This window comes from Aureimonas sp. CAS, from assembly GCF_059838215.1.
Genome location: NZ_CM187563.1, coordinates 1,567,630 through 1,624,022 on the forward strand (window position 1 = coordinate 1,567,630; position 56,393 = coordinate 1,624,022).

At 67.9% G+C, this 56,393-nt stretch carries 49 protein-coding genes, 1 tRNA gene and 2 pseudogenes (2 of these 52 only partly in view); 29 read left to right on the forward strand and 23 right to left on the reverse strand.

Annotated elements, in window-relative coordinates; genetic code table 11:
• Positions 1–761 carry the 3' portion of a tRNA dihydrouridine(20/20a) synthase DusA gene (gene dusA / locus AC6R2M_RS07630; protein WP_500487049.1) on the forward strand. Its footprint begins 262 nt before the window's first position, so the window shows 761 of its 1,023 coding nt (coding positions 263–1,023); its start codon lies beyond the left edge, outside the window; its stop codon occupies positions 759–761.
• Here the strand turns inward: dusA and AC6R2M_RS07635 are convergent.
• Together AC6R2M_RS07635 and AC6R2M_RS07640 are read right to left on the reverse strand one after the other, a co-directional pair.
• The gene (locus tag AC6R2M_RS07635; protein ID WP_500487051.1) at positions 758–1,462 is read right to left on the reverse strand and encodes a retropepsin-like aspartic protease family protein; all 705 of its coding nucleotides are present in this window, start codon (positions 1,460–1,462) and stop codon (positions 758–760) included. The genes dusA and AC6R2M_RS07635 overlap by 4 nt on opposite strands.
• A 256-nt stretch (positions 1,463–1,718) precedes the next feature.
• Positions 1,719–3,134: a sensor histidine kinase gene (locus AC6R2M_RS07640; RefSeq protein WP_500487053.1), complete on the reverse strand. Its 1,416-nt coding sequence runs from the start codon at positions 3,132–3,134 to the stop codon at positions 1,719–1,721.
• Positions 3,135–3,352: 218 nt separating this feature from the next.
• Between AC6R2M_RS07640 and AC6R2M_RS07645 the strand changes: the two are divergent.
• From AC6R2M_RS07645 to AC6R2M_RS07655, 3 genes and pseudogenes are all read left to right on the forward strand, one after another.
• Positions 3,353–3,963: pseudogene (locus AC6R2M_RS07645) on the forward strand (glutathione S-transferase family protein).
• A complete protein-coding gene (locus tag AC6R2M_RS07650; protein ID WP_500487055.1) occupies positions 3,960–4,613 on the forward strand; it encodes a uracil-DNA glycosylase family protein in 654 nt (217 codons plus the stop codon). The pseudogene AC6R2M_RS07645 and the gene AC6R2M_RS07650 overlap by 4 nt, the downstream one beginning before the upstream one ends.
• A gap of 135 nt (positions 4,614–4,748) precedes the next feature.
• Positions 4,749–5,234, forward strand: coding sequence for an Lrp/AsnC family transcriptional regulator (locus tag AC6R2M_RS07655; protein WP_500487057.1), 486 nt, complete (start codon positions 4,749–4,751; stop codon positions 5,232–5,234).
• Positions 5,235–5,291: 57 nt separating this feature from the next.
• Here the strand turns inward: AC6R2M_RS07655 and AC6R2M_RS07660 are convergent, their stop codons facing one another.
• Complete coding sequence (locus AC6R2M_RS07660) at positions 5,292–6,440, reverse strand: DegT/DnrJ/EryC1/StrS family aminotransferase (protein ID WP_500487059.1); 1,149 nt, start codon at positions 6,438–6,440, stop codon at positions 5,292–5,294.
• A 190-nt stretch (positions 6,441–6,630) separates the two neighbouring features.
• On the opposite strand from AC6R2M_RS07660, the gene AC6R2M_RS07665 reads away from it, so the two are divergent.
• Both AC6R2M_RS07665 and AC6R2M_RS07670 read left to right on the forward strand, forming a co-directional pair.
• Positions 6,631–7,707, forward strand: coding sequence for a tartrate dehydrogenase (locus AC6R2M_RS07665; protein WP_500487061.1), 1,077 nt, complete (start codon positions 6,631–6,633; stop codon positions 7,705–7,707).
• Between the two features lie 184 nt (positions 7,708–7,891).
• Positions 7,892–7,968: transfer RNA gene (locus tag AC6R2M_RS07670), tRNA-Arg, on the forward strand.
• Between the two features lie 182 nt (positions 7,969–8,150).
• On the opposite strand, the gene AC6R2M_RS07675 is transcribed toward AC6R2M_RS07670, so the two are convergent.
• Entirely contained in the window at positions 8,151–9,170 is a 1,020-nt protein-coding gene (locus AC6R2M_RS07675) for a 1-aminocyclopropane-1-carboxylate deaminase (RefSeq protein ID WP_500487063.1), read from the reverse strand.
• A 145-nt stretch (positions 9,171–9,315) separates the two neighbouring features.
• Between AC6R2M_RS07675 and AC6R2M_RS07680 the strand changes: the two genes are divergently transcribed.
• Positions 9,316–9,792 (forward strand): Lrp/AsnC family transcriptional regulator, encoded by a 477-nt coding sequence (locus tag AC6R2M_RS07680; protein WP_500487065.1) that lies wholly within the window; start codon positions 9,316–9,318, stop codon positions 9,790–9,792.
• Positions 9,793–10,019: 227 nt separating this feature from the next.
• Entirely contained in the window at positions 10,020–11,843 is a 1,824-nt protein-coding gene (locus tag AC6R2M_RS07685; protein WP_500487067.1) for a hypothetical protein, read from the forward strand.
• Between the two features lie 12 nt (positions 11,844–11,855).
• Here AC6R2M_RS07685 and AC6R2M_RS07690 read toward each other — a convergent pair whose 3' ends face one another.
• Entirely contained in the window at positions 11,856–12,686 is an 831-nt protein-coding gene (locus AC6R2M_RS07690) for an FkbM family methyltransferase (RefSeq protein WP_500487069.1), read from the reverse strand.
• A 315-nt stretch (positions 12,687–13,001) separates the two neighbouring features.
• Between AC6R2M_RS07690 and AC6R2M_RS07695 the strand changes: the two genes are divergently transcribed.
• The 3 genes from AC6R2M_RS07695 to AC6R2M_RS07705 all read left to right on the forward strand — a co-directional run bounded on the left by AC6R2M_RS07695 (position 13,002) and on the right by AC6R2M_RS07705 (position 19,486).
• The gene (locus tag AC6R2M_RS07695; protein WP_500487071.1) at positions 13,002–15,209 is read left to right on the forward strand and encodes a glycosyltransferase family protein; all 2,208 of its coding nucleotides are present in this window, start codon (positions 13,002–13,004) and stop codon (positions 15,207–15,209) included.
• A 132-nt stretch (positions 15,210–15,341) separates the two neighbouring features.
• Entirely contained in the window at positions 15,342–18,746 is a 3,405-nt protein-coding gene (locus AC6R2M_RS07700) for a glycosyltransferase (RefSeq protein ID WP_500487073.1), read from the forward strand.
• An 83-nt stretch (positions 18,747–18,829) separates the two neighbouring features.
• A complete protein-coding gene (locus tag AC6R2M_RS07705; RefSeq protein ID WP_500487075.1) occupies positions 18,830–19,486 on the forward strand; it encodes a class I SAM-dependent methyltransferase in 657 nt (218 codons plus the stop codon).
• Between the two features lie 57 nt (positions 19,487–19,543).
• Here the strand turns inward: AC6R2M_RS07705 and AC6R2M_RS07710 are convergent, their stop codons facing one another.
• Positions 19,544–20,965, reverse strand: coding sequence for a DUF2793 domain-containing protein (locus AC6R2M_RS07710; protein WP_500487077.1), 1,422 nt, complete (start codon positions 20,963–20,965; stop codon positions 19,544–19,546).
• A 67-nt stretch (positions 20,966–21,032) separates the two neighbouring features.
• The gene (locus AC6R2M_RS07715; protein ID WP_500487079.1) at positions 21,033–22,310 is read right to left on the reverse strand and encodes a glycosyltransferase family 4 protein; all 1,278 of its coding nucleotides are present in this window, start codon (positions 22,308–22,310) and stop codon (positions 21,033–21,035) included.
• A 152-nt stretch (positions 22,311–22,462) separates the two neighbouring features.
• On the opposite strand from AC6R2M_RS07715, the gene wecB reads away from it, so the two are divergent.
• Positions 22,463–23,611, forward strand: a complete 1,149-nt coding sequence (wecB, locus tag AC6R2M_RS07720) for a non-hydrolyzing UDP-N-acetylglucosamine 2-epimerase (RefSeq protein ID WP_500487081.1) — start codon at positions 22,463–22,465, stop codon at positions 23,609–23,611.
• Complete coding sequence (gene wecC / locus AC6R2M_RS07725) at positions 23,608–24,867, forward strand: UDP-N-acetyl-D-mannosamine dehydrogenase (RefSeq protein WP_500487083.1); 1,260 nt, start codon at positions 23,608–23,610, stop codon at positions 24,865–24,867. Before wecB ends, wecC begins: the two co-directional genes overlap by 4 nt.
• Positions 24,868–24,954: 87 nt before the next feature.
• On the opposite strand, the gene AC6R2M_RS07730 is transcribed toward wecC, so the two are convergent.
• The 11 genes from AC6R2M_RS07730 to AC6R2M_RS07780 form a co-directional block, all read right to left on the reverse strand.
• Positions 24,955–26,175 carry a glycosyltransferase family 4 protein gene (locus AC6R2M_RS07730; RefSeq protein WP_500487085.1) on the reverse strand — a complete coding sequence of 407 codons (1,221 nt, stop codon included), beginning with the start codon at positions 26,173–26,175 and terminating at the stop codon, positions 24,955–24,957.
• Between the two features lie 239 nt (positions 26,176–26,414).
• Complete coding sequence (locus AC6R2M_RS07735; RefSeq protein ID WP_500487087.1) at positions 26,415–26,897, reverse strand: F0F1 ATP synthase subunit B family protein; 483 nt, start codon at positions 26,895–26,897, stop codon at positions 26,415–26,417.
• Complete coding sequence (locus tag AC6R2M_RS07740) at positions 26,890–27,516, reverse strand: F0F1 ATP synthase subunit B (RefSeq protein WP_500487089.1); 627 nt, start codon at positions 27,514–27,516, stop codon at positions 26,890–26,892. Before AC6R2M_RS07740 ends, AC6R2M_RS07735 begins: the two co-directional genes overlap by 8 nt.
• Positions 27,517–27,588: 72 nt before the next feature.
• Complete coding sequence (locus AC6R2M_RS07745) at positions 27,589–27,813, reverse strand: F0F1 ATP synthase subunit C (protein ID WP_500487091.1); 225 nt, start codon at positions 27,811–27,813, stop codon at positions 27,589–27,591.
• Positions 27,814–27,885: 72 nt separating this feature from the next.
• Positions 27,886–28,635 carry a F0F1 ATP synthase subunit A gene (locus AC6R2M_RS07750; protein ID WP_500487093.1) on the reverse strand — a complete coding sequence of 250 codons (750 nt, stop codon included), beginning with the start codon at positions 28,633–28,635 and terminating at the stop codon, positions 27,886–27,888.
• 90 nt (positions 28,636–28,725) lie between these two features.
• Positions 28,726–29,055 (reverse strand): AtpZ/AtpI family protein, encoded by a 330-nt coding sequence (locus AC6R2M_RS07755; RefSeq protein ID WP_500487095.1) that lies wholly within the window; start codon positions 29,053–29,055, stop codon positions 28,726–28,728.
• 46 nt (positions 29,056–29,101) lie between these two features.
• Positions 29,102–30,079: a cell wall hydrolase gene (locus tag AC6R2M_RS07760; protein WP_500487097.1), complete on the reverse strand. Its 978-nt coding sequence runs from the start codon at positions 30,077–30,079 to the stop codon at positions 29,102–29,104.
• A gap of 235 nt (positions 30,080–30,314) precedes the next feature.
• A complete protein-coding gene (gene der / locus AC6R2M_RS07765) occupies positions 30,315–31,724 on the reverse strand; it encodes a ribosome biogenesis GTPase Der (protein ID WP_500487099.1) in 1,410 nt (469 codons plus the stop codon).
• Between the two features lie 34 nt (positions 31,725–31,758).
• Positions 31,759–32,718, reverse strand: coding sequence for a tetratricopeptide repeat protein (locus AC6R2M_RS07770; protein ID WP_500487101.1), 960 nt, complete (start codon positions 32,716–32,718; stop codon positions 31,759–31,761).
• Positions 32,719–32,994: 276 nt separating this feature from the next.
• Entirely contained in the window at positions 32,995–34,002 is a 1,008-nt protein-coding gene (locus AC6R2M_RS07775; protein WP_500487103.1) for an ABC transporter substrate-binding protein, read from the reverse strand.
• A 120-nt stretch (positions 34,003–34,122) separates the two neighbouring features.
• Complete coding sequence (locus tag AC6R2M_RS07780) at positions 34,123–35,280, reverse strand: PA0069 family radical SAM protein (protein ID WP_500487105.1); 1,158 nt, start codon at positions 35,278–35,280, stop codon at positions 34,123–34,125.
• A gap of 121 nt (positions 35,281–35,401) precedes the next feature.
• Between AC6R2M_RS07780 and AC6R2M_RS07785 the strand changes: the two genes are divergently transcribed.
• Complete coding sequence (locus tag AC6R2M_RS07785) at positions 35,402–35,923, forward strand: hypothetical protein (RefSeq protein WP_500487107.1); 522 nt, start codon at positions 35,402–35,404, stop codon at positions 35,921–35,923.
• On the opposite strand, the gene moaB is transcribed toward AC6R2M_RS07785, so the two are convergent.
• From moaB to AC6R2M_RS07805, 4 genes are all read right to left on the reverse strand, one after another.
• A complete protein-coding gene (gene moaB, locus AC6R2M_RS07790; protein ID WP_500487109.1) occupies positions 35,924–36,472 on the reverse strand; it encodes a molybdenum cofactor biosynthesis protein B in 549 nt (182 codons plus the stop codon). It abuts the gene before it with no gap.
• Positions 36,469–37,374: a 4-(cytidine 5'-diphospho)-2-C-methyl-D-erythritol kinase gene (locus tag AC6R2M_RS07795; protein WP_500487110.1), complete on the reverse strand. Its 906-nt coding sequence runs from the start codon at positions 37,372–37,374 to the stop codon at positions 36,469–36,471. The genes moaB and AC6R2M_RS07795 overlap by 4 nt, the downstream gene beginning before the upstream one ends.
• Positions 37,375–37,394: 20 nt before the next feature.
• Complete coding sequence (locus AC6R2M_RS07800) at positions 37,395–39,221, reverse strand: tetratricopeptide repeat protein (RefSeq protein WP_500487111.1); 1,827 nt, start codon at positions 39,219–39,221, stop codon at positions 37,395–37,397.
• 185 nt (positions 39,222–39,406) lie between these two features.
• Positions 39,407–40,420: a polyprenyl synthetase family protein gene (locus AC6R2M_RS07805; protein ID WP_500487113.1), complete on the reverse strand. Its 1,014-nt coding sequence runs from the start codon at positions 40,418–40,420 to the stop codon at positions 39,407–39,409.
• 129 nt (positions 40,421–40,549) lie between these two features.
• Here AC6R2M_RS07805 and AC6R2M_RS07810 point away from each other — a divergent pair, with 129 nt between their 5' ends.
• From AC6R2M_RS07810 to AC6R2M_RS07870, 13 genes and pseudogenes are all read left to right on the forward strand, one after another.
• The gene (locus tag AC6R2M_RS07810) at positions 40,550–40,768 is read left to right on the forward strand and encodes a putative signal transducing protein (RefSeq protein WP_500487115.1); all 219 of its coding nucleotides are present in this window, start codon (positions 40,550–40,552) and stop codon (positions 40,766–40,768) included.
• Positions 40,755–41,546: a tRNA1(Val) (adenine(37)-N6)-methyltransferase gene (locus AC6R2M_RS07815; RefSeq protein ID WP_500487117.1), complete on the forward strand. Its 792-nt coding sequence runs from the start codon at positions 40,755–40,757 to the stop codon at positions 41,544–41,546. The genes AC6R2M_RS07810 and AC6R2M_RS07815 overlap by 14 nt, the downstream gene beginning before the upstream one ends.
• Positions 41,547–41,624: 78 nt before the next feature.
• Complete coding sequence (locus AC6R2M_RS07820) at positions 41,625–42,470, forward strand: S49 family peptidase (RefSeq protein WP_500487119.1); 846 nt, start codon at positions 41,625–41,627, stop codon at positions 42,468–42,470.
• Between the two features lie 75 nt (positions 42,471–42,545).
• A complete protein-coding gene (locus tag AC6R2M_RS07825) occupies positions 42,546–42,740 on the forward strand; it encodes a hypothetical protein (RefSeq protein ID WP_500487121.1) in 195 nt (64 codons plus the stop codon).
• 142 nt (positions 42,741–42,882) lie between these two features.
• On the forward strand, positions 42,883–43,827 hold the full coding sequence (locus tag AC6R2M_RS07830; RefSeq protein ID WP_500487123.1) for a glycine--tRNA ligase subunit alpha: 945 nt from the start codon (positions 42,883–42,885) through the stop codon (positions 43,825–43,827).
• 85 nt (positions 43,828–43,912) lie between these two features.
• Positions 43,913–44,497, forward strand: a complete 585-nt coding sequence (locus AC6R2M_RS07835) for a Uma2 family endonuclease (RefSeq protein ID WP_500487125.1) — start codon at positions 43,913–43,915, stop codon at positions 44,495–44,497.
• A 74-nt stretch (positions 44,498–44,571) separates the two neighbouring features.
• Complete coding sequence (ypfJ, locus tag AC6R2M_RS07840) at positions 44,572–45,474, forward strand: KPN_02809 family neutral zinc metallopeptidase (RefSeq protein ID WP_500487127.1); 903 nt, start codon at positions 44,572–44,574, stop codon at positions 45,472–45,474.
• A gap of 2 nt (positions 45,475–45,476) precedes the next feature.
• Entirely contained in the window at positions 45,477–46,079 is a 603-nt protein-coding gene (locus AC6R2M_RS07845; protein WP_500487129.1) for an AAA family ATPase, read from the forward strand.
• 13 nt (positions 46,080–46,092) lie between these two features.
• A complete protein-coding gene (glyS, locus tag AC6R2M_RS07850) occupies positions 46,093–48,222 on the forward strand; it encodes a glycine--tRNA ligase subunit beta (RefSeq protein WP_500487131.1) in 2,130 nt (709 codons plus the stop codon).
• Between the two features lie 311 nt (positions 48,223–48,533).
• Positions 48,534–50,003 (forward strand): glycoside hydrolase family 25 protein, encoded by a 1,470-nt coding sequence (locus tag AC6R2M_RS07855; protein ID WP_500487133.1) that lies wholly within the window; start codon positions 48,534–48,536, stop codon positions 50,001–50,003.
• Between the two features lie 64 nt (positions 50,004–50,067).
• The gene (locus AC6R2M_RS07860) at positions 50,068–51,057 is read left to right on the forward strand and encodes an L-threonylcarbamoyladenylate synthase (protein WP_500487135.1); all 990 of its coding nucleotides are present in this window, start codon (positions 50,068–50,070) and stop codon (positions 51,055–51,057) included.
• Positions 51,054–52,481, forward strand: a complete 1,428-nt coding sequence (locus AC6R2M_RS07865) for an FAD-binding oxidoreductase (protein WP_500487536.1) — start codon at positions 51,054–51,056, stop codon at positions 52,479–52,481. The genes AC6R2M_RS07860 and AC6R2M_RS07865 overlap by 4 nt, the downstream gene beginning before the upstream one ends.
• A 176-nt stretch (positions 52,482–52,657) precedes the next feature.
• Positions 52,658–53,232, forward strand: a pseudogene (locus AC6R2M_RS07870) (DUF6101 family protein).
• Between the two features lie 15 nt (positions 53,233–53,247).
• Here AC6R2M_RS07870 and ubiA read toward each other — a convergent pair.
• Positions 53,248–54,246: a 4-hydroxybenzoate octaprenyltransferase gene (gene ubiA, locus AC6R2M_RS07875; RefSeq protein ID WP_500487137.1), complete on the reverse strand. Its 999-nt coding sequence runs from the start codon at positions 54,244–54,246 to the stop codon at positions 53,248–53,250.
• A 139-nt stretch (positions 54,247–54,385) separates the two neighbouring features.
• Between ubiA and purD the strand changes: the two genes are divergently transcribed.
• Together purD and AC6R2M_RS07885 are read left to right on the forward strand one after the other, a co-directional pair.
• A complete protein-coding gene (gene purD, locus AC6R2M_RS07880) occupies positions 54,386–55,654 on the forward strand; it encodes a phosphoribosylamine--glycine ligase (RefSeq protein ID WP_500487139.1) in 1,269 nt (422 codons plus the stop codon).
• 171 nt (positions 55,655–55,825) lie between these two features.
• Positions 55,826–56,393, forward strand: the start of a protein-coding gene (locus AC6R2M_RS07885; protein WP_500487141.1) for an acyl-CoA dehydrogenase. The gene runs 1,712 nt beyond the window's last position; 568 of the gene's 2,280 nt are visible here — the first part of the coding sequence; it begins with the start codon at positions 55,826–55,828; its stop codon lies off the right edge, out of view.

Genomic DNA, 56,393 nt, shown 5'->3' on the forward strand with positions numbered 1-56,393 from the left:
AGGCCGCGCGGATCGGGGAGGCCTTCGGCTATGACGAGATCAATCTGAACGTCGGCTGCCCGTCCGACCGCGTCCAGTCCGGCACGTTCGGCGCCTGCCTCATGAAGACGCCCGACCTCGTCGGGCGGTGCGTCGCCGCGATGCGAGAGGCTGTAAGCGTGCCTGTGACGGTCAAGTGCCGGATCGGGGTGGACGATCAGGATCCGGGCCCGGCGCTCGACGATCTGGCCGATCGCGTGGTCGCCGCCGGAGCCTCCGGCATCTGGGTTCATGCGCGCAAGGCGTGGCTCAAGGGGCTTTCGCCGAAGGAGAACCGCGAGATTCCGCCGCTCGACTACGAGCGCGTGCTGGCCCTGAAGCGCCGCCTGCCGGAGGTCTTCATCGGACTGAACGGCGGCCTCTCAAGCGTCTCAGCGGGCCTGCCGTTCCTCGGCGAGCTCGATGGCGTCATGCTGGGTCGCGCGGCCTATCACGACCCGTTCGATCTCTCGAACGTCGATGCGCTCGTCTATGGCGAGGATTTCGAGCCGGTCGATCTGCAAGCGCTGCTCTCGACCATGGCCGAATACGCCGACCGGCACATCGCGGCGGGCGGGCGGCTGATGCACGTCACGCGGCACATGACCGGGCTCTTCACCGGCAAGCCCGGCGCGCGCCGCTGGCGGCAGCTGCTGACGGAGGGCTCGATCCCCCGCGACGCGCCCGGCCGCGTGATCCTCGACGCCTATGCGGCGATCCAGCCGGGTCTGGCCGCCGCCTAATCCGTCAGGACGAGGCGGTCGCCCCGGAACTCGACCGAGGACAGTGTTCCCAGAAAGCTCATGCCGAGAAGGTCGATGCCGATCCCGTCGCCTTCGGTGACGACGGCCGAGACGTTCCGCCGCTCGATGCCGCCGACGCTCAAGCTGTCGATCCGGATCGGGGCGGCGTTCGCGACGCCGTTGGCGGTCGCGACCTGCGCGGTGTAGCGGAGCCGATCGACGTCTATCCCGATCGCCTGCGCCGTCGAGCGGTCGATGGCGACGATGGAGGCGCCGGTGTCGACGAGCATGGGCACGCGCACGCCGTTCAGCTCCGCGTCGAGCTGGAAGTGCCGGCCCGAGCCGCGCGTCGCCATGACCTGACTCCCGTCCCCGCCGAGGGAGACGACGCTGCCGGGCAGGAGCGAGGCCTGGATGCGGTTGCCGATGCTGCGAAACTCGTCGGCATAGGCGTAGACGGCCAGAAGCGCGACCAGGATCGCGCCCCAGATCGCGGCGTTGCGCAGCGCCGGGCCGAGCTGCATCCGCCCCGCAAAGAGGATGCCGGAGGCGAGGAACAGCCCGATGGCGGAGAGACGGACGAGGTTGGCGAACTGATCGTCGGCCATGCCGAAGACGCCGCCGTCGGACCCCAGGAGGATGAGGAGCCCGCCGCCGAGAATGGCGAGCAGGACGATCAGCAGGCCGGTTCCGCCCCGCATCGTCAGGCGCTCCCGAGAGCCGTGAGGCGGCAAAGGCGGATGCAGGGCGTCTCGACCTTCATCGGGTCTTCGGTCACGACAGGACAGCGCATGATGAAGAGATAGGAGACGGGCTGGTCGCCGGCAACGAAGCGCGGCGATGGGGCAGGGCGGCTACGGCATCGGCCCGAAAATCGGAATCGATTTTCGGAAAGCCTCATGCGCGGATGCGAGCGGATTGAGCGACCCTCGTGCGTCCAACCGGACGCTCGGCGCTCTAGAAGCCTTCGCCGAGCTGCGGCAGGATCTCGAGGACGCGGGAATGCGGGAAGATCGCGATCGCGTCCGTTCCGCCGCCGAGCGAGCGCTCCAGCCGGAACTCGCCGTCATGCAGGTGGATGAGCGCCTGCACGATGGGCAGGCCGAGGCCCGTGCCCTGTTCCGCGCTCTTGATCGCGCTCGAACCCTGGCCGAAGGACGACAGGACGAGCGGAATCTCGTGCTCGGGAATGCCCGGTCCCTGGTCCCGGATCGAGACATACTGGCCGCCGCCCGCGGTCCAGCCGACGCTCAGGACGATTTCGCTGTCGGCGGGCGCGAACTTCACCGCGTTGGACAGGAGGTTGAGGACGATCTGGCGCAGCGCCCGGCGGTCGCCCCACAGGAGCGGCAGCCCGGTCTCGAAGCGCGTGGTCAGCTTCACGCGCTTGCCTTCGGCCTTGAGGTCCAGGAAGGAGCGGCAGTCGTCCGTGACGGCGACGAGCTCGACCGCCTCCTCGTTGAGTGAATAGCGGCCCGCCTCGATCCGCGAGAGGTCGAGGATCTCGTTGATGAGGTCGAGCAGGTGCCGGCCGGAGGCGTGGATGTCGCCGACATACTCCCGGTAGGTCGGGTTGCCGATCGGCCCCAGGATTTCCTTGTTCACCACTTCCGAGAAGCCGAGGATCGCGTTCAGCGGCGTGCGCAGCTCGTGGCTCATCGTGGCGAGGAAGTGGGACTTGGCGCGGTTGGCGTCCTCGGCGCGCCGGCGCGCTTCGTCGGAAGCCGAGCGCTCCTCTTCCAGTGCCGCGACGAGGTCGTCCTTCTCGATCCGGTGCCGGAAGCGCTCGACGCTCGAATCGCGCAGACCGTTCGAGACCAGCGCGAAGAAGGGCACCGCCGCCACGAGAACGAGAAGGATCGCCGAGGCTTCGGGCTGGGCCGTGGTGCCGGCGCGCAGGAGAAGCGCGGCGACGAGTGAGGAAAGACCGATCGGCACGGCGTTGCGAAGATGGACGCCCGCGACGGCCGCCACCGCGATGGCGACGAGGAGAACGGGGAGGAGGAAGATCTCGTACTGGAGCGGACGGCAGGCCGGGCAGGGCAGCAGGACGAGCGCCGCCCAGCCGAGGCCCGCCGCGACATGGGCGGCGAGGAACGCCTGCCGCCAGCGGTCGGCCCGAACGGAAACCTGCTTCGCCATGCGCCGGGCGAGCAAGGGCGCGAGAAGCGTCGCGGCCGCCGCGAAGGGCGTCCAGGCCAGAGCCGGCAGGGCGCCCGCCAGAAGCCAGAGACCGAGGCCGGCCGTGGCGACCACGCCGAGCGAGGCGAGGGCCGCTCGCCGGACCGAAGCGGCGTGCCGCTCGATCAGCTCGCGCTCGAGCCGCGACGACAGCGGACGCCGCGCAAGGAGCCGATCGCGGGCCCCGCGCATTGTCCGACCGAGGTCGGCCTGCCGATTGCCCTGGCGATCATGCCCGACCCGGCTGGAATTGGATGGGGCGAGGGACGACATCGGCGAAAGCGGAAGGCTCCGGGCGGCGTTGCAGGCCTTCCGATCATCTTGCCGAAAGTTTAAGAATTTGCCTTAAGAAACCGATCATCGTCCGCTTGAGTGAATGGGTGATGAATCGAACGCAAAGGTCGGGGAACATGAAGCTTTACGACGGCGGGCGAGCGCCCAATCCACGCCGGGTCCGGATATTCCTGGCCGAAAAGGGCGTTTCGGTCGAGACCGTTTCCGTCGACATGGCCAAGCTCGGCCATCGCTCGGAGACCATCGCCGGGCTCAACCCGCTTCGCCGCCTTCCGGTTCTTCAGTTCGAGGACGGACGCACCCTGACCGAGAGCGTCGCGATCTGCCGCTACTTCGAGGAAACCCATCCCGAGCCGCCTCTGTTCGGCCGCGACGCCTTCGAGCGAGCCAAGATCGAGGAGTGGAACCGACGTCTGGAGCTGAACCTCTATGGCGCCGTCGCCGCGGTCTTCCGGCATCTCCACCCCTTAATGGAAGGGTGGGAGGTGCCCCAGGTGGCCGAATGGGGGAGGCGAACCGGGAGAAGGCCGCAAGCTTCCTGGCGCTTTTCGACGAGCATCTCTCGCAGAACCGCTTCGCCGCGGGCGAGGGCTTCTCCATCGCCGACATCACGGGCCTCGTCGCCGTCGACTTCATGCGCCCCGCGCGGCTCGCGGTGCCCGACGGGCTCGACCATGTGAAGCGCTGGCATCAAGAGGTTTCGGCGAGGCCGAGCGCGGCCGCTTGAGCGAGGATCCCCTCGATCTCCAGGCGACGATCCGCCAGTGCCGCATCTGCCGCGAGGCGCCGATCGGCGAGCCCCTGCCGATCGAGCCCAACCCGATCCTGACGCTGTCGCGCACGGCCCGGCTCTGCGTGGCGGGGCAGGCGCCCGGCAATCTGGCGGACAGAGCGGGGCGCCCGTTCAGCGACCCCTCCGGCGTGCGGCTGCGGGACTGGATGGGGGTGACGCCCGAGACCTTCTACGATTCGTCCCACGTCGCGGTCGTCCCGATGGGCTTCTGCTTTCCCGGTTACGACCGGCACGGCGGAGACCGGCCGCCCCGGCGCGAATGCCGGGCGACCTGGCACGAGCGCGTCTTCGCCGCCATGCCGCAGGTGGAGCTGGTCCTGGCGATCGGCCTCTATGCGCAGGACTGGCATCTGGAGCGGCGCGCGGGGCGCGTGCCGGTTCATGAAACCGTTCTGCACTGGCGGTCCATCCTGTCCGGCGAAGGGCGGCATTCGCAGGTGCTGCCGCTGCCCCATCCGTCCTGGCGCAACAATTCCTGGCTCAAGCGCAATCCCTGGTTCGCGGAGGAGCTGCTTCCGGAATTGAAGCGCCGTGTCCGCGATCTGGTGGGGCCCGTCGATCCGAACGCGGTCCCTGCACCTTGAACCGCGCGGCGAATGGCGATGGAGCGGGAGAAGTGGTAGATTTTTCTACTCGCGCGGCTCTTCGGCGGACGGGCGAGCCAGACGTCGCAATCGACGCGCTGCTATAGAGGGGTGTTGCCGAACAGGGGTCCTCGAATGGACAGGCTGGATAAAAAGATTTTGCGTCTCCTGCAGGAGGACGCGACGCTCGCGGTGGCCGACGTCGCCAAGCGCGTCGGCCTGTCGACGACACCCTGCTGGCGCCGCATCCAGAAGCTGGAGGAGGAGGGCGTCATCAAGCGGCGCGTCGCCATCCTCGACCCTGCCAAGGTCAACGCGCGCGTCACCGTCTTCGTCTCGATCCGCGTCGCATCGCATTCCGGCGAATGGCTGAAGCGCTTTTCGGAGGTGGTGCGGGAGTTTCCCGAAGTCGTCGAGTTCTACCGGATGAGCGGCGACGTGGATTATCTCCTGCGCGTCGTCGTGCCCGACATCGCGGCCTACGACGCCGTCTATCAGCGCCTGATTCAGAAGATCGAGATCCGCGACGTCTCCTCCTCCTTCGCGATGGAGCAGATCAAGTACACGACGCAGATGCCGCTGGACTACCTCGTCCTCGACAAGGAGCGCAGCGCCGACTGAGCGTGAGGGGAGCGACCGGCGCCGAGCAACCGGAGCCGGCCGTCCCGACAGGCGGCCTCAGGCGGCCGCCTTGCTGCGCAGCGCCGCCGACAGCGCGTCGATCACCCGGTCCTGGTCGGCTTCGCCGAGATAGGGGTGCATCGGCAGGCTGATGACCCGATCGCAGATGCCGTCGGCCACGGGCGTTCCGCCGGGGGCGACGGGATAGGCCCGGTAGGCCGTCTGCTTGTGGAGCGGCCGCGTGTAGTAGATCGCGGTCGGAACGCCTGCGGATTTCAGCTCGGCCGCGACGCGTTCGCGCGAGCCCGCCTCCAGAAGCACCGTGTACTGCGCCCAGGTCGACACCGTGCCCGCGGGCACCGCCGGCACGCCGACGACGCCCTCCAGCGCCCGCCCGTAGCGGGCGGCGACCCTGTTGCGCGCCTCGATCTCGTCCGGGAAGATCGCGAGCTTCTCGATCAGGATCGCGGCCTGGATCGTGTCGAGACGCGCGGTGAGGCCCAGCCGGACATTGTCGTATTTGTCTTCGCCCTGGCCGTGGACGCGCACCGAGCGAAGCCCCGCCGCCAGTTCCGCGTCGTCGGTCAGGATGGCGCCGCCGTCGCCGTAGCAGCCGAGCGGCTTGGCCGGGAAGAAGCTCGTGCAGACCACGTCGGCCCAATGGCCGGACTGTCGGCCGTCGATCGTTCCGCCGAAGCCCTGCGCCGCGTCCGAGATGAGCTTCAGCCCGTGTTCGCGGCAAAGCGCCTGGATCGCCGGATAGTTTGCCGGAAGGCCGAAGAGATCGACCGCGATCACCGCGCGCGGCGTCAGCTCGCCCTTCGCCTTCACGTCCTCGATCGCGGCCCGCAGGCTCTCGACCGAAATGTTGAAGCTGTCCTCGTCCACGTCGACGAAAACCGGGCTCGCCCCGCGCAGCGCGACCATTTCGGCGGTCGCGGCGAAGGTGAAGGTCGGAACGAACACCGCGTCGCCGGGCCCGATCTCCCAGACCATCAGCGGCATCAGAAGCGCGTCCGCGCCGCTGGAGCAGGAGACTGTGTGGGCGAGCCCCGCGAAGCGGGAAAGCTCGGCTTCGAACGCGCCGACCTCCGGGCCGAGGATGAAGGCGCCGTGATCGACGACACGGGTGATCGCTGAGTCGATCCGGTCGCGGATTCGGTCGCGCTGGGCCGCGAGATCGATGAAGGGCAGGGGATGGGACATACGCGCGGGCTCTCGGTCGGCGAGATGGTTGGGTCCCCGTTTAGCGGCTTCCGGCGGCGAAGGCGAACGCACGGAGGCGCGAAGGCCATCAAATATCCTTTCGACCGGTAATGTCGGGCGGATGGGCCGTGCGCGCGGCTCGCTGCGACGCTATGAGGGGATTCGGACATCGAATGGAGGACCGGACGGCATGGGCAACGCCATGAGAATCGCGGTGATCGCGGGAGACGGCATCGGCAAGGAGGTGATGCCGGAGGGCGTGCGCGTTCTTAAGCGTGCCGCCGAGCTTCACGACATCGACGTGCGGCTCGACGCGTTCGATTTCGCGTCCTGCGACTATTACCAGGCGCACGGCCAGATGATGCCGGACGACTGGAAGGAAAGGATCGGCGCCCACGACGCCATTCTCTTCGGCGCCGTCGGCTGGCCGGACACGGTGCCCGACCATGTCTCGCTCTGGGGTTCGCTGATCCAGTTCCGCCGCGAGTTCGACCAGTACGTGAACCTTCGCCCGGTGAAGCTGATGCCCGGCGTTCGCTCGCCTCTGGCGGGCCGCGAGCCCGGCGACATCGACTTCCTCGTCGTCCGCGAGAACACGGAAGGCGAATATTCCTCGATCGGCGGGCGCATGTTCCCCGGCACCGAGCGCGAGTTGGTGCTGCAGGAAACGGTGATGACGCGGCACGGCGTCGACCGGATCCTGAAATTCGCCTTCGAGATCGCCTCGACCCGCGAGAAGAAGCACCTGACCTCGGCGACGAAGTCGAACGGCATCTCCATCTCCATGCCCTACTGGGACGAGCGGGTGGAGGCGATGGCGAAGGACTATCCCGACATCCGCTGGGACAAGTACCACATCGACATCCTGACCGCCCATTTCGTGCTGAACCCGGACCGGTTCGACGTGGTGGTCGGCTCGAACCTCTTCGGCGACATCCTGTCCGATCTCGGCCCGGCCTGCACGGGCACGATCGGCATCGCCCCCTCCGGCAACATCAACCCGGAGCGCCGCTTCCCGTCGCTGTTCGAGCCGGTCCACGGATCGGCGCCCGACATCGCGGGCAAGGGAAGCGCCAATCCGGTCGGGCAGATCTGGGCCGTCGCCATGATGCTGGAGCACCTCGGCGAGACGAACGCCGCTGCCACGATCATGCGTGCGGTCGAGGAGACGCTGGGCGACCCGGAACGCCGGACCGGGGATCTCGGCGGACGGCTCGGCACGGCCGATTGCGGCGAGGCCATCGTCGCGGCGATGCGAACGTCCTGACGAGGCGAGGGCGGCACGCCCGGTTGGAGGCGCCCGCTCCTCCATTCAAAGGAGAGGCGGGCTCCTCGGCGCGGACCGCCCCCGCCGTCTGGCGTCTCGCCGGCGGCCTACCCGCGAGTTTCGCGTGCGCTTTGCCGTTGAGCCGTTGACCCCTCATGGCCGGACAGGCTAATCAACACTCGACGCACCCGTAGCTCAGCTGGATAGAGCGCTGCCCTCCGAAGGCAGAGGTCACAGGTTCGAATCCTGTCGGGTGCGCCAAATCCTCACACTGTCGTTGAATGACACGGGCGCCGATCGGCGCGGGGTTGTCCCGTGCTCGCTCGCCCGCAAGCCGCAGACGCTTCGGGCCCCCGGGGCGCGACCTCGGCGCGCGGCCGCCGCGGCGCGGTCGCGCCACGACGGCCCTCGGCGAACTGCCGGGGCGAGGCCGGCCGAAAGGCTCAGCCCTCGCGGTAGTAGTAGCTGTAGCCGTTGAGCGCGGGCGCGCCGCCGAGATGCGCGTAGAGGACCTTCGAGCCTTCGGGGAAGAAGCCCTTCCGGGTCAGGTCGATCATGCCCTGCATCGATTTTCCCTCGTAGACCGGGTCCGTGATCATCGCCTCGGTGCGGGCGGCGAGGCGGATGGCCTCGTTGGTCTCCTCGGAGGGCACGCCGTAGGCGGGGTAGGCGTAGTCCGGGTTGATGACGATCTCGTCATCGCGCACCGTCCGGCCGAGCCCGACCAGTTCGGCCGAGTTGTCGACGATCTGGCGCACCTGCGCGCGGGTCTGGTCGGGCGTGCCGGAGGCGTCGATCCCGATGACGCTGTGGGCGCGGTCCTGGGCCGCGAAGCCGACGATCATGCCGGCCTGCGTGGAGCCCGTCACGACGCAGACCACCACGTAGTCGAACTTGAAGCCGAGTTCCTGCTCCTGCTTCGCCACTTCCTCGGCGAAGCCGATATAGCCGAGCGCGCCGTATTTGTGGACGGACGCGCCGGCCGGGATCGGATAGGGCTTGCCGCCCGAATCCTCGACCGACTTGATCGCGTCCTCCCAGCTCTTGCGGATGCCGATGTCGAAACCGTCCTCGACGAGGCGGCTGTCGGCGCCCATCAGGCGGGTCATCATGATGTTGCCGACCCGGTCGTAGACCGCGTCGTAGTGCGGCACCCACTTCTCCTGGATGACGACGCATTTCATGCCGATCTTGGCCGCCGTCGCGGCCACCATGCGCGTGTGGTTGGACTGCACGCCGCCGATCGAGACCAGCGTGTCGGCGCCCGAAGCGATCGCGTCCGGCACGATGTATTCCAGCTTGCGCAGCTTGTTGCCGCCCATGGCCAGTCCGGAATTGCAGTCGTCGCGCTTGGCGTAGAACTGGACCTTGCCGCCGAGCGCCTCGGACAGCCGGGGCAGATGCTCGATCGGGGTGGGGCCGAAGGTCAGAGGGTAGCGCTCGAACTTTTCCAGCAGCGACATGGGGCAGGGGCTCCTTGGGAGGGAAGGGCCTTCAGGATAGCCGAGCGCCCCGAGGGATGTCCTTTCGTTCTTCGGTCCTTGAGGAAGATCTGATATGAGAGGAAGGCTATTTCCGACGCGAATCGTTTCCAAAAGGCCTTCGAGAATGGAAGAATCGTTCGCCGGACGGCTCGACCGTACGGATTTGAAGATCCTGCGGATCCTGCAGCGGGAAGGGCGGATCGCCAGCGCCGAGATCGCCGCCAGGGTGAATGTCAGCGCAGCGACCTGTCATCGAAGGCTCCAGCGCCTGTTCGACGAGGGCTACGTGACGGGCGTGCGGGCCGAGATCGCGCCCGCCTCCGTCGATCTCGGCGTCCTCGTCATGGTCGGCGTCGTGCTGGACCGCTCGACCGCCGAGAGCTTCGAGGCGTTCGAGAAGGCCGTCGTCGACATGAAGGAAATCCTGGACTGTAACCTTGTGGCGGGGGATTTCGACTATCTCCTGAAGATCCGCGTCCGCGACATCGCGGACTTCAACAAGCTCCACGGGCAGAGGCTCATCACCCTTCCGAGCGTCCGCCAGACGCGGACCTTCTTCGTGATGAAGGAGGTCAAGGAGAACGCGCCGCTGAACTTCTAGCGCGACGGCTCGCCGCGAGGAGGCGAATCCGCGGACCGTCATAGATCGAGCGCCTTTATGGTCCACGCGTCGTCGGCGGACCGGAGTGCGGCTCTCGCCGCCGGCGATCCGGCGTTGAGGCGGGAGCCGGACGCCTTTATGGCAGGTCATGAAATTCGAGCGACGAGCTCACGGAACTTCGAACCGCTCGGGCTCTCGGCCCTCGCGGGACGGGGAAGGGTGCGAAGATGACGTCTGACTCCGACACGAACGGAGAACGCGGCTGGCTGGTCGCGCAGTCCCGCAGCTTCCTGGGCTGGCTCGTCTCGGTCTATCGGAAGATCCTGAGGACCGCGCCGCTGGAGATCCTGGCCGTGGTCGTCCTGACGATCGTCTCGCAGGTGTCCCGGCTCGCGGCGTTCTTCCTGCCGCTGAAGATCGTCATCCTGATCGGCTCCAGCGGAATTCCACGCTACTTTCCCGGCTCCCTCCAGGCTCTGGAGAGGGAAAGCCTCGTGGCCGTCCTCGGTCTGGCGACCGTCGCCGCCTACCTTCTCCATCTCCTCTGCGAGCGTCTCGTCACGCGCTATGTTGAGCGCAGCGCGGACAAGCTGATCGCCCGCGGCAACAAGCTGGTGCTCGTCGCCAATCAGAACGATGTCGGCCGTCTGGCCTATCGGCGGCTGGCCGAGATGCTGGCCGCGCTGGTCTTCGCCGGGCTGGCGACCGGCCTCATCGCCTACATCCATCCGGCCATCGCGATCTTCATCTGCGTGTGGACCCTCGGAGCCGCGCTCTTCGTCCTCGTCGCGGGGCGCACGAGCGCCCGGTTCCGCGTCTGGATCGAGGAGAATGGCGGCCCCTTCGCCAGCAATCTGGCCTCGACCGGCTTTCTCGCGGCGACGGCCGTCATCATCCTGGAGTTCATCGTGGGAGCGAGCTTCCACGTACTCCTCGCCATCGTCAGCCTGATGATGTCGCGCGAGATCCTGCAGAAGCTCTCCCGCGTCGTCGGCAACGCCCTCGCGCTCTACCCGCAGCGCCCCCTCATCAACGCCCTCTTCTACTCCGGCCACACATGGTCGGTCGCGGAAACGCCGTCGCGAAAGGACGGCTGGGAATGGGTGACGCGCGACCGCCCGGAGCAATGGCTGCCGGCCCTGATCGCGGAGGGCACCGGGGAGCCGGTGCGCCATGCCGAGATGACGCGCTGGCACCAGACCGGCCTTGCCGACGAATTGGTCATGGACGTGCGGGCGGAGACCCTTTCGGGCGAGGTGCGGACGTTCCTGTTCAAGCTGTTCACCCCAAAGCGTGCCGTCTGGGCGGCCAGCGAAGTGACGCTTCTGGGCGGCGATTCCGCCCACCGGCTTCCCGCGCCGGATCTTCTGGCCAGCGGGCGCATGGAGGGCTTCGACTGGCTCCTCTACGCGCCGCTGGAGGGAAAGCCGGTCGTCGGGGCGGAGAAGGCGAGGGTCATGGTGCAGATGCGCGCCGCCTGCCTCGCCTACGCGCCCCCGAAGGAACTCGTCGTGCGCTATGCGCGCTCGCACCAATTGCTGGGCAAGCGCCTTCTGGCCGCGCGGGTCGAGCGGCTGAAGGCCGTCTGCGCGCCGTTGCACGCGGCGAGCCTCGACCGGTTCGCCGAAGGCCTCGGTGCTCTTTCGGCCTTCGTTTCCGCCCTTCCGGTGGCCGTCCACAACCCCGACCTCATCGGAGATCCGTGCGTGATCGGGGCCGGCGGAGAGCCGGTGCTCGCCCACTGGTTCCGCTGGACGCTGGAGCCGGTCGGCGGGGGCTGGCCGGCCAACGCCAAGGACCTCGCGGCACTCAACACGGCGCTGGATGCGGCGAAAGCGTCCCGGCCCGAACTCGCGTCCGTCACACCCGACGCGGCGCGCCTGTCGGCCCAGCTTTTCGCCTTCGACAAGTTCCTCGTCGCCCAGCGCTATCATTCCGCGATCGCGATGCTGCCGGACATTCTGAAGAGCGCCGAGCGGGCAGGGGCGATCGAGGCTCCGCAGCCCGCCCCGCTGGTCGCACCTGTCGCCCTGGCCGCCTCGGCGGAGTGAACGCCCTCCGTATCAGAACGGGGACTGGCCGCGCCGCAGATTGATGGGATCGTGCTTGTAGCCGGCCGCCTCGCGAAGCTTGCGGGCCGCGATCGCGATCTCGCGCTTCTGGCGCCGCAGCGTCATGAGGTCGTGCAGATCGTTCGACACCGCGTCGGCGATGATCGCCAGAATGTCCGGGACCAACGGGCCGAGCGACTGCGAGACGAACAGGTGGTCGTCCCGCAGCGAGAAGACGTAGTGGAAGCCGTAGAAGGCCATGAAGTCGCGCAGATCCGACAGCCGGCTCTCGCGCAGACACTCGACCTGCACGTAGCACTCGTTGGACGACAGGAGGGACGTCATCCCGTCCAGGGCGTTCAGCTCGTGCCCCTCGACGTCGATCTTGATGGCGATCCGCCGGCCGGACGCCTTGACGAGTTCGTCGACCTTGCGCGCCTCGACGATGATCGTCTCGCCCTTGTCGGTCGGCTTGGCGATGGCGTTCACGCCTGACAGCGGATCGACGATGTTGAACTTCAGCTGGCTGTTGATGTTCGAAGCCGCGGCCTGATGCAGCGTGATCCGCCACGTGCCGTCCTGCAGGGCGGCGTTGCGCTTCAGGAGTTCGAACGAACCCGGTGCCGGCTCGATGGCGTGGACCTCGGTGACGGAAGGCACCCCCAGGCAGAAGACGGAATAGACGCCGATATTGGCGCCGACATCGACGATCACGCTGGCTTCCAGAAAGGCCGCCACGTCGAAGAAGGAGAAGATGGCGCTCGTCTCGTAATCGTAGGTCAGGTCGAGCCGGCGGCGGCACTCGCTCGCGAAGCGGCCGAAGATCGTATCGATATGCTGCACGTCCTGCCCTTTTCGTTCGACATCCGCCGCTCGGACGCTTCACGCTCGACGCGATTCGTCGCGCTCTTCGCGCCGCGTCTCACACCCGTCCCGGCCCGTCGGACGGGTCGGGTTTTCGTTGAGACAGCCGGACGCCGCATGTACAAGGCCCCCGTAGACCGGGCCAGCGAGGGCGAGTTGCCGTTAGCGACGAAGATTGCCACCACACTCGCCGGCCTTCTCACGGGCAGGATCTCCTGGCGCCGCCTTCCTGGGCTCGTACGTAGCGGCGCGCGTGCGCTCCGCAAGACGGTTTCCAGGCGAGGGGCACGCCCGGTGCTGGCCGAGGACCTCCAGCACCGGCACGAGAGGGCCGTCCATCGCTGGATCGCCGCCGACCCCGTGCGCCAGCAGGCAGTCTTCGTGCTCTATGCCGATATCGAGCTGAACATCGTCGACGGTTCCTCGGTCTGGCTGTCCTCCATGGCCTCCGTCCTGTGCGGGGAGGGACTCTGCATCCTGGTGTCGCGCTCGGCGGTGCGCAGCGACATCGTCCTGGCCAACGTCGCCGACAGGCAGAACCTGATCGTGCTCGAACCGGCGGCTCTCGGTCTCCGGGACGACGTGCTGACGGTCGAGGCGGGGATCGGCATCGTCCGCGCGCTGGACGCCCTGCTGCCGGACGTGCGCCGCGTCGTCGTGCGCGGTCTCGAAGCGGCCCATCTGCTGCTCGGCACGCGCCAGTTCCGCGAGCGCTCTGTCGTCTACCTGACGGACTTCTACAGCCACACGCCGGAGGGCGTCGTCTCCTCCGAGGAGCAGTCGAAGATGGTCGCGGTCTGCGCCGTCCAGGCCGGCCGGGTGCTGGTCCAGACCGAACGGATCGAGGAGCGGCTTCGGCAGATCGCCAACAGCGATTTCCGCACGCTGCGTTTTCCGCCCGTCGCGCCGGACACCGTGGCGGCGCGCCTGCCGTCCCCGGTTCCGTCGTCCGGCCTGTCCATCGGCTATGCGGGCAAGATCGCGCCGAACTGGGGGATCGAGGAGTTGCTCGACCTCGTGGAGACGATCCGAGCCGAGGGGGGCGCGATCGATCTCGAAATCGTCGCCAACAAGGTGAGCCGGGGGGCCGGAGCCGCGACCGCCAGGCGCATGGAGGCGATGGGCGTCACGCGCCACACCGATTACGACCGCGCACGCTCGATGGCGCTCATGGCGACGGTGGATTTCGTCTGGTGCTGGCGGCCGGCCTCCTTTGAGGAGGAGACGCTGGAGCTCTCGACCAAGCTCGTAGAGGGCGTCGCCTCCGGCTGGCGCTGCATCTGCTATCCATCCCGCACCAACCGCGCTCTTCTGGGCGACGACTATCCCTTCTTCGCGCAGACCATCGAGGAGGCGCGGGGCCTTCTGGCGCAGCCCGCCCGCGCGCTTCCCGAAGGTCTTGCCGCGCGCGTTCACGATGGCCACCGCCTCTCCACGGTCGCCGCGCGCTTCAGAAGCGACGTGCTGTCGGGCGAGCGGGCGGCGAAGCCGTTGCGGATCGTCTTCGCCGGTCACGACTACAAGTTCATCGACCCCTACATCTCCAGCCTGAAGGCGCGCGGACATGCCGTGCTGCGGGATCGCTGGCGGTGGGGCGACCCGGCGGACATGGAGCGCACGCGCAGGCTGCGCGAGGGCGCCGACATCGTCTTCTGCGAATGGGGGCTCGCCAATTCCGAATGGCACTCGGCCAATCGTCTGCCCGGCCAGCGGCTCTTCGTGCGCATGCATCTTCAGGAGGTCGATCAGAGGGCCCGCCGGTTCGGGGCCTCCATCGATATCGCCAGGGTAGAACGGGTCGTCTTCGTGCAGGAGGAGGTGCGCCAGGAAGCGTTGAGACTGTGGGGCTGGCCGGAGGAGAAGACCGTCGTCGTGCCCAATTTCGTGCTCGAGGACGAGTATCGGGCGCCCGTGGAGGATGCGCGGTCAGGCCTCGTCCTGGGGATGGTCGGGATCGTGCCGCAGCGCAAGCGGTTCGACCGCGCTCTTGACCTTCTGGAGAAGCTGCGGGCGGACGGTCACGAGGCGCGGCTCATGATCAAGGGACCTCGCCCGGAGACGCTCGACTTCATGCGCGCGCCGGGCCGGGCGGCCGAGCTGCAATACTACCGCGACCTCTATCGGCGGATCGAGGAGAGCCCGCTCCTGGCCGGCCACGTCTCCTTCGAGGGGTGGGGCAACGACGTCGCGCTCTGGTACAGGCAGGTCGACCACATCCTCTCGCCCAGCGACTTCGAATCCTTCCATTACGCGCTGGCCGACGGCGTGCTCTCGGGCTGCCAGCCGGTCGTCTGGCCCTGGAAGGGCGCCGGTTCGCTCTATCGCGACGATTGGGTGGTCGAGGATCTGAACGCGGCGGCCGGGCGGATCGTCGAATGGGCCGCGCTCGACCCCGAGGAGCGGCGCGCGCGGAGACGGGACAATAGAGGGACGGTCGTCTCCAAGTACGGGTCGAAAACGATCTTCTCGCGGCTCGACGACATACTTGGAGTGCAACCCTAGCGATTTAAGCGCGTCATGGCGTTTCTCGCAAAGGTCGCGCGCGCCGGTCGAGGCGACGTTGACCGGTCCTACCCCTCCCGCTAAGGCACGCCCGTGATCTTGACGGGCGTGGCGACGGGGGCAGGGCATTTCATGGACAACGAGACGGGTCTTCCGGACGTCCACGACCGCGTGGCCGAGGCCTATAGGGGAGACCTCGGCCCCAACTTCATGCGCAAGACGCAGGCGCGCATCCACTGGATCTGCCGGCGCGTTGCGGGCACGCGCATCCTCGACATCGGGGCGAGCCAGGGCATCACCGCCATCCTCCTCGCCCGCGAGGGCAAGCGGGTGGACGCCGTCGACTTCGATCCCAAGGCGATCGAGGCGGCGCGCCGCTACGTGGAGGGCGAAAGCGAGCTCGTTCGCGAGCGCATCCAGCTCACCGAGGCGGACGCGCTGACCCATCCGTTCGAGCCCGGCGCGTACGATACGGTCGTCCTGGGCGAGGTGCTGGAGCATCTCCTCCAGCCGCGCGCGATGGTCGAGGTGGCCGCCGCCGCGTTGCGCCCGGGTGGGCGGCTGGTGGTGACGTTGCCCTTCGGCGTGAACGACTTCTTCGATCACAAGAAGACCTACTACCTTCATTCCGCGGCCTCCCTGCTGCACGCCCATTTCGAGATCGACGAGATCGAGATCGTCGAGACCTGGATCGCGCTGACCGGCACCGTGCGGGCGGAGCCCGTCGAGACGGCGCCGGAGCTGAGCAGCGCGCTTCTGGAGCGCGCGGAAGCCGCGATCGAAGCCGCCGAGCGCAACTATCTTCAGCGGGTCCGCAGCCTCACGCAGCAGATCGAGAAGGCGAAGGAGAGCGCGCAGACCCTCCAGCGCGATCTGAGCCAGGCCCGCAAGAACGCGAGCACGGCAACGGAGGCTTCGAAGGCGAGCGCCGCCGATCTCGCGCGGCTGGAAGAGAGCTCGCAGACCCTCCGCTCCAAGGCCGAGCGTCTGGAAGGAGAACTCGAAGCCATCCGGGGCGAGGCGTCGGAGCTTAGGCTCAAGCTCGCCTTGAGCGAGCAGACCGTCGGCTTCGTGTCGGACCTCCTCAAGGGGCTCGAGACGGACCACCTTTCCGGTATCGCGCGGCCAGCCGGTTCTCCCGAAGGGGAGGACGAGACGCGCCCGATTGCGCTGCGCCTTCAGGATCTCGTTCTGGCTCTGCGCTTGTCACGGGACGAAGTGCGCAAGGCGCAGGAGCGGGCCGAGACGCTGGATGCTGCGCTGACCGAGCGCGATGCGCAGATGGCCGCCGCGCAGAAGCGTGAACGCGAGCTGGACGATGATCGGACCCGCCTGGAAGCCGAGCGCGCTGGCCTCGAAGAGAGGATCGCGAAGCTTACCGCACGTGCCTCATCGCTTGACGCGGGTTTGAACGCGGCGCTGGAGGATAAGAAGAGGACCGCAGCCCAACTCGACGAAGCTCGAAAGGCTGCTGCCGCTTCGAAAGATGAGAAGACGCGCGCGAACGCGGGGGAGGCGAAGCTGAAACAGCTGGAGACGAAGGTCTCTCAGCTCGAACGCGCTCGTAGGGAGGCGGTCATGGCCGCCGAAACCGAACGCGAATCCTCGCTTCGCCGCATCGCTTCCTTGGAAGCCGCAAACAGCCGCCTTGCCTTCGACAAGGAAAAGGCTCGCTCATCGCGCAGCTTCCGACTGGGCAACGCACTGGTCGTCTTCGCCAAGCGGCCCCGGATCTCGGGCATTCCGCAGCTCCTGCGTTCGCTCAAGGCGGCCACGCGGCCGGTCGTCCTGCCTCAGCTAGGGGCCACGGCGGCTGAGCGGCGAGCGCCCGCCGGCATGTTGCCGCAACAAGTGCCGGTTGCGAAGGTCGAGCAACGAGTTAAGCCGAAGATCATCCAACCGCTCGGGTCGCCGAAACCTCAGGAAAAGAAGGTCGCTGCACCGGCAACGCCGATCAAGCGCCGCCCACCCGTCGTGAGCCCTCCCGAGGATGCGATCCCCGAGGGAGATCGCGCGTTCCTGGAATCGAAGCCGCTTTCCGAAGTGCTGGCGGAGATCAACGCAATCGACGATGTCGAACTTCTCCGGGAGCGGTTCTGGACGGCACGCAAGAACGATCAGGTCACGGCGTATGCGGCCGCCTATTGCAGGTTCGGCGAGATAAGCGGGTCCAAGGACGGCCCGAAGGACGCTGAACTTTCGGAAATGAGGAAGAAGCTGCCCGACGAGATCGCGCTGCTTGACCTGATCCCGAAGGTTCCGAGCACCAGCGCTCTTACCACCGGCAACCCTTCTATCGCCTACTTCCTGCACAACTCGCTTCCCTACGCGTCTGGCGGCTACGCGACACGAGCCCATGGTCTCGCCCAAGGTCTCCGATCCCAAGGAGTGCAAATCGACCTTGTGACGCGTCCTGGTTTCCCACTCGATCAGAAGAAGGATATCGAAAGGGGAGAAGTACCGCTCACTTTCACGATCGATGAGGTTGAATATCGTCGCATCCTCGATCCAATGCGTGGAATTTACCGGAACGTCGAATATCTCAAGCGAGCTGCTGATGCAGTCGAGGACTACCTTCGGTCAGGCGGGTATTCCCTGGCTGTGGCTGCGTCGAATTACTACACAGGTCTTCCCGTTCTCATTGCAGCTCGTCGAGTGGGGATTCCCTTCATTTACGAGGTGCGGGGGTTCTGGGAAATTACCAGAGCTTCGCGTGAGCCGGCGTTCTCGAAAACGGTCGCTTACAAAGTTCAAGAGTACATGGAGGCTGAGGTCTGCCGGCGAGCCGACGCGGTGCTGACCCTAACCGCAGGAATGAAAGGTGAGCTCGGCTCGCGGGGAGTCGCCGACAGTCTGATTTCGCTACTACCGAATTCTTGTGACCCCTCTGCGTTTGAAGCGCGTCCGAAATCCCGTCGCTTGAAGGAGGCACTCGATATCCCAGAACAGGCGGTCGTCATTGGATACGTCGGTAGCTTCGTTCAGTATGAAGGTCTTGAGAACTTAGCGTCTGCGTGTGGCGTTCTGAAGCAGCGCGGGATCGAATTCCGGCTCCTCATCGTGGGAAATGAGAACGTTGTAGACGCATCTCTCGGCCCGATTGCAAAAGCGATCCTCGAAGAAGCGGAGACGAACGGCTTCGGCGACTGGTTGATCATGCCCGGCCGGGTGCCCCATGATGAGGTGCCCGAGTACTATTCGATCATCGACATCGCGCCTTTCCCGAGGAAGCCGCAGCCGGTGACCGAAATTGTCTCGCCCATGAAACCGCTCGAAGCGATGTGCATGGAGAAGGCGGTCGTCGTGTCGAGCGTCGGAGCGATGGCCGAGATGGTCGTCGATGGCCAAACGGGACTGATCTTCGAAAAGGGCAACATCGCCGACCTTGCCGACAAGCTTCAGATGCTGATCGACAATCCGAAGTTGAGGGCCAATCTCGGGACCTCCGCGCGGGTTTGGGTCGAGAAGAACCGAACTTGGTCGCAGACGGCATCGAAGATGCATGAGGTCATTTCGTCGGTGATGGCACGGGGCTGAAACGGCCGTCCTTCGCGAGAATCGCAGGCATCCTAGGGTTGTCGCCGGTGGGTTACGTTCGGAATCAACGTGAGGATCAGAGAATGACGTCCACACCGGAGTTCGAAATCCTTCCGGCTGATGCATTCAAGGACGAGGAGCCGGACAGCGCACGCGCATACTGGTCGTCCATCGATTTCGCCGGATATGAGAAGCCGAGAGTGTGGTCGGCTTTCATGGCAGAAAGGATAGCCCGGTTCGAGCCAGCTGCCGTCTTCGAGTTGGGATGCAACGCCGGCAAAAATCTCCGCTCCATCGAGGACAGGATTCCCGGCGTTTTCGTGTCCGGCCTGGACATCAATTCGAGAGCCGTCAGCTACGCGCGGAACCACGGAAGGCGGGCGGCGGTCGGTGACGAGCGTTGCCTCGATACCTATCCCGACCGCGCTTTCGACGTCTCGTTCACGGTCTCGGTTCTCGACCATCTGCCCGATGCCGGACCAACTCTTCGCAATTTGCTGCGAATGTCCGGTAAGGCGGTCCTGTTGATGGAGCCGTGGCTCGGCTACGAGGGAAAGGTCGTTCGGAACATCCATCCGGCAAGTGGTGAGATGATCGACACGACCCCTTACTCGTACTCCTGGGATTACGAGCGGATGCACAAGGAACTCGCCCCGGAATGGACGTTCTCGCGCGAGGCGTACTCATTGAAATCCAACCTGGGACGCTTCTACGAGGTTTTCACCTTCGTGCGTCCCTGACGTTCGGATTGCCTCTCGGTCCGGCTGGAGCAAGCCCAGTGGTCGCCGTTCGCCCGTCTACCCATACCGCCCGCCGGTCTCCACCGTTCCCGCGACCGAGCCCGGCAGGGCTGCCTCGTCGCCGGTGCCGGTGAAGACCAGTCCGTTCAGCGAGGCCACGTAGCGCTTGCCGGTGGCAGTGCCCGTGAAGGACGCGCCGAGGGCGCTGACCATCCCCAGCCGCTCGGCCTGGGCGAAGGCCCCCGAGAAGGCGCGCCCCGTCACGTCCGGCCGGGCCCCGGACACGCTGACGATCCCGCCCAGCAAGGCGCGCCAGTGGAAGGCGGCGTTGCCGAGCACGGTGTAGCTCGCGTTCTGCGCGTCGATCAGGCCGTTCACCTGCGCGAGCATGTGAGAGCCGCCGCCATTCACAGCGAAGCGCAGGCCCGACCCGAGATGGAGCTGGCCGCCGAGCGACGCGATCAGCGTGTTCCCGTTCGAGCGCAGCTCCAGGTCGCGCAAGCCGAGCACGGCGTTCCCCGTGACCATGACCGCCGCCGCGCCCGTCGTGCGGGCGACGATTGTGTTCTGAGGAGCCGCCGCATTGCCGGCCAGGGTGATCGTGCCCGCTCCGACGTGCGGGGACTGAACGAGGATGCTGCCGTTATAGACCCCGTCGCCAAGCTGGATCGTGACGTGGTGCGGGCCGAGATCGATCGTGCCGTAGACGCTGTCGAGGGCGTGCTGCACGCTTCGCCAGGCGCGCTCCGGCGTATCGGCGAGACCGTCATTGGCGTCGCTGCCGTCCGCCCGGACATGGTAGACGCGATCGGCGACGAGGCGTTCGCGCGAGGGCGCCGGGCGCGTGTTGGGCAGGCTCACGGCGCCCGTCGCCCCGGCGATCACGATGGCGTCCCGCCAGCTGCTCCCGTCGGCGCTGATCTTGATCCGGAAATCGTCGTCGCCCGCCATTCCCATTTCGGCGCGCCCGGAAAAGCCCGTTTGAAACAGGAGGCTCGCCGTCTCGTCCGATGCCGCCTTGTTGAGCTTGAGCTGGTGCCCGTGGCCATCGTGATTGAGGAGGGTCGCCGCGGAGGCGACGCTCAACCGGTTGACCTCGTCGGCGGATGCGTTCACGCCGAGCCTGTCCGGCGTCGCGGCGAGCGTGGCCGGCTGCCACAGACCGCCACGGAAGACGGCGAGGCTCATGCTCTTCTCGATCCAGGCGAGCCAACCCTGCGCGGGTCGCAGGAACGACCAGTCCCCGTCCTGAAAGGCGGCGATTGTCGCCTCCTGGCCGCCCCATGCACCCGTCGCGCCGGCGGGGACGATGTAGCGCTCGCCTTCCGCCGGATCGGAGGGCGGTTCCGTCCGGTCGGCCTCGTGCACGGAGAGCTGGACGAGGGCGTCGAGCCGGCGCAGCGCCTCGTTGTGCGTCACGTGCTTCTGAGCCTGTGCGGGCAGAATGTAGGGAAGGGAGAGGTTTGCCGTTTCGTCCATGTCGCGCGCTCCTGTTCGAGCGCAAGGATAGGCACGGCCGGAAACAGGGGGAAAAGTTTCCCGCCGCTCACGCTTTGTCGGCGACGGCCTCGTCGAGAACGTCGGCAAGATCACGTGCCAGCACGCGGAAGTCGTGGCGGGTCTCGACGAAGCGGCGGGCCGCGTCCCCCATCGCCTGCCGGGTCTCGCGCGGCATGCGCGACAGGCGCAGGATCGCCTGGGCCAGAGCCTCGGGCTTGCCGGGCTCGACCGAAAGTCCGCCGCCGCATTCGGCGATCGGATCGTTGGAGGATCGGCAGCTGAAGATCACCGGGCGGCCCGCGGCCATGTAGTCGTAGAGCTTGTTGGGGCTGATGCCGTATCTAAAGACCGGCGCGTCGATCAGGTTGAAGACGAAGGCGTCCGCCTCCGCTGCAAGGCGCCCCACCTGGCGCTTCGGAACGGCGGCCTCGAAGCACGTGTTCGCCAGCCCCATCTGCGCGGCCTTTCGCAGCAAGGCAGGCTTCTCGGGACCGCTGCCGATGAGCCGCAGACGGATGTGTCCACCGTCCGGCGACTGGCCGACGATGCGCATTGCATCGAGGAGGTTGGCAAGGCCGTTCGCCCCGCCATGCGCGCCGTAATACATCAGCGTGAAGGCGTCCGTGTCGGGCAGGGGGGCCGGCTCGTCGATCGCTGAGAGGTCGACCCCGTTCGGAATCCAGACCGGCGGCGGAACCGGAATCTTCCTGTCTTCGACGTAGCGCGAGATGTTCGGCCAGAGCATGATCGAGCGCTTGGCGGAAACGAAGAGGCGCCGCTCGAAGGCGCGCATCGTCCGCGCCGTGAATCCCCTGTCCGACAGGCGGCCCATGTCGACGAGCGCCTCGGGCCACAGATCGCGGATCTCGAAGACGAACGGCACGTTATGGCGACGCGCGAGGATCAGGCCGGCCATGGCGGCGGCCGGATGCGGGCTGGAGCCGATGATCACGTCGGGGCGGGGGAGCGGGGCGAGGGCACGGGGCGTCACGGCCCGGCGCGCATAGGCGAGCATGTTCCGGATGCGGTCGCTTCCGTTGCCCCAGTATTCGGGCGTTCTCAGCGCCAGGAACGGAATGCCGTCCACGATCTCCAGCCCCCGAGTCGGCCTCTGGCGTCCCGAGGGATGATCCGTGCTGGATGTGACGATCGAAGAAGACCAACCATAAGTAGAAAGATGGCGGGCTAAAGAATAATGGCGGACAAGGCCGCCAGATTGGGTCGGGCGCTGCGCATAGTGATTAAGTATCCACACATGCTTCATTTTCGGCTCAATCTTGGTACCGCTCGGCCCCTGAGCGCGCGTTGCCGCAAAGAGAGACATCGATTCTTGCTTGATCGTAATTTATCGCTTACGTGAAACCCGCAATTGAGGCGATACGAAATCAACGGCTCCGCCGCCACCCCTCTGTCCATCTTTCGACACGATGTGTCGCCAGCGGCCTGGATGGACAGGATCGAAATCAAGAGACCGGCATGAACGGACGAACCCGCAGCATTCTCGCGGTCATGGGCACGCGCCCCGAAGCGATCAAGATGGCTCCTCTCATCAAGGCGCTGCTGTCCGACGACCGCTTCACGGTCCATGTCTGCGTCACCGCGCAGCACCGCCAGATGCTCGATCAGGTGCTGAATCTCTTCGGCATCGTTCCCGATTTCGACCTCGACATCATGCGTCCGGGCCAGAGCCTCTCGGGCATCACCGGCGCGATTCTCTCCGGCATGGGGGACGTTCTGGCGCAAGCGAAGCCGGACATGGTGCTGGTCCATGGCGATACGACGACCACCTTCGCCGCTTCTCTTGCCGCATACTATCACCGGATCGCCGTCGGACATGTCGAGGCCGGGCTGCGCACCGGCAATCTCTATTCGCCCTGGCCGGAAGAGGCCAACCGCAAGCTGACGGGCACCCTGGCCCGGCTCCACTTCGCGCCGACGCCGAAGGCCCGCGACAACCTTCTGAAGGACGGCGTCGAGCCCGATGCGATCCATGTGACCGGCAACACGGTCGTGGACGCGCTGCTCGATGTCGTGGAGCATGTCCGCACCGATGCGGCGCTCAAGGCGCGGTTCGCGGAGCAGTTCGGCTTCCTCGACCGCACGAAGCGTCTCGTTCTCGTGACCGGTCATCGGCGCGAGAGCTTCGGGGGCGGGTTCGAGCGCATCTGCGAGGGGCTGCGGCGGATCGTCGAGGATTTCGACGATGTCGAGGTCCTCTACCCCGTCCACCTCAATCCCAATGTCCGCGAACCGGTGAACCGCCTTCTCGCCGGGCGCGACCGGGTCCATCTCATCGAGCCGGTGGACTATCTGCCCTTCGTCTGGCTGATGGATCAGGCACACATCATCCTCACGGATTCGGGCGGCATCCAGGAAGAGGCGCCTTCTCTCGGCAAGCCGGTTCTCGTCATGCGGGACACGACCGAGCGGCCGGAGGCCGTTGAGGCCGGCACGGTGAAGCTCGTCGGTAGCGATGCCGACCGGATCGTCGCCGAAATGAGCGCTCTCCTGCGCGACGAGGACGCCTACCGCGCGATGAGCGTCGCGCACAACCCCTACGGCGACGGGGAGGCCTGCGCGCGCATCGTCTCCGCCCTCGCAGCATACGAGGTTCTACCCGCATGAAGTTTGACACGCTCTCGGTGATCGGGCTCGGTTATATCGGGCTTCCGACGGCCGCGGTCTTCGCGTCGCGGCGCAAGACGGTGATCGGCGTCGACGTCAATCCGAAGGCCGTCGCGGCGATCAATCGCGGCGAGATCCACATCGTCGAGCCGGACCTCGACATGCTGGTGCATGCGGCCGTCACCGAAGGGTGGCTGAGCGCGCGCGCGACGCCCGCACCGGCGGACGCCTTCCTCATCGCGGTGCCGACCCCCTTCCGCGACGGCTATCAGCCCGATCTCTCCTATATCGAGGCGGCCGCCAAGGCGATCGCTCCGGTTCTGGTCGCGGGCAATCTGGTCATTCTGGAATCGACGTCCCCCGTCGGGGCCACCGAGGACATGGCCCGTTGGCTCGCGGAAGCGCGGCCGGACCTGACCTTCCCGCAGGACGCCGGCGAGCAGTCCGACATCCGCATCGCGCATTGTCCGGAGCGGGTTCTGCCCGGCAAAGTGCTGCGCGAACTCGTCGAGAACGACCGCATCATCGGCGGCATGACGCCGCGCTGTTCGCAGGCCGCGATCGATCTCTACCGGATCTTCGTCGAAGGCGAGTGCATCGTCACCGACGCCCGCACGGCCGAGATGTGCAAGCTGACGGAGAACAGCTTCCGAGACGTCAACATCGCCTTCGCGAACGAGCTGTCCCTGATCTGCGACCGTCTCGACATCGATGTCTGGGAACTGATCGAACTCGCCAACCGGCATCCGCGCGTCCAGATCCTGCAGCCCGGACCGGGCGTCGGCGGGCACTGCATCGCGGTCGATCCCTGGTTCATCGTCGCCCGCACGCCGGACGTGGCCCGCATCGTTCGCACGGCGCGCGAGGTCAACGACGCCAAGCCGCAATGGGTGGTCGACAAGATCCGTCAGACGATCGGCACCTTCCTTCTGGACAACCCGACCCGCACCAGCGGCGACGTCCGCATCGCCTGTCTGGGGCTCACCTTCAAGCCCAACATCGACGATCTGCGCGAGAGCCCGGCGCTGGGCATCGCCGAGCAGCTCGGCCGGGAGTTCGGGGACCGTCTGGTTCTGGTCGAGCCGAATGTCGAGACCCTGCCGGAGGCCTTGGCCGACCGGCGTCTCGTTCAGCTCGACGAAGCCGTCGAGACCGCCGACATCTTCGTCCTGCTGGTCGCCCATGACGAGTTCGCGGGCCTTCGCGAAAGGATCGGCTCGGGCAAGGTGCTCTTCAGCGCCACCGCGACCCGCTGATCCATCGGCGCAGCGTCCGGCGTTTCGCGAGCGGCGGTGCCCGAGTTTATTGCAAGGGTGATCGGGGAGGACGACGATCTTCCCGGATCACCCTTGTTCGTTTCGGGATTGGGACTCACCTTGGCGGTCCGTCCCCGCCTCCAGCCTGCGATAGAGTTCGACGAGCGCGGGTGCCTGACTCTCCCAGGAGAGAAGCGGCGCGGCCGCGCGTGCGTTGCGGGCCAGTCGCTCCCGCTCGGCCGCGTCGAGGACCAGCCGCCGGAGGGCTGCGGCAAGCGCGCCTTCGTTGCCATCCGGCACGAGGAGCCCGAGTTCGTGCTCGGTGACGATCCTTCGGATTTCCGGAAGGTTCGAGGCGACGACCGGCAAACCGGCCATGACATACTCGAACAGCTTGTTTGAATCGGTCGTGAAGTGGTTGAGACACGTGTTCTCGATCGGCTGAACGCCGATGTCGGCCGATGCCGTGTAGACGGGCAGCCGCTCCAGCGGCACGGTCGGGACGAAGCGCACCCGATCGTCCAGAGCGAGCTCACGGGCTTTGTCCGCCAGGCTTTCGCTCAGCCGTCCCGAGCCGATGAAGACCAGATGGGCGTCGGGGACGCCGGCCATGGCCGCGAGCAGCGTTTCCAGCCCGCGCCCCTGCTGTAGCCCGCCCTGATAGACGATGACGGGCCAGTCGCGTCGCAAGCCGAGCTCCTCTCGCAAGAGGCCCGTCCGCTCCACGCTCGTGCGGGCGGGGCGGTTCTGCAGAACGAGCGGACGCGAAATGTCGTAGGCTCTCGCGAAGAAGGCGGCGCGCCGGTCGGTCGTCGTGATCGTCCCCGCGGCGCGCGGCATGAGCCGCCGCTCGATCGCGAAGACCAGGCCACGCAGCTTGCGATAACCCTCCCGGCCGGTGCTGATCTCGTGGGCGTCGTAGACGAGTTGCGCACGCGCCAGCCGAGCCGCGAGCCATCCGGTCGGAAGGGTGTTCACGTCATGGGCATGGACGATGTCGGGACGGCTTCGGACGATGCGTACCAGCATCATCGCATGGGTCCAGCTGCGCAGCACGGCACGCGTCAGGAGTGCGGCCCGACCGAGGCGCATGGGCTTGCCGGTTCGCTTCGCCGGCTTCTCGAAAAGGCGTCTGGGCGTGCGAACCACCTCCACGCCGTTCAGGATCGTCTCGCGGGTCTGCGTCTGGCCCGGGCTGTGCAGCGCGAACACCGTCACGGCGTGCCCGGCCGCCTGGAGGGTTTCGGCCTCCTTGCGAACCCGAGCGTCGTTGCGCAGGTCGTTCCATACGATCATGGCAACGCGCATGAAGTCTCCGTTTTCAGCGGCCGTGCCTCGGAGCGGCCGGGTGCGACGAGGCCTATGGGCGCCCTGCGTCCGAACGATGGCCTCTCGCAGTCCCGATCGCAGCCACAGCGGCTCAGACGGGCCGTTGAGAACAGACCACGACCGCAGGAAGGCAGTGAGGCGTCAGCCGATATCAAAAAGGGCGTCCCATGCGGTGCACGGAACGCCCTCGAAATCGTGGCGGGAAGGTCCCCGGAACCCTAGTTCAGGCGCCGGTCGACTTCCTCGATCGAACGCCGGATCATCGTCTCGTCCGCGGCGACGTTCTTTTCGGCGAAGATGCGGGCCGCGGCGTCCACCGCGATGTTGACCGCGGATGCCCGGACCTCGGCGATGGCGTCGCTTTCGGCCTGGGCGATCTTCAGCTCGGCCGTCTTGGTCCGCCGTGCGATGTAGTCTTCGCTCTTCGCACGGGCCTCGGCGGCGATCGCCTTCGCTTCACGCTCGGCGTTGGCGACGATCTCTCGCGCCTCGGCCTCGGCCTCGCGGCGGCGGCGCTGGTACTCCGCCAGCTGCTGCTTGGCCTCTTCCTTCAGCTCGCGCGCCTCTTCGAGCTCGTGCTTGATGCGGGCGGCGCGGTCGTCGAGAGCCCGGCCCGCCATCTTCGGCGCACCGAGATAGATGATGAGCGCGAAGAAGAGGACAAGGGCGACGAGGGCCCAGAAACTGGGATCCTCAAGCATGACGATCCTCCTTCGTGCTGGCGTTGTTCACCGCGGTGACGACGTCCTCGCGGGAGACCGAAAGGCCGGCGAGGGTCGAGACGATCGCCGTCGTGGTCTCTTCGGCGATGGCGTCCACGTCGGCGAGCGCCTTGGCCTTGATCTCGGCGATGCGCGTCTGCGCTTCGTCGAGACGCCGGTCGAGGGCCGCTTCGCTGGACTTGCGCTCGGCGTCCGCCTCGGCCCGGGCCGTGTCGCGGGCCTCCTGGGCGATCTTGTGGGAGCGCTCGCGCGCCTCGGCCAGATCCTGCTCGTACGCGGCCTGGGCCGCGTCGGCATCCGCCCGCATCCGCTCGGCCGCGTCGAGGTCGAGCGCGATCCGGTCGCGGCGGCCCTCGATGATCCCGGCCAGACGGGGCACCAGGACCTTCGACATCACGAGGTAGAGAACGCCGAAGGTAATCAGAAGCCAGAGGATCTGAGACGCGAAGAACTCAGGCTCCAACGGCGGAAAGCCACCGGTCGTCTCGTCGACGTGAATGGCCTCGGCGGTCGGGGGAGGGGGCGTGTCGGTGAGGTTCGGCGCTTCACCGTGCGTCGTCCCTACCTCAGTCTGCGCATGCGCGTCACGGACGAACATCTATCACTCCGGCAAGTGGACCGGCCGCCCGAATCATCCGGGCGGCCGGTGGCACGATCCTACGAACGTCGATTAGACGAAGAGGAGGAGGAGCGCGATCAGCAGCGAGAAGATGCCGAGCGCTTCGGTCACGGCGAAGCCGAAGACCAGACGGCCGAACTGGCCGTCGGCAGCCGACGGGTTGCGCAGCGCGCCCGTCAGAAAGCTCGAGAAGATGTTTCCGAGAGCGAGCGCCGTGCCGGCCATGCCGAAGCAGGCGAGACCCGCGCCAATGTAACGAGCAGCTTCCGCTTCCATGTCAAACTCCTTTGATGGGATCCGTGCGGGAGGGTGTCCGCGACCCCGAGGGCCGCGAAGGCGATTGTTACGTCAGTGGTGCGTGTGCACCGCGTCGTTCAGGTACATGCAGGTCAGGATCGCGAAGACGTAGGCCTGCAGGAAGGCGACCAGGAACTCGAAGGCCGTGAGCGCGACCGTCATGAACATCGGCAGGATCGCGCCGACGACGCCGACCGCACCGACGCCGCCCATCGAGACGATGAAGCCGGCGAAGACCTTCAGCGCGATGTGACCCGACAGAAGGTTCGCGAACAGACGAATCGAGAGCGAGATGGGACGCGAGAGGAACGAGATGACCTCGATCAGCGTCACGAAGGGCACGACCGCGGCGGGAACGCCCGAAGGGACGAAGACCCGGAACCAGGACAGGCCGTGCTTGTAGATGCCGTAGCCGACCACCACGCCGATCACGATCATCGCCAGGGCGAAGGTGACGATCAGATGGCTCGTGACGGTGAACCAGTACGGGTACATGCCCAGGAGGTTCGCCACGAGGACGAAGAGGAACAGCGAGAAGACGAGGGGGAAGAATCGCATCCCCTCCTGTCCGGTCGCGTCCCGGAGCATCTTGGCGATGAACTCGTAGAAGATCTCGGAGACGGACTGCGCGCCGCTCGGCACGAGACCGCGGCCACGCGTCGACCAGTAAAGGAAACCGGTCGTCACGGCGACGGTCGCCACCATGAACAGCGAAGAGTTGGTGAAGGACAGATCCAGTCCGCCGACCTGGATAGGGACGAGCCTGTTGATCTCGAACTGATAAAGCGGGTCGGCTGCCAAAAAACTCGTCCTCGATGATTGTCACCCCGCGAGGGCGCCACTCCCTTAGCGTCCCGAAACCGGCTTCGCAACACCCGATGGGGCAACAATTCAGGGCTTTGGGCCGCTTTCCTGAGAAGTGTTCGCTCCCCGGATCACGTTGCGCACGCCCGCGCCGAAACCGAGCAGCAGGAAGATGATGAGGCCGAAGGGACGCGTCCCGAGGAAGTGATCGATGCCGTAGCCGAGCAGGGCGCCGACCGCCACGCCGGCGACGAACTCGCTCGCGATCTTCAGCCCCTGCGCCATGCCCTGCATGCCGCTGCGCTTGGTGATTCCGTCCGCCTCTTCGGCCCGCTCGCGGGCACGACGCTCGTCGAGACGCTCCGCGAGGCGCGCGCGGCGTGATTCCCAGTCTTCGGGCGGGCGCGCGTCGGACATGGGCAGGCTTCCTACAGAAACGAAGTGGTGTCGGCCGCCTCTAGCGTCAGTTCCAGCCGCCGCCGAAGGTGCGGTAGAAGATGTGAAGGCCGATCTTGTCGACGCGCTCCATGGCGCGGGCCCAGCGCGGCCGGACATAGGTCGCGTGATAATGCGTCGCGGAACCGACCTCCGGGAGCCAGATCTCGCCCTTGGTCACTTCGAGGGCGATGCGCTCGGCCTTCTCGTAGGCGCGGCGGTTTGTGATCCGGTCGGGAATGCCGTCGCAGGCGAAGGAGAACTGGCAGCGGTTCCGCATGTGCTGGTTCTGGTAGACGACGCCGCAGATCGTGTCCGGATAGGACGGCGCACGCACGCGGTTCAGAATCACCTGCGCCACGGCCTCCTGGCCGCGGGCGACCTCGCCGCGCGCCTCGAAATAGATGCCGGTGGCAAGGCAGGTCTGCTCTTCCTTCGAGAAGGCGGCGGCGGGCAGCGGCGTGGCGGCCCAGGCGTGGTCCTTCTCCCCCAGCGGCGGCACGAAACCCTCGTCGCGGCGCAGGATGTCGTTGAAGCGCGACGAGGCCGAAGGGCCGCTCGACGGGGCGAAGGCCATCTCGCTTCCCGTCGAATCGTCCGCGCTGGAACCCGGCCGGTCGGTCGGGCGAAGCGAGGCGGTCTGAACGCTCTCGGAGACGCCGAGCTTGGGGTCGTTCGAACGCAGGCTGGCCGCGATGGTCATGTTGGAGGCGAAGTTCTGCGGGCCGGCGAGGGCCGTGCGCATTTCGGCGTCGCCGTTCGCGAGGCCGGGCGTGAGGAGCGGGGCGCGCTCTCCGACCCGACCGGCGGCGAAGGACCGCAGGGCCTCGGTCGCGTCCGGCGCCACGCGCGGCGCGTAGACGCGCCCGCCGCGCTCCGCCATCTGGCTCGCCGGGCGGCTTTCCCAGACGGCACGAGCCTCTTCGAGGAGTGATTCAGCGAGAAGGGCGGCTTTCGCCTCCTCCACGAAGGCCGGGCGGCCGCTGTCGGAAAGCGATGTCGCCATCAGGGGCGTCAGGGTCAGCGCGAAAGCGGACAGAACAACAGTGCGCGCGCAGCCGCGCGCAATCGATCCAACGTCTCGCCGCACGAAGTCCCCCAATCGACCGTCCCTCATGCGATGTGCCCGCCCCATTCTATTAACAGGAGCACATCGTCGGGCATTAACCTTGTATCTTGGTTAACAACCCGGAAATGAGGCGATCTCCGGGCGTTTCGCGCCCGATCGCCGGATGGTTCCCTCAGTGTGCCCTTTTTTTCCTAGACGCGTACGGATTGGCCGGTTTGCGCAGATGGATGCGAATCGGCACGCCGGGAAGGGCGAAGTCCTGCCGCAGCCCGTTGACCAGATAGCGCGTGTAGGACGCTCCCAGCGCTTCGGGCCGGGTCGTCGAGATCACGAAAGTGGGCGGCCGGGTCTTCACCTGCGTCATGTACTTCACGTTCACGCGGCGCCCGGCGACGGCCGGGGGCGGGTGGTGCGAGACGGTCCGCTCCAGCCACTGGTTCAGCTTCGCGGTGGAGATTCGCCGGTTCCACGTCGCGTGGGTCTTGGCGATGGACTGCATCAGCCGGTCGAGCCCGGCGCCGGTCTCGCCGGAGATCGGCACGGCCTCGATGCCGCGCATCTGCGGCAGCAGCCGCTCCGTGCGCTCGCGCAGGTCCGCCAGGACGGCCTGCCGGTCCTCGATCATGTCCCATTTGTTGAAGGCGATGACCGGGGCGCGGCCCTCACGCTCGATGAGGTCGGCGATCTGCAGGTCCTGGCGCTCGAAGGGCACCGTCGCGTCGAGCACGACGACGACCACTTCGGCGAACTTGATGGCGCGCAGCGCATCGGCGACGGAGAGCTTCTCGAGCTTCTCCTGCACCTTCGCCTTGCGGCGCAGGCCCGCCGTGTCGAACATCTTCACGCGGCGGCCGCGCCATTCCCATTCGACGGAAATGGAATCGCGCGTGATGCCCGCTTCCGGTCCCGTCAGCAGCCGGTCCTGGCCGAGGAAACGGTTGACCAGCGTCGACTTGCCGGCGTTCGGACGCCCGACGATCGCGATGCGCAGCGGCTTGGTGTCGTCGTAGGTCTCGACGGGCTCGCCGTCCTCGTCCAGGACGACGTCGACGGCGGTCTCGGCGGGCTCGACCTCGTCCTCGAAGACGGCCTCGCCCAGAGCGCCGACGATCGCGTCGCGAAGGTCGCCCATGCCCTCGCCGTGCTCGGCCGAGATCGCGACCGGCTCGCCGAGCCCCAGCGCGAAGGCGTCGTAGAATCCTTCGTCGGACCCGCGCGCCTCAGCCTTGTTGGCGACGAGCACCACGGGGCGCCCGCGACGGCGCAGGAGCTCGCCGAAGACCGCGTCGTCGGCGGTGATGCCGATCTTGGAATCGACGACGAAGAGCGAGAGGTCGGCCGCGTCGATGGCGGCCTCCGTCTGCGCCTTCATCCGGCCTTCGAGACTGTCGGCGGACGCATCCTCCAGCCCGGCGGTGTCGATGACCGTGAAGGCGATGTCGAGAAGCGACGCTTCGCCTTCGCGGCGGTCGCGCGTGACGCCCGGCCGGTCGTCGACGAGCGCGAGCCGCTTGCCGACGAGACGGTTGAAGAGCGTGGACTTGCCGACATTCGGGCGGCCGATGATGGCGATGGTGGCCATGGGAGTGTTCGCCTTCGAGAAGGAGTGCGAGCGATCAGGAGGGCGGTGCGGCGCCGGGCGCGACGGGCGAGGGCTCGTTCGAGATGTCGGCCTCGCCCGCCGGGTCCTCGGCGGGCGCGGCTTCGTCAGCCGGCTCGTCCGCTTGCGGCAGATCCAGCTGCTCGGTCAGCGGCGTCGTCATCGCGGGGTCGGCGGTCGCCGGCTCGGCGGGAGCATCGACCGGGCCGGCCTCCGGCTCGGCCGGAGCCTCGACGAGGGGGTCCACCGCGCCCGGCACCGGCGCGATCGCCGCCGGCTCGGCCGGGTCCGGTTCGGCGGGCGTCGCACCCGGCTCCGGCAGCGTCGTGCCGGCGTCGATCAGGTCGAGCATCAGGCCGGCACGCTGGACGATGCCCGACGGCGCGCTCAGATCCTCGCTGATCTGCTGGAAGAAGGGGCGGGCCGCCTTGCCGTCGCCCGCGCGCCAAAGCGAGAGGCCGATGGCTTCGCGCGCCGGATGGCGCAGGGCGGACGCCTCGCTGGTCAGCCGCTCGACGCGTGCGCGCACGTCGTCGGGCGTCCCGTCGTCGACGAGAAGATAGGCCGCCCGCACGGCCGCGACGTCCCGCAGCGCCTGGGGCGCGGACGAGTTCGCGACCTCGTCGAGCGCCGCGACGGCGCCGGACCGGTCGCCGTCCGCCGCCAGGGTCGCGGCGATGCGCAGGCGCGCGAGGTGCGGATAGGCGCCGACGCCGTCCGAGGCGAGATCCTCGAAGGCGGCCACCGCGCCCTGCGTGTCGCCGGCGGAGGCGAGATCGACGGCCGCGAAATAGCGGTCGCCGTCGGCAGCCGCGCGCGCGGCCTGCTGCCGTTCCCACACGACGTAGGCGATGGTGGCGAGAATGACGAGGACGACACCGGCGATGACGAACTTGCCGAAGCGCTTCCACACGCCTTCCATGCGCTCGCGGCGCATCTGCTCGTTCACTTCGCGAATGAAGGTATCGTCGCTCATGGGCCGGCTACACCTGTGAATCGGTGCGCGACCGCATCTTTCAAACGGCGCGCTGTCTTGGACGTCACCGGCGTTCTAACGATTTTCGGGCGAAACGATAGGTCCCGGCCCCACGATGGGCGCCACGCGGCTCGTGCCCATGTCTGTGCTCGGCGAGGCGTCGTCCTCGAACGTCCGTCCGCTTCGAGGCGAGCGGGCGCTCTAAGCGGGCCCGCCTGCGGATCGCCGCAGGAAGGCCGGGCGGGGCGCCGATGTCGAGCACCCCGCCGCGGATCGTCAGAGCGCGGCTTCGATGCGCTCGGCGACCTCAGGCGAGACCCAGGCCTTCCAGACGTCCGGCTGGGTCTCCAGGAAGTGGAACGCCGCGTCCTCGCCGGTCGCCTGGTTCTCGTCCTTCCAGGCGAGCACGGCGTTCACGACGTCGTTCGGCCAGGCCCGGGTGTTCAGATACTCCGCCGCCTGCGGCGCGCGCTCGGCGATGCCCGGCGTCAGCAGGGTGTAGACCTCTCCGGGCGTCCAGGCATTGGGCTGCGGGTCGGCGCAGTCGGGCTGCGTGGTGCAGTTCTCCCATTCCGCCTGGTCGAAGGGCACGCCGAAGTCGAGCAGCTTCATCGGGTAGCGGCCGACGATGGGCGTCGGCGACCAGTAGTAGCCGAGCCAGCCGCGCTCGTTCTCGAAGGCGTTGGCGATCGAGCCGTCGAGCCCGGCCGACGAACCCGTGTCGACCAGGACGAAGCCGTTCTCCTCGCCGTCATAGGCGCGGAAATAGTTGCGCAGCATGATCTGGCAGCCCCAGCCCGCCGGGCAGTCGTAGACCGCGCCCTGGTCCGGGTTCTCCGGCGAGGGGAAGAGGTCCGGGCGCGCGAAGGCGTCGGCGACGGTCTGGATGTCGGGATTCGCGTCGGCGATGTACTGCGGAATCCAGAAGCCCTCCTGCGGGCCGTCCGACAGGACCATCGCGCCGTACTCGATCCGCCCCTCGGAAACGGCCGCGTCGATCTGCTCGCGGAACTGGTTCACGAACATCTCGGGCGCGACGTCCGGCTCGCCCCGCTCGGTCATGGAGGTGAAGGTCGGCATCGTGTCGCCGGGGACGAGCTGCGCGTCGCAGCCGAAACCGTTCTGAAGGATGAACTGGTCGATCGCCGCCATGGTCTCGGCCGAGGCCCAGTTCATCGAGGCGATGCGGATCGTGCCGCACTCGGCGGGCTGCGAATCCTGCGCGAAGGCGGCCCCCGTTCCGAGGGTCAGGACGGCGGTGGAAGCCAACAGAAGGGCACGCATGGGCCGGAATCTCCGAAGGGCGCGAAGCGCGCGGGGACAGGGTCGCTGCGAGGGTGGCGCAACGAGGAGCTGAATCATAGGGCGCAACCCATCCTCTGCGACCGCTCGCCGCAAACGCTTCTACAGAAGCGCCAGCTGCACTCCGGCTCCGCGCGGCGCGCGAAACAGGTCCGTGCGAAGCACCGAGCGGGTCTCGTTCAGGCCCAGGCGCCGGGCCGCGAGCTCGAAGCGCCGGCGGATCTGCATCGCGTAAGGCCCGCTGCCGCGCATGCGCTTTCCCCATTCCGCATCGTAGTCCTTGCCGTCCCGCATGGAGCGCAGGAGCGAGAGAACGTGGCGGTAGCGGTCCGGGAAATGCTGCAGCAGCCAGTCCTTGAAGATCGGCGAGACCTCCAGCGGAAGCCGCAGGAGAACGTAGCCCGCCTCCTTCGCCCCGGCCTCCTTCGCGCCCTCAAGAAGACGCTCGATCTCGCTGTCGGTCAGGCCCGGAATGATCGGCGCCGTCATCACCATGGTCGGAACGCCCGCGGCGCTGAGCGCCTTCACCGCCTCCAGCCGCTTGGCCGGCGTCGCCGCGCGCGGCTCCATCGTCCGGGCCAGCTTGCGATCGAGCGTCGTGACCGACAGCGCGACCTTCACCAGCCCCTTCGCGGCCATGCGCTCCAGAATGTCGATGTCGCGCAGCACGAGCGCCGACTTCGTGACGATGCCGACTGGATGGTTCGCCGCCTCCAGCACCTCCAGGATCCGGCGCATCAGCCGCCATTCCTTCTCGATCGGCTGATAGGGATCGGTGTTGGTCCCGATGGCGATCGTGCGGACCTCGTAGCCGGGCTTCGACAGTTCCGCCTCCAGAAGCTCCGGCGCGTCGGGCTTGGCGAAGAGCTTGGACTCGAAATCGAGGCCGGGCGAAAGCCCCATATAGGCGTGGCTCGGCCGCGCGAAGCAGTAGACGCAGCCGTGCTCGCATCCGCGATACGGGTTGATGGACCGGTCGAAGGAGATGTCGGGCGACGTGTTCCGCGTGACGATGGTGCGCGGCTTCTCGACCTGAACCTGCGTGCGGAAGGGCGGCAAATCCTCCAGGCTGTCCCACCCGTCGTCGAACGCGGTCCGGGCGAAGGGCTCGAAACGTCCCGAGGGATTGATCCCCGCGCCGCGGCCCCGGCGCCTCGTATCGCCGACGCGCACGCCCGAGCGGGCGACGAGTTGCGCCGCGATCTCCGATCCCGCGATTCGCGAGAAGGCCAGACGGTCGGCGGTCGTGATCTCCTGCATGGCTCGTTCACTCCGTGGTGTGAATACGAAGTTAATGCCGGAACGAGAACAATACAAGAACAAACCGCTTCGGGGCCACCGCTCTGGCGGTGCCGCCCGCGGCAGTCTATCAATGCCGACGATGATCACAGTCATGATCGAGATGCGCGACGACCGTGCGGCCGCCTTGCAGGCGACGCTCGCCTGTCTCGTGCCTGCGGCGGTGGACGGCCTGATCCGCGACGTCGTGGTCTTCGATCGCGGCATCGGCCCGAACGCCCGACGCATCGCGGACGACGCCGGATGCGTTCTTCGCGGCGCCCAGGAGGTCGGGGACGTTCTCCAGGGCGGGTCGAGCGAATGGCTCCTCTTGCTCGAAGCCGGCAGCACGCTGTCGAGAGGATGGATCGAGACGGCGACCATCCACCTGCGCACCGGCGGCGCGCGCGGCAGGGCGGCGCGCTTCGCCTCCGGCCCGCTCGATCGCTGGGGCCTGCCGGTCCTGGCGCGCGGCAAACGTCTGGAGCGCGGCGTACTGGCGCCGCGACGGGTCCTTTCGGAGCGCTACAGGATCGGGATGCGGCTCGGCGAGTTGGCCGCGACCGTATCGACGAGCGTTCTCAGCGCGCGCATCGCGCCGCCCTCGAGCCTGGAGCGCTGCTGATCAGGCCGAGCGGCCGCCGCGTCGCAGATGCTCGTCGAGGCGCGGCATGATCTCCACGAAATTGCAGGGCCGGTGGCGATAGTCGAGCTGCGGCTGCAGGACATGGTCCCAGCCGTCCCGGCAGGCGCCGGGAGAGCCGGGCAGGGCGAAGACGAAGGTCGCGTCGATCACCCCGGCGGTCGCGCGCGACTGGATGGTGGAGACGCCGATCTTGTCGAAGGAGATGCGGTGGAACACGGCCGAGAAGCCGTCCATCCGCTTCTGGAAGATCGGCTCCAGCGCCTCCGGGGTCACGTCCCGCCCGGTGAAGCCCGTTCCGCCCGTCGTCACCACCACGTCGATCGCGGGGTCGCGGCACCAGGCGAGCACGGTCTTGCGGATGGCCTCGATGTCGTCCGGCACGATCGCACGGTCCGCGAGCCTGTGGCCGGCAGCCTCCAGCCGCTCGACGAGCGTCTGCCCGGAGCGATCGTCTTCCATCGTCCGCGTGTCGGACACGGTGAGGACGGCGATCGAGAGCGGCACGAATTCGCGCTGCGTGTCGGTCATGCGGCATTCCTTGCGTTCGTCGACCCGAAGCTGCGCGTCGCCTCCACCCACCAATGCGGATGCGCGTCCTTCAGGGCGGCTGCCGCCGCCTTCGCATCCTCGGCCGATCCGAAGAGGCCGAAGACGGTCGCGCCGGAGCCCGACATGCGCGCGAGGAGCGCCCCGTCACCGCGCAGCGAGGCGAGGGCCTCGATCACGACGGGCGCAAGACTTTCAGCGGGTTCGGACAGATCGTTGCGGCAGGACTTCAGGAAGTCCGCGAGGGAGGAGAGCGTCGCGAAGCCCTGAGGCGGGACGGCGGGCGGCGGCGGATTGTCGGCCGTCCGCAGCCTCGCGAAGATGGCCGGCGTCGGCACCGCGATCCTCGGGTTCACCAGCACCATGTCGAGCGGCGGCATCGAAGCCAGCGGCTCGATCGCCTCGCCGATCCCGGTGATGCGCGAGGGCGCGCCGGTCAGGCACATCGGCACGTCGGCCCCGAGCCGGGCGGTGGCCTTCGCGAGCGGGAGCTGCAACGCGGGATAGGTCTCGCCGAGATGGCGCAGGAGGGCTGCCGCGTCCGCCGAGCCGCCTCCGATGCCCGCCGCCGACGGAAGGTTCTTCGTCAGCGCGATCGTCAGCGGAGGAGTGTCGATCCCGTGCTCGACTGCGACCTGCCGCGCGAGAGCCAGGGCGTGGACGACGATGTTGCCCGCCAGCGGAACGCCTTCGGCCATCGGCCCGTCGATCACGAGCCGGTCGGCGGCGGCGGGCGAGATCGCCAGTTCGTCGCCCAGCTCGGTGAAGACGACCAGCCCGTCGAGGAGATGGTAGCCGTCCTCGCGCTTTCCCACGACGTGCAGGGAAAGGTTGATCTTCGCCGGTGCGCGGACGCGTCGTGTCCCCGAGCCGCTTTCAGGCACGCCGTCCATCCGGGTTGGGATCAGTTGGGAAGGGCGGCGGGCTCTTCGGTCCCGGCGGCGTTGGAGGCGCGCTCCTGACGGACGTCGGACGCGTCGTCCTCGTCCTCCAGGTCGGAGCCGACCGGACCCAGCCCCTCTTCCAGCTTGATTTTGATCTTCTCGGCAACCTCGGGCTCCGGCGCGGGCGTCGAGTTCAGCGCGCGCTGCCACTGGAAGCGGGCCTCGCGCTCGCGGCCGACGCGCCAATAGGCGTCGCCCAGATGGTCGTTGATCGTCGGCTCGGTCGGCGAGATCAGAACCGCGCGTTCCAACTGCTCCACCGCCTCGTCGAACCGTTCGAGGCGGTAATAGGCCCAGCCCAGCGAATCGATGATGTAGCCTTCGTTCGGGCGCAGATCGACGGCGGTCCGGATCATCTCCAGCCCTTCGTCGAGATTGCGGTTCATGTCGACCAGCGAATAGCCGAGATAGTTCAGCACCTGCGGCTGGTCCGGCGAGAGTTCGAGCGCGCGCCGGAAGTTCGGCTCGGCCTTGTCCCACTCCTTCATCCGCTCGTAGGCGATGCCGAGCTGGTAATAGATGCTCCAGTTGTTCGCGCCGCCTTCGGGCGCGATTTCCAGAGCGCGGTCCAGGATCGCCGCCGCTTCCTCGTACTGCTTGTCGGCCGAGAGGACGTCGGCATAGGCGAGATGCGTCTGCAGGTCGTCCGGATAGGCCTCGACGGCCTTGGCGAGCTGGTCGCGCGCCTCCTCCCGGCGGTCGGCGTACCAGAGGTCGAGACCCATCTGCAGGTCGGCGGTCCGGCGGAAGGCCGAATCCTCCGGGATCTGCTGGTAGTAGTCGATGGCCCGGTCGATGCGCGAGGTGCGCTCGGCAGCGCCCGCCAGGGCCGTCAGGAGCTTCGGCGAGCTCGTCTGCGACACCGCGTCCGCGAACTGGAAGTAGAGAAGGGCGACGTCCTGCCCGTCGCCGCGATTGATCGCCTGTCCAAGCGTGTAGAGCGCTTCGGCCGCGCCGTCGCGGGCCGTCTCGATCGGCGCCTCGACCGGCGAGCCGTCGCCGATCTGGAGGCGGGCGCGAAGATGGACGAGCGGGTCGTAGGTGGGGGCGAGGTCGAGGCCGCCGTCCAGCGTCTCGATCGCCTCGTCCACGTCGCCGGCGCGCGCCTGGATGCGGGCGAGCGCTTCCACGGCGGCGAGATAGGCGTCCGGCGAGCTCTGCACCGAGGCCGGATCGGAAATGAGCGCGCCGAGAACGCGGCGAGCTTCTGCATCGTCACCGCCGAGCGCCGCGATCAGGCCCTTCTGGTACAGGTTGAAGATCGGGAACCAGGCGGGACCCGTCGTCTCGTCGATGCGGGCCTGCGCCTCGTCGAAGCGGCCGTCCTGCGCCAGGGCCCAGGCCGAGAGGTGCCCGACCAGCAGGCTGTCGAACTCGCTCGTGTCGGAGATGTCGAACTGGTCCACGGCATCGGCCGGCTCGTCCTGGCGGATCGCCTCGAGGCCGAGGGCGATGCGGGCCACCTTGCCGGCGTCGATGTCGGAGGCGAGCTCGCGGGCGAGTTCGATTCCCTCCTCGAAGCGTCCTTCGGCGAAGAAGGCGAACATCGCCTCCTGGCGCAGGACCTGAGAGGTGCGGTCGAGCTCCAGCGCCCGTTCGAAATAGTCCGCCGCCACGTCCAGCGCGCCGCTCGACTGCGCCGCCTTGGCGGCGAGATAGGCCCCGGCGACCGTCTCGGCGCTCACGGCGGGGCGCTCCGTGGCGAGAGCCTGTGGCAGCGAGGCGTGGACCGCCAGAGCGGCAACCGCGGCCAGGAGCGCGGAACGGGCGAGGCTCGGGATCGGCACGGGTGGGTTCATCCTTTCGCGAACGGGCGGCCACAGGGCCGCGTCGCAGGAAATCGTACAGGACCCGCCCGAAGCGTTCGAACGGTGACGCGCATGATAGCGCAGCTCCAACTCGTCGGGAATCAGCTTGGCCGTTTTGCGGCCGGCCTGGGGCGATCTTGCGCGGTCGAGGCTGTGTCCCTCGCTCAGTTGATGCGGTCGATGCAGAAGGCGACGACGTCGACGAGCGCGTCCCTGGCCTCGGAGGGCGGCAGGGTGCGGACCGCTTCGAGAGCCGAATCGCCGTAGCGCAGCGCCTTCTGGCGGGAGGTCTCCAGCGCGCCGTGCCGGTCGAGGAGGCGCAGCGCCTCCTTGAAGGCGTCCTCGCCGTTCTCGCCATGTTCGAAGGCGCGGCTCCAGAAGGCGCGCTCGGCCTCGTCGGCCTTCTCGACGGCGAGGATCACCGGCAGGGTGATCTTGCCCTCGCGGAAATCGTCGCCGGCATTCTTGCCGAGGGCGTCCGCGCTCGACCCGTAGTCCAGGATGTCGTCGACCAGCTGGAAGGCGATGCCGAGATCCCGGCCATAGCGCCGCATGGCCTCGCGCTCCGCGTCGCCGGCTCCGGCGATCACGGGGCCGACCTCGCAGGCCGCGGCGAAGAGGGCGGCCGTCTTGGCGTCGATGACGGCCAGATAGTCCGCCTCGTTCGTCGTCAGCCGCTTGGCCGCCGAAAGCTGCCAGACCTCGCCCTCGGCGATGACGGCGGAGGCGTTGGACAGGATGGCGAGAGCGGGCATGGACCCGACCTCCACCATCATCTTGAAGGCCTGGCCGAGGAGGTAGTCGCCGACGAGGACGCTGGCCTGATTGCCCCAGATGCGCCGGGCGGTGCTCTTGCCGCGCCGCAGATCGCTCTCGTCCACCACGTCGTCGTGAAGGAGCGTTGCGGTGTGCAGGAACTCGACGCTGGCCGCGAGCTTCACGTGCCCGTCGCCCGAATAGCCGTAGGCGAGGGAGGAGGCGATGGTCAGCATCGGCCGCAGCCGCTTGCCGCCGGACGAGATCAGATGCTCGGCGATCTCGGGGATCAGCTCGACGTTCGATCCGGCCATCGACAGGATGAGCGCGTTGACGCTCTGCATGTCGTCGCGTGTGAGGTCGACGATCGCGGCGATGGAAGGCCGCGCGGTCCCCTCGGCTTGGGGTTTGGCAAGGCTCAAGACGAACTCCGACTGTTGCGGCGGGCATAGACCGGCTGCGAGGTGCGGGCAAGCGCCGATGATGGTCCGATGATGCAGTCGCGAACGCCGAGCTTGCGGCGTGCAGGCTTTTGTCCGACACCTCGCGCCATGCTCGAGCTCCTGCGAACCACCGATCCGGTCCTCATCTCCTTCGTGGACGCTCTTCTGAAGGACGGCGGCGTTCCGCACATGGTGGCCGACAGCCACATGAGCATCCTCGACGGATCGATCGGCGTCCTGCCGCGCCGAATCCTCGTGGAGGAGAGCTGGATCGAGCAGGCAAGGCGGATCCTGCGCGACGCCGATCTCGGCCATGAACTCATCTGACGAGCCCCAGGCCGCGTCGCGGATCGACCGCTTCTTCGGCGGCCGCTTCCATCTGCATCAGCCCTTCGGCCGGGGGTTTCGGGCGGGTCTCGACGCCATGCTGCTCGCCGCATGCGTTCCGGGCGGCGCGCGAGGCGAATGCGCGGACATCGGGGCCGGGACGGGTGCCGTCGGCTTCGGCGCGGCGGTCCGCGCGCCGGAGCTTGCCGTCACGCTGGTGGAGAATGACGCGGCGGCGGTCGAGCGTCTGACGGCCTCGGTAAGCGATCCGGCCAACGAGGGCTTGGCCTCGCGGCTGACGGTCGCACACACGGACATTCTCGCTGGGCGCAGGACGCGGGACGCCGCCGGCCTGCACGACGGCCGCTTCGCCCTGGTCCTGACCAACCCGCCCTTCTTCCCGGGCGATCATCGCCGCTCGCCCGACGCTGCGCGCGATGCGGCCCTGTTCGCGCCGGAGCCCGACTTCCTCCGGCGTTGGCTGCGCGCAAGCGCCGCACTGGTGGCTCCCAGGGGAGAGCTCGTCCTGGTCGCGCGCCCGGCCGACCTTCCGGTGGTGATCGAGGCCCTCGACCGGAGGCTCGGCGCGCTGACGGTGCTTCCCGTCCACACGCGGCCGGGGGCGGCCCTGCGCATCCTCGTCGGCGCGCGGGCCGGTTCGCGGGAGGGCCTGTCGATCCTTCCCGGGCTCGACCTCCACGGCCCCGGCTCGGAGGCGGTCTCGAAGGCGATCGCCGACGGCGCGTTCGACATCGGGATCGTCGTTCGCCGCCCCTGACCTTCGCCGCTTTGCGGGGGCGGGGCGCGCGCCTACATGCGGCAGGATATCGAGTTCCAGAGCGAAAGACGGTCCCGCGTGCCCAATCCCCTGAAGCGACTTCTCCCGAAGGGATACCGGAAAGAGGAAACGGTCGTTCCCGTCGTGCGGATCAACGGCGCGATCATGGCCGGCGGCGGGCCGCTCCGGCAGACCGTGTCGATGGCCGTCGTCGCGCCGCTCCTCGAAAAGGCCTTCGCCAACAAGGCGGCTCCGGCCGTCGCGATCCAGGTCAACTCGCCCGGCGGCTCGCCGGTCCAGTCGCGGCTCATCCATCGCCGCATCCGCGATCTGGCGGCCGAGAAGAACAAGGAGGTCATCGTCTTCTGCGAGGACGTCGCGGCCTCCGGCGGCTACATGATCGCCTGCGCGGGCGACACGATCGTCGCCGATCCGTCCTCGATCGTGGGCTCGATCGGGGTCGTCTCGGGCGGCTTCGGCTTCGTCGAGCTTCTCGATAAGATCGGCGTCGAGCGCCGCGTCCACACCGCCGGAACCAACAAGGCGATCCTCGATCCGTTCCGCCCGGAGCGTCCGGAGGACGTCGAGCACCTGAAGCGCCTGCAGCTCGAAATCCACGCCACCTTCATCGAACTCGTGCGCGACAGCCGGGGCGCGCGCCTGAAGGACGATCCGGACCTCTTCACCGGGCTCTTCTGGACCGGCGCCAAGGCGGCGGAGCTGGGCCTCGTCGACCGGGTCGGGGATCTGCGCTCGGTCCTGCGCGAACGGTTCGGGCCGACGGTCAAGCCGGTGATGATGCAGGCCAAGCGCAGCCTGTTCGGCACGCGGCCGGCCGGCTTCGGCCTCTCCTCGGCCGAGGCCGTCGAGACCGCCTTCGCCATGGCCGAACAGCGCGCCCTGTACGCCCGCTACGGTCTGTGATCCGGGCCTCGGGGAGAGCGGAGCGCGCCTTTACTTCGCCGTGGTGCCGCCGGATAAAGACGGGGAAGGTTTCAGATGGTCGAACTCATGCCCCCGCTCGTTCTCCTCGGCATCGTCGGTGCCGCCGCCTATTACGGCTTCCAGCAGTTCAAGCGGGATGCGGTGAAGGTGGTCGAGCGGCGCCGTCGCCACGAGGCCGAACAGCGCACCAGCGCCCACGGAACGCTCGTTCGCGGGGCCGACGGGGTCTACCGGATCGAGAAGGACTGAGGGACGACGGCGCGCCGGGCGATCCGTTTAAAGGCACCGCCCCCGCGTGTTCGTTGCGGGGCGCACGGCCGGCCGACGCTTGCCCCGGCGTCGCCGTCATGGCAACGAGCGCCCGAACCCTCAGACGCCGTTGGAATGTCCGATGTCCGAACTCGCCCCCCACATGCGACCCGAACGCTCGTTCCAGGGGCTGATCCTGGCGCTGCACCGTTACTGGGCCGATTACGGCTGCGTGGTTCTCCAACCGTACGACATGGAGGTCGGGGCCGGCACGTTCCATCCGGCGACGACGCTGCGCGCGCTTGGCCCCAAGCCGTGGAACGCGGCCTATGTCCAGCCGTCGCGTCGCCCCAAGGACGGGCGCTACGGCGAGAACCCCAACCGCCTTCAGCACTACTACCAGTATCAGGTGATCCTGAAGCCGAACCCGTCGAACCTCCAGGAGCTCTATCTCGGTTCGCTCAAGGCGATCGGCATCGACACCGCGCTCCACGACGTGCGCTTCGTGGAGGACGACTGGGAAAGCCCGACGCTCGGCGCCTGGGGCCTGGGCTGGGAATGCTGGTGCGACGGGATGGAGGTCTCGCAGTTCACCTATTTCCAGCAGGTCTGCGGCATCGAATGCGCGCCGGTGGCGGGCGAGCTGACCTACGGGCTCGAGCGCTTGGCCATGTACGTCCAGAACGTCGACAACGTCTACGATCTGAACTTCAACGGCCGCGAGGGCGCCGAGAAGGTCACCTATGGCGACGTCTTCCTGCAGGCCGAACAGGAATATTCCCGCTTCAACTTCGAGATCGCCGACACTCGGCTCCTGCTGCAGCATTTCGACGACGCGGAAGCCGAGTGCGCCGCCATCCTGAAGGCCGGCGATCCGGGCGATACGGGCGGGTTCCATCGCTGCGTGCTGCCCGCCTACGACCAGGCGATCAAGGCGAGCCACGCCTTCAACCTGCTCGACGCGCGCGGCGTGATCTCCGTCACCGAGCGCCAGAGCTACATCCTGCGCGTGCGCACGCTCGCCAAGGCCTGCGGCGAGGCGTTCCTCAAGACGGATGCGGGCGGGGCGGTCCGGTCGGCCGCCTGAGGCTGGAGGGATCCCCGCGGCGCTTTGCCGTCCGGCCGAAGCCGGTCTATCCTTCGGTCCAGCTGGAACGAGGGAGATCGCCGAGATGTCGCTTGCCAAGCCTGACCGGGTGACGGCGGACGAATTCCTGCCCTGGGCGATGCGCCAGCCGGAGCGCTACGAACTCGTCGACGGGCGGATCGTGCGCGCCATGACGGGCGCGCGGCAGTCGCACAGCGTCGTCGTCGCCAACATCGTCGCTTCGTTCGTGCCGCAATTGAAGCGAAGCGGCTGCCGCACGACAGCGAGCGACACGGCGGTCCGCACGAGCGCCTATGGCATCCGTTACCCCGACGTCGTCATCGACTGCGGTCCTTCCGACCCGTCCGCTCTCGCGGCGAGCGAACCTCGGATCATCGTCGAGGTGACCTCGCGCAGCACCTCAGCCATCGATGCGACGGACAAGCTCGACGAGTACAAGGCGCTTGCGAGCGTACAAGCGATCGTCCTCGTCGAGCCGGATGTCGTGTCGGTGAAGGTCTATCGGCGAGCTGGCGGTCGCTGGACGGCCGAATGGTTTGCGTCGCTCGATGACAGCGTGCCGTTCCCCGAAGTCGGAGCCGTCCTCTCCCTTTCCGACCTCTACGACACGCTCGAGCCCGGGAAGCGTCCGCCGCTGCAACCCCTCTGAACGACCGTCTCATCGCCGCTCGCCATCCGGCCGCCGTCCGCTAACTCTTTCGTGAAACGAAGCGGAGCGCTCCCATGCAGTGGAGAGGACGTCGCCAGAGCACCAACATCTCCGACCGGCGCGGTGCTGGCGGCGGTGGCGGCTTCGGCCGAAGGGGCGGGGGCATGCACATTCCGATCCGCGCCGGGGGCGGCGGTGGCATCGGCATCATCCTGGTCGCGCTGGCGCTCTGGCTCTTCTTCGGCATCAACCCGCTGGCGCTTCTCGGCTTCGCGGACAACGGCTACGAGCAGACGCAGACCACGCGCACCGCGCAGGGGCCGGGCGTCCAGGGAACGCCGGACGAGACGGACGACTTCGTCGCCGTGGTCCTGGCCGACACCGAGGACGTCTGGAACGCGCGATTCCAGGCGGCCGGCTCCACCTATCCCGAGCCGACGCTGGTCCTGTTCGAGAACCGCGTCTCGTCCGGCTGCGGACTGGCCGGCATGGCGACGGGGCCGTTCTACTGCCCGGCGGACGACAGCCTCTATCTCGACCTGTCCTTCTTCCGTCAGCTGTCCGAACAGCTCGGCGCGCCCGGCGATTTCGCGCAGGCCTACGTCATCGCGCACGAGGTCGGGCATCACGTCCAGAACGTCACGGGAATCCTGTCGCAGTCGCAGGAGATGCGGCGCCGCCTGCCGGAGGCGCAGGCGAACCGCGTCTCGGTCGCGACCGAACTCCAGGCCGACTGCTATGCCGGCATCTTCGCCCACGACGTCTACGAGGCCGGCTACATCCAGCCCGGCGATGTCGAGGAGGCGATGAACGCGGCGGGGCAGATCGGCGACGACCGGTTGCAGCGGTCGAGCCAGGGAACGGTCGTGCCGGACAGTTTCACCCACGGCTCGTCGGCGCAGCGGCAGGAATGGTTCCAGCGCGGCTACGAGACCGGCGACACCGAATCCTGCGACACGTTCTCCGAACTGCTCTGACCATGAGGGCCGGTCATGAACGTCCGGCCGCCCGGCCGGTCGGCCGAAACATCCTGATTCTCGGCGCGCCGGGAAGCGGGAAGTCCACGCTGGCGCGCCGTCTCGCGGACCGGTTGGGTCTTCGGATCATCCACTTCGATCAATTGTACTGGCAGCCGGGCTGGGTCGCGCGGTCGATGGACGAGGTCGCGGGGGACATCGAAGAATCCATTCAGGGTGACGGATGGGTCTTCGACGGCAACAACTCGCGCACGCTTGCGATGCGCGCCGAGCGCGCGGACACTCTCATCTGGCTCGACCTCCCACGGGCTCTCTGCATGGCTCGGGTCGTCCGGCGTGTTCTCGGCTCCTACGGACGAACACGCCCCGACATGGCGGCTGGATGCCCGGAACGCTTCGATCCAAAGTTCCTGCGATGGGCCTGGACCTTTCCGCAGCATTACCGCCCGGGGCAGGCGGCCTTCTTCGAAACCACGACGATCGCGAACCGGCATCGCCTCACGTCGCCGGCCGAGGTCAGACGCTTCGAAGAGCTGGTCGATCGGACGATGCCTTTACCCGCTACGGCGGAGCGCCTAGGAGAACCGGCGTCCGACCGATCGTGATCCCGAGTATTCGATGCCCGACCTTCTTCTCGAACTGCGCTCCGAAGAAATCCCCGCGCGCATGCAGCGCAAGGCGGCGGGTGACCTCAAGAGCCTCGTCACGAACGCGCTGGTGGAGGCAGGGCTCACCTATGAGGGCGCGCGGGAGTACTGGACGCCGCGCCGCCTGACGCTCGACATTCGCGGCCTCGACGCGAAATCGAAGGATGCGCGCGAGGAGCGCAAGGGGCCGAAGGTCGGCGCGCCGCAGCCCGCCATCGACGGCTTCCTGCGCGCGAGCGGTCTGGCCTCCATCGACGAGGCGACGATCCAGTCCGACAAGAAGGGCGAGTTCTACGTCGCCGTCGCCACCCGGCCCGGCCGCCCGGCCGAGGAGATCGTCGCCGAGATCGTTCCGGCGGTGATCCGCGACTTCCCCTGGCCGAAGTCGATGCGCTGGGGGCCGGCGTCGGCCCAGCCCGGCTCCATGCGCTGGGTGCGCCCGCTCCAGTCGATCCTCTGCGTCTTCGGTCCCGAGATGGGCGAGACGGTCGTCGTCGATTTCGAGGTCAACGGCATCCGCTCGGGCAACCGCACGGTCGGCCACCGCTTTCATGCGCCCGAGGAATTCTCCGTCCGTCGTTTCGATGACTATGTCGTCAAGCTAGAGGCGGCCAAGGTCGTCCTCGACGCCGAGCGCCGTAAGGAGATCATCCGCGCCGACGCGCAGAACCTCGCCTTCGCCCGGGGGCTGGAGGTCGTGGAGGACGAGGGGCTTCTGGAGGAGGTCTCCGGCCTCGTCGAATGGCCGGTCGTCCTCATGGGTGAGTTCGAGGAGGATTTCCTCGCGATCCCGCCCGAGATGATCCGTCTGACGATCCGCGCCAACCAGAAATGTTTCGTGCTGCGATCCCAAGGCGGCGAGGGGCTGACGAACCGGTTCCTGCTCGTCTCCAACATCGAGGCGAGCGACGGCGGTGCCGAGATCGCGCGCGGCAACGGCAAGGTGGTGCGCGCCCGTCTGTCGGACGCGCTCTATTTCTGGAACACGGATCAGGCCGATCTGCCGGATCTCGGCGCTCTCGGATCGGTGGCTACAGAGCTGGGGCTCGACCCGTCCAGGCCGCTCGACCAGCGCATGGCCAAGCTCGACGCGCTCGGCGTCACTTTCCATGCCAAGCTCGGCACGCAGGGGCAGCGCGTGCGCCGCATCGCGGCGCTGGCGGAGACGCTGGCGCCCCTCGTCGGCGCCGATGCCGGCGAGGCCCGGCGCGCCGCGCTCCTCGCCAAGGCGGATCTCACGACGGAAGCCGTCGGCGAGTTCCCCGAGCTGCAGGGCCTGATGGGCCGCAAATATGCCGGCCTCCAGGGCGAGGCGGAAAGCGTGCAGGCCGCGATCGAGGATCATTACAAGCCGCTCGGGCCCGGCGACCGGGTGCCGACCGACCCCGTCGCGGTCGCCGTCGCGCTGGCCGACAAGATCGACACGCTCGTCGGCTTCTGGGCGATCGACGAGAAGCCGACCGGCTCCAAGGACCCCTATGCGCTGCGCCGCGCGGCGCTGGGCGTGATCCGCATCGTCCTGGAGAACCGGCTGCGCCTCAAGCTTGGCACGCTCGTCCCGTCCGGCGACCTCCTCTCCTTCTTCCACGACCGGCTGAAGGTTCAGCTGCGCGACGAGGGCGCGCGCCACGACCTGGTGGACGCCGTCCTGTCCGGCGGTTCGGACGGCGCGGCCAAGGACGACCTCCTCGACGTGTCCTCCCGCGTGAAGGCGCTGGGCTCGCTGCTGGAATCCGAGGACGGCCGCAACCTCCTCGCCGCCTACAGGCGGGCGGCGAACATCCTCGCCGCCGAGGAGAAGAAGGGGACGGCGGTCGCGCCCGAGGTGTCGAAGTCCGTTCTCGTCGAGCCGGAGGAGCTCGCCTTGCTCTCGGCCGTCGAGGCGGCGGAAGGCGACCTCGCAGCGGCGCTGGACGCCGAGGACTACGAGCGCGCCATGTCCGCGCTGGCGCGCCTTCGCCAGCCCGCCGACGCCTTCTTCGACAAGGTTCTCGTGAACGCCGAGGACGAGACCCTTCGGGCCAATCGCCTCGCGCTGCTCATGCGAATTCGGCAGGCCACCGAGCGCGTCGCCGACTTCTCGAAGATCACGGGCGCGTGACGCCAACGCCACGTTAAGCGTGGCGTAACCATTCGAGCAGGTAATGGACGGGTCGGAAGCGGCGCCGGCCATGCTTTGGCCGCGTCTTTTCACGACAACGTGATGACGCGGCCCGGAACCTGCCAGAAATCGATGGTCAACCGTTGCCGCAGTGCAACGGAGGGCCCCTCGCGGTCTCCGGCTTGCATCTCGAACGCCGCTTTCGTCTCGAGGCGGATTGCAAGGCATGGGGCAGATCGCCCGAAACTCGCTCTGGACCGGCGTCGGCCGGAAGAGACGGCTTTCGGGTGGGCAACGAGGGGACATCCCGAATGCTGAACCTGAGCGCGGCCGTTTCGGCCGCCGGCCGACTTTCTTTGGGTTTCGCCGCGATCGCCTGGGTGGCCGGCGCCGCACCGGCGGCGGCCATGTGGAACCAGCCGTGGAAGGACGAGAGCCGCGCGCTCGTCATCGACGCCTACGAGTTCAATCCGATCAACTGGGCCGCGATGACGGCGGACGAGCGGATCGCGGCCTTCGTCTCCAAGGCGTCGGACGGCCTCCCGCCGTCCTGGACCTGCCGGGGGCTCGACGGCGACGACCGGCGCCTCTGCCAGAACCGCTGGTGGAAGTACTCCGTCACGCAGGAGCTTTACTTCACCCGCCGCGAGATGGCGAAGATGCTGGGCCTCAAATGGGGCGCCTATCATCTCGGACGCCCCGGCAATCCGCGCGAGCAGGCCGACCATTTCATCGACTTCGCCAAGCCCGAGCCGGACGAGCTGATCGCGCTCGACATCGAGGACAACGATCCCGACGAGTGGATGTCGCTGGCCGAGGCCGAGGTCTTCGCCGAGCAGATCAACATCCGCCTCGGCCGCTATCCCGTGCTCTACACGAACGGCAACACCGCCGAGTACATCTCCCGCAACGCCGACAAGTATCCGCTGCTGTCGCGCCTGCCGCTCTGGTACGCGCGATACCGCGACGACATCACCGGGCGCTTCCCCGAAGAGACCTGGCCGGAATACGCGCTCTGGCAGTTCGCTTCGATGCACAATTGCTCGGAGACCCGCTGCCCCTACCGCGTCGATGGCACCAAGACGGACATCGACGTCAACGTCTCGCCGCTGACGGTGGCCGAGCTCAAGGAGGCGTGGCCCTTCAACGAGCTGGTGGGCGACGAGCCGACGCCGTCGGTCGGCCCCGAGGCGGAGATGCTGATCGCCGAGCTCGACGGCACGGCCGTGACGCCGGAGCCGGCCTCCGACGAGCTGACGACGCTGGCCGCCTACGGTCCGGGCGAGACCGCCCGAAAGCCGCTCGACCCGCTGCAGCTCCTGACGGAGGCGGCCCGGGAGGAGCAGCGCCAGGCGACGCGGCCGAGCCCGCTCCTGAAAGCGTTGACGACGAGCGCCAAGCGCGTCGAGCCCGACATTCCCGGCGACGCCGTTCCGCGCCGCGCGCCGATGCGCACGCAGGACGTGTCGGCCGGTCTCCTCGATGCCGCCGGTCAGCTGGGCGGCGAGATGGAGAGCGTGCGTTCGATCCTTCGCTCGGCCGAGTCGCGACCTGCGGGTGTGACGAAGGAGGAGCTGACGCGCGCCGTGGACGAGACCGCCATCGCGCGCTCCCGCATCGCGGCGGAACTGCGTGATTCGGCCCGCCGTCAGCACTCGTCGCCTCCTGCCGCGTCCGCCGACGGGCCGGAGCGGCAATCCTCGGTCGGCGCGCGCGAAACCGGCGTTTCGCTGGCGCTTTCCGACGACCGCGTCTCCAGCGCGTTCAGCGCCACGCGCTAAGCCGTCAGGATTCGGGCGAAGGCGGACTTGGCCCGCCGAGGCCTTCGGCCTATGCGTTCGGCCGATGGAAACGCAGATCCTTGCCCTTGCCGAGGCGGGCGCTCTCGACGCGGCCTGCCGAACTCTCGCCGGCGGTGGCCTTGTGGCCGTCCCGACGGAGACGGTCTACGGGCTCGCGGCGGACGCGACCGACGGCGTCGCGGTCGCGCGCATCTACGAGGCCAAGGGACGCCCGAGCTTCAACCCGCTGATCACCCACGTCGCCGACATGGACATGGCACGCCGGCATGCGGCCTTCGACGATCTCGCCCTGCGGCTGGCCGAGGCCTTCTGGCCCGGTCCCATGACGCTGGTGCTGCCTGCGCGCGAGGCGTCCACGATCCATCCCCTGGTCCGCGCCGGGCTGCCGACCGTCGCGCTGCGCATGCCTCTCGGCCCGCTCGGCGACATCGCACGGAAGATCGACCGCCCGCTCGCCGCGCCGAGCGCCAATCCGTCCGGCCGCGTCAGCGCCACGCGCGCCGACCACGTGCGGCGCGGGCTCGGCGGGCGCATCGAGGCGATCCTCGACGGGGGGCCATGCCGGCTCGGTCTGGAATCGACCATCCTCAAGCCCGAGAACGGGCGGGTCTTCCTGTTGCGCCCCGGCGCGCTGCCGGCCGAGGACGTCGCCGCGCTGATCGGCACACCGGTTTTGAAGGCGGGCTCGGAGATTCAGGCCCCCGGTCAGCTCGCCTCGCACTACGCGCCCTTCGGGCGCATCCGCCTGAACGCGCGAAGCGTCGAGCCCGGCGAGCATCTCATCGCTTTCGGATCGCAGGCGCTGCCCGGGCAGGGACAGGCGAGGGCGGTCCTCAATCTGAGCGACACGGGCGACCTGCGCGAGGCGGCGGCGGCGCTGTTCGACGCGCTGTCGAGCTTCGACGCGCCCGACATCGAACGCATCGCCGTCGCTTCCATCCCGAACGAGGGGTTGGGCGTGGCGATCAACGACAGGCTCGCGCGCGCTGCCGCGCCGCGCGACACGCAGGAGGACACGACATGGACGAGATGACGAAGACGGGCCAGCCGATCTCGGACGAACTCCTGAACCGCTTCTCGGCGCTCGTCGGCCCCGGCGGCGCCCTCCGCGAGCCCGACCTCATCGCCCCCTACCTCGTCGAGCAGCGCGATCTCTTTCAGGGCGCCAGCCGGCTCGTCCTGCGGCCCTCCTCGGTCGAGGAGGTGTCCGCCATCCTGAAGCTCGCCAGCGAGACGCGGACCGCCATCGTTCCGCAGGGCGGCAACACCGGCCTTGTCGGGGCGCAGGTGCCCCGTTCGGAGGCCGAGATCGTCGTCTCGACCGCGCGCATGAACAGGATCCGTGAGGTCGATGTCGTCGGCCGCACGATGACGGTCGATGCAGGGGTCGTTCTGGCGTCCGTTCAGGAGGCGGCGGACGAGGCCGGTCTTTACTTCCCGCTTTCGCTGGGCGCGCAGGGCTCCTGCCAGATCGGGGGCAACCTGTCCTCCAATGCGGGCGGCACGGGCGTTCTCGCCTATGGCAACGCGCGGGAGCTCTGCCTCGGCATCGAGGCGGTCCTGCCGTCGGGCGCGATCCTGCACGGGCTCCGGCGCCTGAAGAAGGACAATCGCGGCTATGACTGGCGCCATCTTCTGATCGGCGCCGAGGGAACGCTCGGCATCATCACCGGCGCGGTCCTCAAGCTCTTTCCCAAGCCCGCCGGCCGCGAGGTCGCCTATGTGGGCGTCGCCTCGCCGAAGGACGCGCTGGCGCTATTGAAGCGTTCCGAGGCCCGCGCCGGCGGTCAGCTCACGGCCTTCGAGTTCATGCCGCGCATCGGCATGGAGTTCACCCTTCGTCATACGCAGGGCGCGCGCGATCCCATGGGCGAGCCGCACGACTGGTACGTCCTGATGGAGATTTCGTCCGCCCGCTCGCCGGAGGACGCGCGCGAGACCCTGGAGACGATCCTCGGCGAGGCCTTCGAGGCGGGAGAGGTGGCGGACGCCGCCATCGCGCAGTCGCAGCGCGAGGCCGAGGATTTCTGGCGCATGCGCGAGGAGCTGTCCTGGGCCCAGAAGCCGGAGGGCGGCTCGATCAAGCACGACGTCTCGGTTCCGGTCGCGCTCGTCCCGGAGTTTCTGGAGACGGCCGGCGAGGCGGTCGCGGCGGCGATGCCCGGCGCGCGGATCGTCGCGTTCGGCCATCTGGGCGACGGCAACGTGCACTACAACATCTCCCAGCCGGTCGGCGCGGACGCGAAGGCGTTCCTCGCTCGCTGGACGGAGATGAACGGGATCGTCCATTCGATCGTGGCCGGCCTCGGTGGCTCCTTCTCGGCCGAGCACGGCATCGGAATGCTCAAGCGCAGCGAACTCGCCCGCACCAAGCCGGAAGCGGAGATGGAGCTGATGCGCGCCATCAAGAAGGCCGTCGATCCTTACTCGATTATGAACCCCGGTAAGCTACTTTAACTGAAGTCGAACTGTTACCATGTCAGTAACCGCGAAGCAGACAGAAAGACTTAACCGCGCTTCTTAGGCGTCGGGCAACGGGCTCTAACGTATAGCTCTCTCATACCGGTCCGGATCGCTCCCGGACGAAGAGACAGACTTGGCCGGAAAGGCCGAGGGTACGGAAGGCTTCGATCATGACTTCAGCGTCCAGCTCCGCTCCGCACCGTCCCGACTGGGCGAACGTCCCGCTGCGCGTCGATCCGGCGTTCAGCGACCGTCGCCAGCAGTTCGAAATGACCGATGGCGGCGAAATCGTCTCCTACCGCGTGGATCACCGCGGGGCGGTGGTCCGCCGCCGCCTGCAGGAGAGCGGGCTTCCCGTCGCCATCGCGCTGCCGGCCGCCGCCTTCGCGGGCGTCGCGGCCCGCGCCATGGAGGACGGGGGGGCAAGGTGACGGTGACGCTCGAACTGCATCATTCGGACCCGAAGCTCTGCGTGCCTCTGCTCGTGGCCTGCGACCTCTTCGACGTCGCGGCCGACTGGCGCGGCTGGTCGGACCTCTTCGGCATTCCGATGCTGATGGTCGAGGCGGACGGGTCGGTGACGCCGCTGGAGGAGTCTCTCGGCAAGGTGCGCGCCGGCGAGCCGATCGAGCGCCGCCGCAAGGTTCACAAGGGCCGTCGCCCGCGCTTCCTCGCGCGCCGCAAGCCGGGCGGCCTCGGCATGCGCCTGCGCATCGACGGCGAAGAGATCATCGCCCGCAGCTGATGCGGACGAACGGGCTCAGGTCGGAAGCGCCAGCGTCCAGAGCGCCGAGGCGACGAGGCCCGAGAAGACGATCCAGCCGAAGCTCGTGTTCGACTTGAACAGGGACAGACACTGGTCCGGATCGTCGATGTCGAGAACGCGGATCTGCCAGCCCATCTGGATCGCGCCGACGGCGAGGCCGACATAGGCCGGCCAGGCCGGACCAGCGCCGCCATTGCCCGTCAGGAGGCAGGCGGCGAGGAAGCAGATCAGCGCGCCGCCATAGAGGAACACGAGCGCCGTCTTGGTGCGTCGTCCGAAGAGCCGGGCGGTGGACCGCACGCCGACCAGCGCGTCGTCCTCGCGGTCCTGGTGGGCGTAGATCGTGTCGTAGCCGATCGTCCAGAGGATCGAGCCGGCATAGAGCGCGAGCGCCGCGAGGGTCAGTTCGCCCCAATAGCCCGCCCATCCCATCAGCGCGCCCCAAGAGAAGGCGAAGCCGAGGCCGAGCTGCGGCCAGTCGGTCACGCGCTTGAGGAACGGATAGACGGCGACGATGCCGAGGGACAGAATCCCGAGCAGGATCGCGAAGAGATTGAACTGAATCAGGACGAGGAAGCCGACGAGCGCCTGCAGGACGAGGAAGATTTTCGCCTGCCGCCGCGTGACCCGGCCGGAGGGCAGGGGGCGCGAGCGCGTGCGGGCGACCATGTTGTCGATCTTCTCGTCGACGAGGTCGTTGTAGGTGCAGCCGGCCCCGCGCATGGCGATGGCGCCGACCATGAACAGCGCCAGATGCCAGAGGCTCGGCAGACCGGTGTGCACGGCCGTCGGCGAAGCCCATTGCGGGGCCAGCGCCGCCGACCACCAGCAGGGCCAGAGCAGAAGCCACCAGCCGATCGGACGGTCCCACCGCGCCAGCTGCGCATAGGGCCAGAGCGCGCGGGGAAGCGTCCGGTAGACCCAGTTCTGGGAGGGCGCGTCCGCGACGCGCTCGCCGGGCACTGTGGCGGAATCGAGCCAGTTCTTCATCATGGCAGGAGAAAGGCCGGATCAGGCCCGCGGTCAAGCGTCTCCGCTCGGACGCGTGGGCGAGAGGCGCCCGCCTTGACCGGTGGGGACAGCGCCCGTAACTCGAACCGCTCTTCCCGCAACGCGAAGGTCCGGACCCGTCATGGCGCTCAACATCCTCCTGATCGGCAGCGGCGGGCGCGAACACGCGCTGGCCTGGAAGCTGAAGCGATCGGCCGAGATCGGTCGGCTCTTCGCCGCGCCCGGCAATCCGGGCATCGCGAAGGAGGCGGAGATCGTCGCGCTCGACATCGACGACCACGCTGCCGTCGTCGAGTTCTGCCGCGCCCATTCGGTGGAGTTCGTCGTCGTCGGCCCCGAGGCGCCGCTCGTCGCCGGGCTGGCCGACGCGATCGAGGCGGCCGGCATCGACGTCTTCGGCCCGAGCGCCGCCGCCGCGCAGCTCGAAGGGTCCAAGGGCTTCACCAAGGATCTGTGCGCCCGCAAGAACATCCCGACCGCCGCCTATGCCCGCTTCCAGTCCCTGTCCGAGGCGAAGGCCCATGTGAAGGCGCAGGGCGCGCCGATCGTCGTGAAGGCGGACGGGCTCGCCGCCGGCAAGGGCGTCACCGTCGCCGCGACGGTCGAGGAGGCGCTGGAGGCGCTGGAGGCCTGCTTCTCCGAGGCGGGCGCGGCGGTCGTCGTCGAAGAGTGCATGACGGGGCCGGAGGCGAGCCTCTTCTGTCTCTGCGACGGCCGGACCGCCACTTTCTTCGGCACGGCCGAGGACCACAAGCGCGCCCATGACGGCGACGAGGGCCCGAACACCGGCGGCATGGGCGCCTATTCGCCCTCCGTCGAGATGACGCCCGACCTCGTCGAGCGCGCGATGGCGGAGATCGTGCGCCCGACGCTGGAGGGCATGGCGGAGGCCGGAACGCCCTTCAAGGGCGTTCTCTATGCCGGGCTGATGCTGACCGAGGACGGCCCGAAGCTCATCGAATACAATGTCCGCTTCGGCGACCCCGAATGCCAGGTTCTGATGATGCGGCTGGAGAGCGATCTCGTGCCGCTCCTGCGCGCGGCCGCCAGAGGCGACCTCTCGCAGGCGGAGCCGCGCTGGAGCGAGGACGCGGCGGTGACGGTCGTCCTCGCCGCCAAGGGTTACCCCGGCGCCTACCGCAAGGGGACGGTCATCGAGGCGCTGCCGGACGATGCAGCCGACACGGTCGTTTTCCACGCCGGAACGGCGGCCCGCGAAAACCTGCTGACGGCCATCGGCGGTCGCGTCCTCGCCATCACCGCACGCGCGCCTTCGCTCGAAGCAGCCGTCCTGAAAGCCTATGACGGCGTCGGGCAGGTGAACTGGCCCGACGGCTTCCACCGCACCGATATCGCCCGCCGCGCGGTGGACGCTCTGCGGAGCCGCTGACCGCTCCGAGGCAAGCGCGGCGCGTCGCCGCCCGCATCTCGTCTGCGGTGCCCTCGGGACGCGCCGAGGCACGCGTCACGCCGGTGCAGACGGCGTCGGCGTGCGAAAAGCGCTGGGAAACTTCGAAACGCGTCTTACGTTAACGTCTCAGTCCACCGGGAGATCCAGATCATGTCGTTTCGCAAGGAGAAGCTGACCAAGCCCATCTACGATTGGGCGAAGGGCGTATTGCCGTCGATCTCCGAGACCGAGGAGAAGGCGATCGGCGCCGGCACGGTCTGGTGGGACGGCGAACTGTTTTCCGGTTCCCCCGACTGGGACAAGCTTCTCGCGATGCCGCCCGCCAAGCTGACGGCGGAGGAGCAGGCCTTCATGGACGGCCCCGTGGAGGAACTCTGCGGGATGATCGACGACTGGAAGGTCGCGCAGGTGGACCACGACCTGCCGCCGGAGGTCTGGACCTTCCTGAAGGAGAAGAAGTTCTTCGGAATGATCATCCCGAAGGAGTATGGCGGTCTCGGCTTCTCCAACACCGCTCATTCGGAGGTGGTGCGCAAGGTCTCCTCGGTCAGCGTCGTGGCCGGCGTCACCGTGATGGTGCCGAACTCGCTCGGCCCGGGCGAACTGATGCTGCATTTCGGCACGCAGGAGCAGCGCGACTACTGGATGCCGCGTCTGGCCGACGGACGCGAGATCCCGTGCTTCGGCCTGACCTCGCCCGAGGCGGGCTCCGACGCGG

Excerpts from the sequence above, each read along its gene's own strand:
- AC6R2M_RS07710 (WP_500487077.1), bottom strand. The coding sequence starts at position 20,965 with ATGGACGAAACGGCAAACCTCTCCCTTCCCTACATTCTGCCCGCACAG.
- AC6R2M_RS07700 (WP_500487073.1), top strand. The coding sequence starts at position 15,342 with ATGGACAACGAGACGGGTCTTCCGGACGTCCACGACCGCGTGGCCGAG.
- AC6R2M_RS07660 (WP_500487059.1), bottom strand. The coding sequence starts at position 6,440 with ATGTCCCATCCCCTGCCCTTCATCGATCTCGCGGCCCAGCGCGACCGA.
- AC6R2M_RS07855 (WP_500487133.1), top strand. The coding sequence starts at position 48,534 with ATGCTGAACCTGAGCGCGGCCGTTTCGGCCGCCGGCCGACTTTCTTTG.
- moaB (WP_500487109.1), bottom strand. The coding sequence starts at position 36,472 with ATGACCGACACGCAGCGCGAATTCGTGCCGCTCTCGATCGCCGTCCTC.
- AC6R2M_RS07680 (WP_500487065.1), top strand. The coding sequence starts at position 9,316 with ATGGAAGAATCGTTCGCCGGACGGCTCGACCGTACGGATTTGAAGATC.
- AC6R2M_RS07730 (WP_500487085.1), bottom strand. The coding sequence starts at position 26,175 with ATGCGCGTTGCCATGATCGTATGGAACGACCTGCGCAACGACGCTCGG.
- ypfJ (WP_500487127.1), top strand. The coding sequence starts at position 44,572 with ATGCAGTGGAGAGGACGTCGCCAGAGCACCAACATCTCCGACCGGCGC.
- AC6R2M_RS07760 (WP_500487097.1), bottom strand. The coding sequence starts at position 30,079 with ATGGCGACATCGCTTTCCGACAGCGGCCGCCCGGCCTTCGTGGAGGAG.
- AC6R2M_RS07705 (WP_500487075.1), top strand. The coding sequence starts at position 18,830 with ATGACGTCCACACCGGAGTTCGAAATCCTTCCGGCTGATGCATTCAAG.
- wecC (WP_500487083.1), top strand. The coding sequence starts at position 23,608 with ATGAAGTTTGACACGCTCTCGGTGATCGGGCTCGGTTATATCGGGCTT.
- der (WP_500487099.1), bottom strand. The coding sequence starts at position 31,724 with ATGGCCACCATCGCCATCATCGGCCGCCCGAATGTCGGCAAGTCCACG.
- AC6R2M_RS07740 (WP_500487089.1), bottom strand. The coding sequence starts at position 27,516 with ATGTTCGTCCGTGACGCGCATGCGCAGACTGAGGTAGGGACGACGCAC.
- AC6R2M_RS07815 (WP_500487117.1), top strand. The coding sequence starts at position 40,755 with ATGAACTCATCTGACGAGCCCCAGGCCGCGTCGCGGATCGACCGCTTC.
- AC6R2M_RS07755 (WP_500487095.1), bottom strand. The coding sequence starts at position 29,055 with ATGTCCGACGCGCGCCCGCCCGAAGACTGGGAATCACGCCGCGCGCGC.
- AC6R2M_RS07825 (WP_500487121.1), top strand. The coding sequence starts at position 42,546 with ATGGTCGAACTCATGCCCCCGCTCGTTCTCCTCGGCATCGTCGGTGCC.
- AC6R2M_RS07860 (WP_500487135.1), top strand. The coding sequence starts at position 50,068 with ATGGAAACGCAGATCCTTGCCCTTGCCGAGGCGGGCGCTCTCGACGCG.
- AC6R2M_RS07865 (WP_500487536.1), top strand. The coding sequence starts at position 51,054 with ATGACGAAGACGGGCCAGCCGATCTCGGACGAACTCCTGAACCGCTTC.
- AC6R2M_RS07745 (WP_500487091.1), bottom strand. The coding sequence starts at position 27,813 with ATGGAAGCGGAAGCTGCTCGTTACATTGGCGCGGGTCTCGCCTGCTTC.
- AC6R2M_RS07785 (WP_500487107.1), top strand. The coding sequence starts at position 35,402 with ATGATCACAGTCATGATCGAGATGCGCGACGACCGTGCGGCCGCCTTG.
- AC6R2M_RS07835 (WP_500487125.1), top strand. The coding sequence starts at position 43,913 with ATGTCGCTTGCCAAGCCTGACCGGGTGACGGCGGACGAATTCCTGCCC.
- AC6R2M_RS07635 (WP_500487051.1), bottom strand. The coding sequence starts at position 1,462 with ATGCGGGGCGGAACCGGCCTGCTGATCGTCCTGCTCGCCATTCTCGGC.
- ubiA (WP_500487137.1), bottom strand. The coding sequence starts at position 54,246 with ATGATGAAGAACTGGCTCGATTCCGCCACAGTGCCCGGCGAGCGCGTC.
- AC6R2M_RS07775 (WP_500487103.1), bottom strand. The coding sequence starts at position 34,002 with ATGCGTGCCCTTCTGTTGGCTTCCACCGCCGTCCTGACCCTCGGAACG.
- AC6R2M_RS07655 (WP_500487057.1), top strand. The coding sequence starts at position 4,749 with ATGGACAGGCTGGATAAAAAGATTTTGCGTCTCCTGCAGGAGGACGCG.
- AC6R2M_RS07735 (WP_500487087.1), bottom strand. The coding sequence starts at position 26,897 with ATGCTTGAGGATCCCAGTTTCTGGGCCCTCGTCGCCCTTGTCCTCTTC.
- wecB (WP_500487081.1), top strand. The coding sequence starts at position 22,463 with ATGAACGGACGAACCCGCAGCATTCTCGCGGTCATGGGCACGCGCCCC.
- AC6R2M_RS07675 (WP_500487063.1), bottom strand. The coding sequence starts at position 9,170 with ATGTCGCTGCTGGAAAAGTTCGAGCGCTACCCTCTGACCTTCGGCCCC.
- purD (WP_500487139.1), top strand. The coding sequence starts at position 54,386 with ATGGCGCTCAACATCCTCCTGATCGGCAGCGGCGGGCGCGAACACGCG.
- AC6R2M_RS07685 (WP_500487067.1), top strand. The coding sequence starts at position 10,020 with ATGACGTCTGACTCCGACACGAACGGAGAACGCGGCTGGCTGGTCGCG.
- AC6R2M_RS07640 (WP_500487053.1), bottom strand. The coding sequence starts at position 3,134 with ATGCGCGGGGCCCGCGATCGGCTCCTTGCGCGGCGTCCGCTGTCGTCG.
- AC6R2M_RS07780 (WP_500487105.1), bottom strand. The coding sequence starts at position 35,280 with ATGCAGGAGATCACGACCGCCGACCGTCTGGCCTTCTCGCGAATCGCG.
- glyS (WP_500487131.1), top strand. The coding sequence starts at position 46,093 with ATGCCCGACCTTCTTCTCGAACTGCGCTCCGAAGAAATCCCCGCGCGC.
- AC6R2M_RS07665 (WP_500487061.1), top strand. The coding sequence starts at position 6,631 with ATGGGCAACGCCATGAGAATCGCGGTGATCGCGGGAGACGGCATCGGC.
- AC6R2M_RS07830 (WP_500487123.1), top strand. The coding sequence starts at position 42,883 with ATGTCCGAACTCGCCCCCCACATGCGACCCGAACGCTCGTTCCAGGGG.
- AC6R2M_RS07810 (WP_500487115.1), top strand. The coding sequence starts at position 40,550 with ATGCTCGAGCTCCTGCGAACCACCGATCCGGTCCTCATCTCCTTCGTG.
- AC6R2M_RS07715 (WP_500487079.1), bottom strand. The coding sequence starts at position 22,310 with ATGTCTCTCTTTGCGGCAACGCGCGCTCAGGGGCCGAGCGGTACCAAG.
- AC6R2M_RS07845 (WP_500487129.1), top strand. The coding sequence starts at position 45,477 with ATGAGGGCCGGTCATGAACGTCCGGCCGCCCGGCCGGTCGGCCGAAAC.
- AC6R2M_RS07770 (WP_500487101.1), bottom strand. The coding sequence starts at position 32,718 with ATGAGCGACGATACCTTCATTCGCGAAGTGAACGAGCAGATGCGCCGC.